This is a genomic window from Metabacillus litoralis (assembly GCF_007994985.1).
Taxonomy (GTDB): domain Bacteria; phylum Bacillota; class Bacilli; order Bacillales; family Bacillaceae; genus Metabacillus; species Metabacillus litoralis.
This window is the reverse complement of record NZ_VOQF01000012.1, coordinates 57,672-115,342: the sequence shown is the minus strand read 5'-3', so window position 1 is coordinate 115,342 and position 57,671 is coordinate 57,672. Positions and strand designations below refer to the sequence as shown.

Below are 57,671 nucleotides of genomic sequence, written 5' to 3'. Positions count from 1 at the left end.
TTGAGTGATAAAGACATAGCCCCCAGCTACAAGAGCGGATAATCCTGCTAATAGGATGTTAAAGCTATTTGTTGCTGTATTTGGTAATGATTTACCATCCTTGTCACCATCAGTTTTATCATTTGATTTATCATCTTTGTCAGAGTTGTTATCTCCAGGTGTAGAGCCGTTGTCACCATCGTTATCCTTATCATCTGGGTTATCAGGTTTAGGATCAGTACTAGGAGGAACTTGTGGTTCATTTTCCATCACAGTGTACACACTAAAATGGTTGACGAAAGCATAAACTTCTCCAAACTCACTTTCATAGTAACTTTCTTGTTCTTCCCACTCATTTGATTCTTCATTTAAGTAGAATATACGTGGATCTTTTGCCACTTCAGGATCAACGCCAAATCCAATGGTTACTTCATTACCTTCTTCAAACGTAGTAATAAGGTCTCCGTTTTGTTGAATTGTAAAGTCATAAAGGTTTGTTAGTGTTTTTCCATTAGAGTCTAGCTTATCGATAGTGATTGTTGCATCACCTTCACCAAAATTTGCAACAGGAATGTCTAAATATACATCATCGCGAATCAATTGAATTGAAGAAACATTAAGAGCTTTTAGTTCTGCAATTTGTTCAGCTGTTAAAAATACTTCAACTGTTTCTAAATCCTGAGTTTCCGATAAGTCAATTGGAAATGCACCATTAACAGGGGCCTTTTTAACATCGTCTAACGTAACAGTTACAGTAGTTGTGCTTCCTTCAGTGTTTAACGTTGGCTTGATAGGATCAATAACTTCCATGATTCGCCCTTCAATCTCAGCGTTAACTGTGCCTGCTTTTTCTAAATGACTAGTGAAAACATCATAATCTACTAAGAATAATTCTTTCATTCGCCCTTCATTTTTTGCTTTTTTCATAGATTCATAGCCGTCTCCACCATCAGCCATATAAGCGTTTGTAGCAACTGTGTACGTTTTATTTAAATCAATGTGTTCAAAACCATCTTCTGTTTCTACCATTACATCAAGAATACGTTCGCCTGCTGGTAAACTGCGGTTAAATGAATAGTGTAAGCCAGAAACTTGAGGGAAACGGCCTGCACCTTCTTCAATTTTACTTACACCGTTTTCTAATGATTCAACGATTTCAGCACCTGTTAAATCAAGCGTAACAAGTGTATTACCAAATGGCATTGTTGTTAAAACATCACCTAATGAGATATCACCCTTTTCGATTGAAGCGCGAATTCCGCCACCATTTTGTATGGCAATCGTTGTTGTTTTAATAAATTCTTTTGCTTTTGAAAGCATACCATCTGTAATTAGATTTCCTAAGTTTGTTTCACTATCTCGAACACTGTTACGATCTCCATCAAGAAATACAGAAGACTTTCCAACATTTTGTTGTTTTAACTCTTCTATAGGACCTGAAAGACTATCAAGAAGTGTTGCTGCTTCTTCATCCTCAGCAATAACATAGTTATCATTGCTATCTTTTGCGTTTAAATCTATTAATTCGTCATTCCAAGCTTCAAGTACACCTTCATCATTGAATGAAAGATCAAGACGACCTAAGTAATTGCTATATTCTTGAGCTTGAACAACTAATGTTGGCTCACTATCTTCGTTATATACAGTAGCTTCATCTAATAAAGTATGAGAATGGCCACCAACAATAACATCAATACCGTCAACAGATTCAGCGAGAACTTTATCATATGTGTATCCTAAATGAGTAAGAGCAACAATTTTGTTTACTCCAGCTTCTTTAAGAGCTGAAACAGATTCTTCTGCTTTTTTAAGATAGTTTTCAAAAACAATCTTTTTACCAGGGTTAGCTAGGATAGCTGTTTCTTCTGTTGTTAAGCCGAATACCCCAACTTCTTCACCATCAACTTCTAAAATTGTTGCAGGGTAGATGTTACCACCTTGACCAGGTTGTCCAATTTCATCTTTAAAGAGAGTATTGATTTTTTCGTCTTTACTGTAATCGATATTAGAGCTAATGATTGGGAAGTCAGCTTCCTTAACAAAGTTTGCTAATGTTTCAGTACCTTTGTCAAACTCATGATTTCCAGGAACCATCGCATCATAGCCCATCATGTTCATGAATTGTACATCAGCTAGTCCATTATATTGATTAAAGAAAAGCGTTCCAGAGAAAACATCACCAGCATCAAGAAGAATTGAGTTTTCTACCTGTGAGCGAACATTTTCAACTGCTGTTACACGGCGAGCTACATTCTCTAAATGTGCATGTGTGTCATTTGTATGCATTAATGTTAAGTCAAAATCTGATTCTGGCACTGTTTCAGTTGATGCTAGATCAATTGAGTATTTAGCATAACCAGATTCTAATGTATCAATATATTTAATATTGTTTGTGTCTTGTGTATATTTCTCCCCACCTGGTGCTGAATTAAAAACAACGTTTAAATCAGCATTAATAGGAGAGAATGACCAGTTACTATCTGCTGCTGGATTAATGACTCCGTTATTACGGATATAATCAACTAACACCTGACGATTTTCATCAGGAGATTCAATGACGATGTTATCTCCACCAGGATTTGCAATTGGTGTGAAAGATGCACGGTAGTTATTAGATGCAATAATAAATTCTTGGTTAGGATCAATTGGCTTACCATTGAATTGTAGATTAACAATTCTCTCTGAGTTGTTGATTATATTTTTTCCATCTTTGTCATAACGTGCTGGTTTAGTCACATCGATTTCATATGTAACTCCATCAATAATATCAAAATTATAGCTAGGAAAATCTTTGTTAACCAACTGTTGCTCATCAGTAGATGAAGGATCAATTGTATTAAATTGTCCAGCAGACCACTCTAACCATTCTTTTACTTCAGCGCCTGTTAATTTTACTGCCATAACTGTGTTCGGGTATTTATAAAGAGAGGCTGTATCTTTAATGGCGATATCACCAGCAGGAATCTCCGTATAATCTGCTGAACTGTCACGACCTGATTTAAAAGGTGCAGCAGCAGATAAAACGGGTAGTCCTTCAAATTCAGTACCCTTAATCGCATTTTCGATATATACCTTTTGTGCATCAGCAACAATTTGAACAGAAGGGTCATCTTTTACTTGAGCAAAGTAGCTATAAATATCAGAAGTTGTACTTCCAACAGGACCACTTACATATTCTATTGTTTGTTCGTGATCTTCTTTAACAGCATCAAGTACTTGTTGATCAGCATCAACTAAAGGAGTTTTTGAAGCTTTATCGAAAATTGCTCGATTTGTTGAAATGGAATCAACAACTTTCCAACTACCATTAGCATCTTTTTCAAGAGATAAATCAATAACTCCTAAATGACTGCCCCAGTTCCCTGGCTGTACAGCTGCAACACCGTTAATGGTACCTTTACTGATATCAACATTTGGCATGCCCTCAAAGCTTGTACCTGGAAAAACAGAGTGTGTATGACCTAATAGAATAGCATCAATGCCTTCTACCTGACTTAACTGATAGGATTGATTTTCATCACCCTTTTTATATTCTGTATCTCCTAAACCTGAGTGTGATAATGCAACAATAATATCCGCACCCTCTTGTTTCATTTTAGGAACGAATTTTTCAGCTGTTTCTTTAATATCATGTGTGATAACTTTTCCTTCTAGATGAGTTTTGTCCCACTGTGTTATTTGAGGTGGAGCAAACCCGATCACACCAACTTTAATTGTATGCTGATTTCCAGCAGAATCCGTCACTACTTTATCGATAATTTCATAAGGATCAAAATAATTAACATCATCTGATGGATCATTATTATTATCTTTTTTATAAATATTAGAGTTCACATACTCGAAATTAGCAGATTTAATACTCTTTTCTAAAAAGCTTAACCCATAATTAAATTCATGGTTACCATAAGTGGCAAGATCATAGTTTAATAGATTCATTGCATCGTAAATTTGATTCGTGTCAGTTGCTCCCCATTGCTTTACTTTTGCAATATAATCACCAAGTGGATTACCTTGAAGTAAATCTCCATTATCAAATAATAAACTATTATCTACTTCTTTTCTTGCCTGTTTAATAAGGGTAGCTGTTTTTGCAAAACCGACTGAATTATCTTCTTTAAGAGAATAATAGTCGAAGTTTACCATGTTTGCATGAAGATCAGTTGTTTCCATGATACGAAGCTTAACAGGTGCTGCTGCATTTGTTGTTTCACTTACAGCTGCGTCAGCCCCGGTTCCAGCAGTTGGTGCAGCTTGAGCCAATGAAGGTGCCATAATGCTTAAACTTAAACTTACTGCTAACGTACTATTAAGCATTCGCCTCTTCATATTTCTTCTAATCTTTCTTTTCACATTACTACCGCCTTTCGACATCGAAAATTAGGATACTACTTAATAATAATGTATAAGGCACTTTACAAAGTGTAAAATCATGTTAAGTTTTGGTAAAAAAGGGCAGGTTTTTGTAAATTTATTGTAGATTTTATATAAAGTAGATTATAGAAACTAGAGGATAATATAGTGAGATTGAAAAAGTTCGATTGTTTCATCACAATCGAACTATTCAGAATGAAGTCTTATAATAAATGCTTAGTAACCGAATTTCTTCCCAATAGCCTTGTCACTGCATCTGTTGAAAGAGGGGTAGAAAATAAATAACCTTGTCCTCTTTCACATCCAAGCATCTTTAAAAATTCTAACTGTTTTTCCGTCTCAATGCCTTCAGCAATTAAAGTATAATGCAGATTTTTCCCCATCGTAATAATAGATTGTACGATCATTTTTCCATCTTCATCTAAATTATCAATAAAGGATTTATCTATTTTAATTGTATCAATAGGTAGAAATTTCAAATAACTGAGAGAAGAATACCCTGTTCCAAAATCATCGATAGATATATTTATATGAAGGTTATGTAGTTTATATAAGATATCTAATGATTTATTAAAGTCATATAGGACATTTTCAGTGATTTCAAAATTTAGATATTTAGGGTTTAGCTGTGTTTCTTGTAATATTTCATGCAGATCACGAATAAAGTTTTCGTCATTAAATTGTATTGGTGAAATATTTACTGCAACCTTTGATAAATGAATATCCTGTTTATGCCAGGAATTTATTTGTTCACTCACTGTTTTAAGAATCCATTTCCCAACCTTTCTTATTAAACCAGTTTCCTCAAGAATGGGAATAAATTCATCAGGAGATATATATCCGTATTTAGAGTTTTCCCATCTTAATAGTGCTTCTAATTCAACAATATCTTTATTTTGCAAATCAACAATTGGTTGATAATGAATAAAGAATTCTTCGTTTTCAAGGGCATGTTGTAATTCGTTTTCAAGATTAAATGTTCTTTTGACAGCTGCATTTATAGTAGGGTTATTAAATTGAGCACGATTTCCACCTTGTTGTTTTGCATGATACATTGCAATATCAGCTTGTTGAATAAGTGTTTCAATAAATTCCGCTGTACTACTGTAATTCCTAATGTCATCTGGTGTAGCAAAGCTAATTCCGATACTAGTGGTGACAATAATTTTATGTTTATTTAGTTCAAATGGTTCTATCATTTTCACTAAAACTTTATTAGCTAACTTAATGACTGTTTTTTGGTCAATTTGATCGAAAAGAAGAATAAACTCATCTCCACCTAACCTGGAAACAAAGGCCGTATCACCAAATATATGTTGTAGTCTTTCTGCGACTTTTTCTAATAAACGATCACCAATAGAATGACCAAAGGTATCGTTAATTTTCTTAAACCGGTCTAAATCTATAAATAGTAATGCAAGAGGTTTTTCTCTTTCTTTATAAGATACTATTGTATGGAAATGTTTTTCCATAAGATTACGATTTGGTAGTTTTGTGAGTGAGTCATAATATGCCAGAAATTTAATTTCTTCTTCAAACTCTTTTCGAGAAGTAATCTCATTTCGAATGGAAATATATTGATAAGGTTTGCCATCATCATCTAAAAAAGGAACAATTGTTGTGTCTACCCAATAATAACTCCCATCTTTAGCTTTATTCTTAATTTCCCCATGCCAAGTACGTCCATTGCTAATTGTCTTCCACATGGAATTAAAAAAATCCCTAGAATGATAGCCTGAGTTGATAATTCGGTGATTTTGACCAATAAGTTCAGCATGGCTGTATTGTGATAGAACACAAAACTTTTTGTTGACGTAATTGATATTACCATGATGATCAGTTATCGCAACAATGGAAGCTTCATTTAACGCAAATTCTATATCTTTTAAGTTTTTTAGAGCTAGTTTTAGTTGATCTTCTAAATATGAATGCTTCATACTACCCCCTACAACCTCTTTAGTTAAGGGTAAAATGAATCAGTCGTGAAAGTCAGTGATTTTTCTCACTGTCATATTGAAGTGATTTTGCTATAAATAAAAATAACTAATACTAGTTGATAGAAAACAACATGAAGGTACAGATACCTGTAACCGAGACATTAAAGGAGAAAAACGATGAAGCAATTATTATTTCCAGCGATTAAGTTAATGAACCGATTAACATTTTCTAAGAAGTTTTTATTATTATTTTTAGTGATTTTTCTTACAGTAGGTATGTTAGTAGGAAATGTGATTTTAAAGATTAATAGCGAGCTAGCTTTTGTAAAAAAAGAACAAACAGGAACAGAGCTGCTTTCGGAATTGTATCCACTCATTCAATTAACCCAGAAACATCGCGGACTAACAGTTAACGTGATATCTGGTGATAAAAGTGCCGAATCTGATTTACAAGAAGTGAGAAAACAATTAAACCTTCAGCTTGATAAAGTTCAGAAACAGCTAAAGAAGAAAGAAAACGTAGCACTTCTGCATGTAAATGAAGGCTATAAAGATGTTATTTCTGAATGGAAAACAACAGAGGAAAATACAATTTCTATGTCTGTGAAGGATTCTGTTACACAACATAATCATTTAATAGCGATGATGTTTAGTATGTTGCTAGATATTGCAGATGAGACGAATTTAACGCTAGATTCTGATTTAGTTAATAACCATATAAATAATTTACTTGTAAATACATTGCCACAAATTACAGAATTCATGGGGAAATCAAGAGCTGTGGGAGTGGGGGTAGCAACAAAACAAACCATGACAGAGGATGAGCGTATAGAACTGATCTATTTAATGAAAATGATGGATGAATATATCATAACAGCAGAAAGAACATATGATACAGCCTTTGAATTACAACCAACATTAAAAGATGAAGTTGGTCCTTATGTGAGCAAATCTATTAGTGAAGCGAAAAATATTGTGGAGATCATTAATCAAGATTTATTAGGAGTAACAAATATAACTATTAAACCTAAGGATTATTTTGAAAAAACAACGAACACAATTAATAGTATCTATGAATTACTTGCTTATCAAACAGAAACGTTGAACAAGCTTTTAGACAAAAAGGTAAGCTCATTAAGCTTTGAGAGAGTTATTCTAATTAGCATTGTGGTTTTTGTTATGTTTCTACTAATTTATCTTTTAATGGGATTCTATTTTGGTGTACAAGATCAGGTGAGAAGAATTCAAGAAGCAACAAAGCAGGTTGCCGAGAAGGATTTAACCAAGAATTTGACTGTATCCTCTAAAGATGAGTTTGGTCAAATTTCTCAATCGCTTAACACGATGATTTTTTCTGTTCGAGAAGTTATTAATAGTAGTCAACAAGTATCACAAGAAGTTGCTTCATCAAGTCAGGAGCTACTGGCTATTACTGAAGAGTCAGCTCAAGCTACAAATCAGATTACGTCAGCAGTTGAAGAAGTAGCGATGATTGCTGAGCAACAAAATCAACAATCAAAGGAAAATGTTCAACTTGCAGAACAATTAACACACCAGTTATCAGCTATATCTGCTATTACAGCTGAGGTTTCAGCTAAGTCTACCTTATCAGCAGAAGAAGCAGAATCGGGAAATAAGAATGTAAATGAAACAGTTCTACAAATGAAAGTGATTCAAGATGCAGTAAAGAGAACGTCTGCTGTTATTCAAAGATTAGGAGAAAGATCAAATGAAATTGGTTCGATCCTAGACGCTATTACATCAATTGCTCAGCAAACAAATCTACTAAGCTTAAATGCTGCCATAGAAGCGGCTCGTGCTGGTGAACATGGTAAAGGATTTGCAGTTGTTGCAGGTGAAGTAAAGAAGCTTGCAGAGGAATCATCTTTATCTGCTAACAAAATACGTGAAATAATCGAGGAGATTCAAACAGATACGAAGCAATCAATGGGCTCAATGGATCGTGTTTCCTTAGAAACAAATGAAGGAATGAACTTAGTTGAAAAAACAGGTGTTTCATTTTCACATATCTTTACTAGTACGAAAAAAGTAGCAGACGAAGTTCATGAAGTAGCTAGATCTGCGAAATTAATGCTTTCACAAATAGATCAATTATCAAATTCTATTATGGAAGCTGCGAAGCAATCAGAAGTTACCGAAGATAGTACACAATCTGTTGCTGCTTCTACAGAAGAACAGTTAGCATCGATGGAGGAAATTACGTCTTCAGCCAATGAATTAAGTTCAAGAGCACAGCAGCTGCATGATATTGTAGAGGAATTTAAGTTGTAATACTGATAGTGACTAGAAATGGAAGTTTACAAAAAGGCCTGTGGACAATCCACAGGTTTTTTTCTGATTTAGCTATCGTTTATAATGGAGGTAAGGAGGAGATTTGTTGGAGCTTTTAACGAATACAAACTGGTTAGAACATTTTAATTACAGAGATTTATTTATTATTGTGGCTGTTATCATAGCTATTTTACTTATTCGTACGCTCTTTCTGTGGAGCGCGAAGAAGTTGCCCAAGTACTATGATGCGACAAGGAGTATTGTTAATTGGTTCACTTTTTATGGTTTGATTTTGTTTGTGCTGTCATACTTTTCAAATGCTGATTGGATGTTTATGAATTTATTCACTGTTGGAAAAGTGAAAGTGACACTGTTTTTAATTATTGTAGCAGTCCTTATCATTTCATTAGCAAGTCGCATTTCAAAAATTTTCACAAGCTTTCTGCTACCGACAATCTATAATCGGTATAACTTAGATAAGGGTATGAGATTTACTTTTGATCGAATTATTCATTACTCCATCATGATTATTGCCATAATGATTAGTTTAACAACAGTCGGGATAAATTTAAGTGCTTTGACCGTGTTTGCTGGAATTATCAGTGTTGGTATTGGTTTTGGACTTCAAAATATCGCTTCAAATTTTATATCCGGGATTATCTTATTATTTGAAAGACCGATTAAAGTAGGAGATCGTGTCATTGTTGATGATATTATTGGAGATGTAGAGAAGATTAATATGCGAGCAACCATTATCAAAACACTTAATAACGAGCACATTATCGTGCCAAATTCTTATTTCTTAGAAGAAAAAGTAGTGAACCGATCATTCGCAGATCCGCGATTACGTCTAGTTATACCAATTGGAGTAGCATATGGAACAGATGTAGAAAAGGTACGGGAGTTATTACTACAAGTTGCCGAGCAGGAAAGCGAGGTTTCTCCAGTTGTCTTAAAAACACCAGAGCCATTTGTTAATTTTGTAGGCTTTGGCGAATCATCACTAGATTTCGAACTATTTGTTTGGATTGCTGATCCTAATCAATTTATTGTGATAAAAAGCAATCTTAATTTTAGAATTAACAGCATTCTTACTGAAAATAATATTGAAATTCCATTTCCGCAGAGAGATTTACATATAAAAAGTATGCATCGAACTGTTACTGAAAATTTTGATGCTTATAAATAGTGTATTACCTATAATGAAGCCCTGCTCTCTATTTAAATTGGAGTAGGGCTTTTTTACTCAAATAGTAGCGGATTTTGTCTAATGAACGAATACTAGTGAAAGTTGAATGATTATTATCAAAAGTTGAACGATTACTGGGTAAAGTTGAATGATTAACATTAAAAGTTGAATGATTCCATAAAAATATATTTATATTGCATCATATTGCTATTTCAGAAGGTTCAGATTACACATTTAAGGTAGGGTCATTTACAATAAAGATAAAGGTTAGAATTGTTGGAGTGATTTAATGATTAATGTCGTTTGGTTTAAGCGAGATTTACGCATTCATGACCATCGTCCATTATTTGAAGCAAGTAAATTAGGTGAAGTGCTTCCTATTTATATAGTGGAGCCATCTCTTTGGGAAAAGGAAGATATGTCACTACGTCACTATCAGTTTGTTCAAGAAAGCTTAGAAGAGCTTTCACGTCAGTTAAGTGATGTAGGAGGTAAGCTTTTTGTTGCAATTGCTGAAATGGAGGATGTTTTAGAATCTATATATGAAGCATTAGGAGCTTTTCGACTGCATGCTCATGAAGAACATGGGACATCTGTTACTTTTTCAAGAGATAAACGTGTTCGTCAGTGGATGAAGAGTCGCGACTTAACTTTTCTAGAATATCAAGGCTTTGGTGTCGTTCGTGGGCCTAAAATAAAGAACAGTTTTCAAAAAAACTGGGAGTCATTTATGGCAGAAGGATTTGTTCCTGCTCCAAAACAACTTATGATACCAGAAGAGATACCAGAAATCTTATCAAATCAATTAGAGAAGCTAGCTAAATTCAAAATACAAGGTGACCCTATTCGTTTTGGTCAACAAGGTGGAGAGTCACAGGCGCTTGAAACATTAGAGAGTTTCCTAGAAAATCGCCATAAAAATTATAATAGTAATCTTTCAAAGCCATTACAATCTACCGCTTCTTGTAGTCGATTATCACCTTATCTTGCTTGGGGGAATATTTCGCTTCGGTATGTGGTCACTCAAACGAGAGAAGCAATGGAACAAAATATAGATAGTAAAAAGCAGCTGGAGACTTTTTTGAACAAACTAAAATTACATTGTCAGCTTGTTCAAAAAATAGAAAATGACCCTGACATTATGACAAAGGCAATCAATGATGATTATAATCACTTTCGTCAAGATTGGGATGAAGAGGCTTTTCAACGTTGGTATAAGGGCAATACGGGAATTCCTTTAGTTGATGCAGCAATGAGATGTTTACATAAAACGGGCTGGATAAATTATAGATCAAGAGCAATGGTTGTTTCATTTGCATGTAATACGCTGCTTCTTGATTGGAGACGTCCAGCTATTGCTTTAGCACAGCTGTTTTTAGATTATGAGCCGGGAATTCATTACAATCAAATTCAAATGCAGGTGGGAACAACTGGTACACAAGCTATTAAATTTCATAACCCAGTTAAAATCGGTAAGGACGAAGATCCAGAGGGGGCTTTTGTGCGAAGATATGTAACTGAATTAGCAAATATTCCAGAAAAATATATTCATGAGCCGTGGATGTATCCAGGGTTTTATTCATTGAACTATGCCACACCTATCGTTGATATCCAAAAAGCTAATAAAAAAGCACGTGAAGTATTGAAATCAATGAAGCAAAATATTGAAACAAATAAAATTTTAGAAAATCAGACAAAACCATCTCGTCGACAGGAACAACCTTCACATAAACAAAAGTCTAATGATCGTGATTTTGAACAATTAAGCTTTGATCTATAGTAATTCAGGAGGATACTCATATATTGAAAATAATTGGAATTGATCTGTCAGGACCAGCTAATCATAAAGATACTGTTCTAACAGTATTTAAACAAAATCAATCTGAGCTCATTTTTGAAGGCATGATGAAACATGGTAGTGATCATGATGTTATTTCAGCTATTTTTGAAGCCTCATTAGAAGATGATGTTGTGATTGGTATAGATGCACCGCTTTCCTATCAAGATGGTGGCGGAGATCGACCGCAGGATAAAAGTATTCGTCAAATTATAAAAAGCTATGGACTATCTGGTAGCTCAATTATGCCACCCACCTTAACGAAAATGGTTTATTTAACTCTTCGTGGTATTTCACTCACACGGAGAATACAATCAATGCAATCTGAACATAGTATCCGAATTGTTGAAGTACATCCTGGTGCAGCGATTGGTACACGTATTGAATCTACAAAAATACAACATGCTCTTTTATATAAAAAAGAACTTCAATCTCGAAAAGTCATTCTCGAATGGCTACGAACAAAGAAGTTAGTAAACCTGCCTGATCAATTGGTTGATACCTCACATGAAATAGATGCGTGTGCAGCAGCTTTAGCAGCATGGTACTGGATAGATGAAACGAAAAAACCAACATGGTGTTGGTCAGAAACATCACAAGAACATCCATATGAATTTTGTTGTTAATCAATCATGATAGTTTGAAAAATCTGTATCGAAAACTCTATATGTCAGGAGAATGTTCATGAGTAGAGTAAAAGATGTAACAACCTCAAGGATGCAAAATTATTTAGATTTTAGGAATGATCCTCTCGCTTTTTTTATGAAGATGCAAAATGGTGGTGAAGTTGTTTCATTACGTACAGGTTTGCAGCCTTCTTTTATCGTGAACTCACCAGATTTTGTGAGAGAAATTCTTGTTGCAAAAGATGCTTCTTTTAAAAAGGGTCGAACTGATAAAGTGTTAAGAAGAACAATACATAATGGACTTCTTACTGCAGAAAAACATGATCATAAGAGGCAGAAAAGTTATTATCAACCGATTTTCTATAAAGAAAGACTGAATAGCTATGCAAAGACAATTGTTGAAGAAACAAAGAGCCTTGTTACATCATTACAGGATGTTGAATACTGCAAATTAAATGATGAAATGATGCAGTTAACTTTAGCGATTATTGCAAGGGTCATGTTTGCAACAAATGTAGAGGAAAATAAAAAACAGCTTGCAGATGCTGTTAGTGACACAATTGAGCAAACTGCACAAACATTGTTTACCCCAATTATTGTACCATTAGCCATTCCAACAAAAGGAAACAAAATTCATAAGAAGGCAATAAACAAGCTAGAGGATATGATTTATTGCATATTACATGATGCAAAGCAGCATCCTGATCAATACAAGATGACAATGGTGGGAATGCTTTTAGATACACAAAATGATACAGGCTCTGCTATTGATGATGAGGAAATTCGTGACCAGATGATGACAATGCTACTTGCAGGACATGAAACTTCAGCAAACTTATTAACATGGATTTTCTATGCACTGAATCAAAATCCAGATGTAGAACAAAAACTTTACGAAGAAATTAAGATGATCGATTTAGAACAATCACCGTTTGAGTTGTATAGCAAGCTTAACTATACACAGCTTGTTATTAAAGAAGCACTGAGAATGTATCCTCCTGCATGGCTGATTTATAGGGAATCTGAAGAAGCAGTGGAACTATTAGGTGAGACGTTTAAAGCGGGTAGTACATTTATGATTTGTTCGTATGCCATTCATCGCAATGAAAAAGTTTTTCCAGAGCCTGAAAAATTTAAACCAGAGAGATTCGCAGATAAAAAGGGAGAAGATGTTCCTAAATTTGCATACCTTCCATTTGGTGGTGGCTCTAGAAGCTGTATTGGCAGCAAATTTGCGATAATGGAAACAACACTTATTTTAGCCATATTAGTAAAAGAATATAAATTCAAGGTTGAACAAGAAACAGTGACTCCAGATCCATTAGTTTCTCTGAGGATAAAAGAGGGATTAAAGGTGAAGGTGGAAAAACGTTAGTAAAGTGAGTGGCTTGTGCTTAAGTCACTCTACGTTCCAAGAGAAATAATCCCAATAATTGATTGGTTGGTGTTTATAGTGAAAAAGCCTGTTGTAGTGATCGGAGCTGGAATATCAGGTGTTATGGCAGCTTCAATAGTAAAAGAAAATGGAATTGATAACCTCATTGTTTTAGATAAAAGCAGAAGTGTTGGCGGAAGAATGGCAACTCGTAGAATTGATAAGGGAAAAGTAGATCATGGTGCACAGTTTTTGACAGTAAGAACGGAAATTTTTAAGTCTTATGTTGAAAAATGGGAAGATCAGAATTTAGTTAGTACTTGGTTTGGTGATCCTTATCCACGATATAAGGGCAATGAAGGTATGAATAGTATTGTAAAAGAATTAGCAGAACAGCTTCCGGTTCAGCTACATACTAAAGTAGTAAGTGTTAAGCAGGAGAAAGATCATTATCTTTTGCTAACAGATAAAGGAGAAAAGATAGAAGCCCAAGGCGTTATTTTGACTGCACCTGCTCCACAATCACTTGATATGATTCAGCACTTAGAAATTGGAGAATATGAAAAACAGCAGTTAGAAGCAATTCATTTTAATCCATGCTTTGTTTTACTTATCACATTAAATCAATCTTCACAGCTACCAGAATCAGGATATTTGATTGATGAGCTTCCAGATGGAATTGAACGCATTGTTGATCATCAGAAAAAAGGGATTTCTTCGTCTCCAACAATTTGTGTCTACTCAACAGGAGAATGGGCTAAGAAGCATTATGAATTAACGGAAGAAGAAATTCGCAAGACATTACTTGAAAAAATAAAAGGTATAATAAGTGATGAGCATATTATTGACATTCAGCTTAAAAGATGGAGATATTCAGAGGCGATCACCACAATTTCTGAGCCTTTCTTAGACTTGAAGCTAGAAAAGCCATTTCTAGTTGCAGGTGATGCTTTTTTAACAAAAAATGACCCTTCAGATCGAACAAGAATTGAAAGTGCTTTTCTCTCAGGGGTAGCGGCAGGACAGGAAATGGTTAATAGATTAAAAGAATGATGGAGTAAAGCGGAAAGAAAGACAGAAAGTTCACCTTTCTTTCCAAGGTTTTATGTTTATTGAATTTCTTTTAGCTTGGTCACAAGCTGTTTAAAGAGTTCCTCATCTCGATCATCTAAAGCTTTATTGATTCGACTTTTTAATAGTGCAATTTCAACTACCTTATCTGTTGCTTTTGCATCTTTTTCAGATTGTTCATATTGTTTAATAGATTGAATTCTTGTTGGTTCAATAAGCTGTGTATAACGAAAATCTGATTGTTTCCCAAAATAGTTGAGAACAAGATATACCTTTTCTGTTGGAGAACTCATTAACGTACCAAAAGCTCTAGACACATCTTCTGTTTTCATATTGTTATAATTAAAAAGAAATCCAGCTTCATCTGAATTTACACTTGAAATCATGATGCTGCGTTCATGTCGGTGAATCGTATCTGAGAAGGAAAGATTCGTGAGGATGTGATTGTTTTTTTGTATAAATTGAAGCAGTCTTCGTGCTTCTGGATTTTTTAGCTGATGATGCTGTAAAAACCAATTAAGAAAGTCACTTTTTTTAGACGTTGATACCCAGTTCATGTTCACCCATCCTCTCTAGTTCATCTTATTTTTATCATAACATGTTCATAGGGAGTAGTAATGTGTTTCGTTTAGAAAACAAGATTAATCGTCATTAACATTAGCTTGGTTGTTTTGTTACTTTGGGTCATTATGAAATTAAACTTTAGCAGTATTAAAATGCTATTACTACAGGAGTATATAGATGATAGAGAAAGATTATGATAAATTGCTAAGCATTAGAACAGAAGAGGACAATAAAGGATTTGTTCAATCTGTCCATTATAACCGTTATGAGCCAACACCATATGAGGGGTTAACATATTTATTTCAATTATATGAATTAAAAAGTAGTGATACGGTAGTAGATTTTGGATCAGGTAAAGGGAGGTTGGCGTTTTTCATTCATTATTTATTTGGTGCAACTGTAGTAGGGGTAGAAATGAACGAAGGGCTATATTATGATGCGATAGAAAACCTTGTTTCTTATTCAAAGAGTATGAGTAAACCAATTGATAATATTGATTTTAAAAACTGCTTAGCTGAGAAATATGAAATTAGTGCTTTAGAAAACCGATTTTATTTCTTTAATCCATTTTCAATCCAAATTTTTATTAAGGTTGTTAACAATATTATCAAATCCTTAGAAAAGTACGACAGGGACATAGAGCTGGTGTTATATTATGTGTCTGAAGACTATATCTACTATTTAGAAAATCATCCATTAATAAAGCTGAAACAAGAAATACCTATTCCGAATCTGTATGAAAAAAATCAACATGAACGTTATTTAATATACCGTATTTCTCTTAAAGGGGAATAGTAGAAAAAAGCCTTTGCGAATTTATTATTCGCAAAGGCTTTTTTTGCGACAAAATTCGGGGCGTGACAGGCACCATCCGAAAAAAAGATCACTAAAAATGCAGTTTGCTGTACATACTATTCCATATACTGGTTTTGCAGTTAAAAATATGTCTGTTGGGATTGAAGTTGAGATTATGAGAACAATTATGTTTTTAGTCGTCTTTTTATTTCTGATACTGTTAATTGCCCAAGTGGATGCAGTTATATATAAGAGTTATCTTTTTGTTGAACTGAAGCGAATAACAAGGCTTAAGCCTGGTACAAATTTTTGGATGGTCTACATTTTTCTATGTATTGGATTTTTGTTTAGTATCTGGATTGGTATAAAAGAAAAGCTAGATAAAATTAGGAAACGATCTTAAATGAAGAAGCTTGTCGAACAGATTTCGCTTTGGCAATTATATATTATTATCATTTGCTTTCAAATTGGTAGTGCTGCTTTAGTTGGGATTGGAAATGATGCAAAGCAGGATGCTTGGATTGCCGTGATCATCGCAACAATATTAGGAATAGGTGTTGTTCTTTTTTATATTTTCTTTTTATCAAAGCTTCCTGACAAAAACCTTTTTGAGATACTGATTTTTTGTTTTGGAAAATGGGTTGGGAAATATATTACTTTTTTATATGTGATTTACTTTTTTTACATTGCTGCAAGAGTGCTAAGAGATTTTTGTGAGCTACTTGTTTCATCTATTTTCGAATTTACACCTATTGAAGTTATAGCTATTTCAATGATGTTTATTGTTATTTATATGCTACAGCATGGTTTGGAGGTATTAGGAAGAACAAGTGAGATTTTTTTCCCTTATGTGATTACTTTTATTGTAACGATAGGAATTGCCATCTTTTTATCAGGAGGCATTGAATTTAAAAATCTCCAGCCAGTTTTATCTGAAGGTTTTGGTCCAATCCTGAAGGCTGTTTTTCCTGGGTTACTGACCTTCCCATTTGGGGAAATTATAGCTTTTACACTTATTATCCCTTATGTCGGTAATGTGAAAAAGGTAGGAAAGGTAGCTTCAGCTGCTGTATTTACTAGTGGCTTTTTATTAACTTATGGAGCACTTGTACAAATTACGACATTAGGAGCTACTTTGAAGGAAAGATCAAATTTTCCTTTACTTAGTGCATCAAGAGAAATCTCTCTGCTTAATTTTATAGAACGTGTAGATTTAGTGATTGTTTTCTTTGTTATGTTTGGAATTATTGTTAAGGTTACCGTTTTCTTTTACGGAGGACTTAAAGGGCTTGAATTAATTACCAATAAACCTTATCGGACGATGACCCTTCCAATGGGAACCATTATTGCATTTTTAGCTGTTATTATAAGTGATAACTTTGTTGAGCATATAGAGGAAGGTCTTATCTTTGTTCCTTTCTATTTACATCTGCCGTTTCAATTTGTTATACCTCTTCTTGTTTTACCAATTCTCTTATGGAAGACGAGGAAAAAGAAGCAGAAAAAGGAGACATCTCTTTGAGTATACTTACTGATTTGTTGTATCGGAGAAAAAGTAAAAAAAGTGGAAATAAAACAGACAAAGAGTTTTTTGATAGTGCGGGTGTACCTAAGAAATATTTTCAAAGCTTAGATAAAAACTCTAAATGTCTAGAAGAACTTTTTAATGATAGCTCAGATTTTGAGAAAATTGAAGTGAAAATAGGTAATAAAAATGGCTGTGTTTTTTACTTAAGTACAATGCTTAATAAAAATGACCTGAATTCTCAAGTGCTAGATTCTTTAAGGCAGGCTTTTAAAGAGAAAGACTTTAAACATATAGAGGAAGTCAGAGAAGCCTATTTTCCAGTCATTTCTTATAAATATGCAGAAACACTTCATGATATTGTATGGCATATTTTAAATGGTTATGCTGTTTTACTTGTGGATCAACATGACAAAGCAATTGCTTTAGAGGTCGGTGGAGCAGAAAGACGTTCGATAGAAGAGCCGAGTACACAAACGATTATCCGTGGACCTAAAGATGGTTTTGTAGAAAGTATCGATACAAATATTGGTTTAGTTCGGAGTCGAATAAAAAACCCAAAGCTAGTATTTGAGGATTTTTATATTGGCCGTGATTCAAACACAAAATTGTCTATAGGGTATTTAAAAAATGTTGTAAACGAAGATATATTGGACGAACTAAAAAATCGAATAAAAAAGATTAACACTTCAGCTGTATTAGATACGGGGAATATTGAGGAATTTATAACTGATCAAAATTTCACACCATTTCCTCTTTTATATAACACGGAAAGACCTGATAGTGTTAGTGGAAATATATTAGATGGGAAAATTGCCATCTTTTTAGATGGCACACCTTTTGTCTTAATTGCACCTACAGTTTTCACAGACTTTTTTCAGTCTGCTGAAGATTATTATCAGCCTTATTTTATGACTAGCTTTATTAGAATAATTAGGTATATTTCTTTTATGATCACACTTGTATTGCCATCACTATATGTAGCTCTCACAACCTATCATCATGAACTGTTACCAACACAGCTTTTGATAAGTGTACAGGCACAAAGAGAAGGTGTACCCTTCCCTGCTGTTATTGAAATTTTGGTGATGGAATTAACCTTTGAGGTATTACGAGAAGCAGGAGTAAGGATGCCCCGTGTTGTTGGGCAAACATTATCAATAGTTGGTGCGCTGGTTATAGGACAAGCAGCTGTTGAAGCAGGTTTAGTTTCCAATGTACTTGTTATTATAGTTGCTTTTTCTGCGATTGCCAGCTTTGTGTCACCCATTTATAATTTTGCGATTGCTGCAAGGTTAATTCGATTTTTATTGATATTAGTTGCAGCTGTATTTGGCTTATATGGTGTGCTTTGGGTACTCATAATGATGGTTATCCATCTTGTGAGCTTACGATCTTTTGGAATACCATATCTAACACCTGTTGCTCCGTTTAAAATTGGTGATCAAACAGATATTTTTGTGCGTTTTCCTATTTGGGCTGACAATAAACGACCATCTTATTTAATGACAAAAACTCCTGTTAAAAATGAAGAAATTAAGCCGCCATCTCCTCCAAAACAAGACTCTGGGGAGGAAAGTTAAATGAAAATAAAACCTTTCATACTCTCTTTATTTTCTATGTTCCTACTAACTGGATGTTGGGATAAAACAGAGCTAAATGACGTATCAATTGCAACAGGTATTGCTATTGACAAGGGAGAAGATAAAAAGTATAAACTTACAGTTGAGGTTGTGAATTCCTCTGAATTCTCAAAGCAAGGTGCTGAAGGTAATGCACCTGTTATAACCTTTTCCCAAGAAGGAAATTCATTATCAGAGCTTGCAAATAAAATGAATGTTGGATTTATCCGAGAAGTAATATACTCTCATACAAGGGTTTTATATATAAATGAGGAAGTAGCTAAAGAAGGAATTTTAGGATTTTTAGATTATTTAGAAAGAAGTGGTCACTTTAGAAATGATTTTAATATCCTAATTACTGAAGGACCTGCTTCAGATTATACAAAAGTTACATACCCAGTTTTAAAAAGTCCATCACTAAAGGTTCACCAACAAATAAAGACATTTCTAAATGAATGGGGCGGTGATCCTCATGTGCAATTAACAGATTTTATTGAAGCAATTATTTCCAAAGGAAGAAGCCCTGTTGCTTCAACAATCATAATAAGTGGTGACCCTGAAAAAGGAGCTTCGACGGAAAATAATAAGGAAATAGATGTTGGCACAAGGGTGGAAATGGACGGAATTGCACTGTTTGATAATGAAAAAATGGTAGGTAAATTAGGCCTTGAAGATGCTAGAAATTATTTATGGACTCAGGATCTTGAAAAGACTAGCTTAACGATACCTTGTGAGAAAGATGAAACAAAAGAAAATATTGATGTGAGAATTATTCATTCTCATAGAAAGTTGAGAACAAGTTATAAAAATGGTAATCCAATTTTCCATGTAGATATAAATGGAGAAGGGAGATTACAGGGAACGGAGTGCAGAAAAGATATAACAAATCTGGACGTGTTCCTTGAATATGAAAAAAATGTAGAAGAACATATAAAAAGGGAAGTAACAAGCACGATTCAAAAAGTACAAGAAAAGCAAGGTGTTGATATCTTCGGTTTTGGTGATACACTAAATCGATCACAGCCTAAGAAATTTAAAGAAGTCGAAAGCAATTGGAATGAAGAATTTATTAAGGGAGAAGTTGAAGTCCATGTTGATATGCATTTATTACGAAATGGCATAAAAAACAAAAGCTTTTTGTCTGATATTCCAAGTGATGAAGAAGAATAACATGTCCCTTGTAAAATCTCAACACCCTGATCAGATTTCGTTACGCCACCATGGAAAGAGGGTTACGCCGAGGCTGTTGGGTGTTGATTTTTTATAATTCGAGTTATTACTTTCTATATCCTGCTTGAAGCAATAAATTGTGGTCTTTTTAGATATTCTGTTTCCTTATAAGAAACAGGTGCCCTTACTTAATGGCAGAAAATTTGTTCTATAGCTTTTTTATATTTTGTTCAACTATAATAGAGGTATTAACAGACTGTGCAGGTGAAGAATATGTATTTAACATTAAATGAAGCAGCCGAGTATTTATCAATTTCAGAGGAACAGGTAAAAAGTCTTATTTTAGAGAAGAAAATAAGAGCTCTATATGATGGTGATGAGTATCTAATTAATAAAGATCAATTTCAAACTCATTTCGAACAATTAGAAAAGTATAAAGAGCTAATTGATGAATATATGAAGGAGCCAATTCCAGAAGATCCAGATGTCAAAGATGAAGATTAAATCCCCATAACAGGTGACTTTTAATGAAGAAGATATGCCACTATATTGTAGATTTTAAATTTAGGGATATTAAAAGAGTACAGGAAAAGTTTACTCTCTATTTTTGTTCGATAAATGCTCTAAAAAATTTATTGGTCATTTTAGAAAAAAGAGATGAACTTTTTTTATAATAATGTTATCATTATCGATAATGGTTATAATGAAAAGGAGTGAATTTTTTGCTATCGATAACAGAGGAGTTCTTTTCAGTTAAAAATGATATTACCTTAAAAGGAACCTTAGCAATACCGCAAATTGATCAAGAGCAATTTCCTGCAATCATCATGATTAATGGCTCAGGCAGTGCAGACAGAGATGGTAATATGAAAAAACCAAAGCTAATCACGAATTTATATAAAGAGCTAGCTCATTTCATAACAAATCTAGGCTTCATAACTCTTCGTTATGATAAAAGGTCAGTAGGTGAAAGTGAAGGAAATCCATTTACTTCTGGAATGGAAGATTTGGTAACAGATGTAAAGAGTATGGTTACTTTCTTGAGACAACATCCAAAAGTAAAAGGAAAAGAAATTATACTCCTTGGACATAGTGAAGGGTGCATATTAGCAACAAGAGTTAGTGAAGAGATTGAGGATATAGCTGGCTTAATTTTATTAGGTGGTGCTGGAACAAACTTAGCAGAACCAATGGATTACCAAAATCAGCTTTTATTAGAAGAAATTCAGAGAATGAAGGGATTAAAGGGTAAGCTATTAAGAAAACTTGTAACGAAAGAGAAAATAAACAAGCAAACACAGCAGTTGCATAAAAAATTAGAACAATCATCAGGTGATTTTATTAGAATGAGCATGAAGAAAATACCAGCAAAATGGTTCAGAGAGCATTTTGCTTATAAAAGTGAAGATGTATTACATGCTTTGGAGAGAGCTAATTGTCCGATATTAGCTATTACAGGTGATAAAGATGTTCAAATGGATATAGCAGAGTTAAGTCATCTTCAACAGCTTGATAAAAACGATGTTACTGTAGTGAGTATTAAAGATATGGATCATATGTTAAAAGAATATTCAGGTGAGAAAACCATTTTAAATATTATAAAACAATATAAAAAAGAAGCAACTGATCCAATTCACTTTCAATTAAAAGAAGAGTTGGTTACATGGTTACATGCAAACTACTTACAAAAATAAGGTAAGTAGTTTTTTTTATGGGAAGAAAGTCTCTAATTATTAGATGCCACAACCACCCTTGTTTTCATAAAAACATTTATGTTGTTCTTATATAAGAACAGAAAGATAGCTACACTGATATAATGGTGTAATTCGACATGGTTTTAGGGTTGGAAATATTTCCTTTGGTAATATATGAGCTTTTATAGAGTTTATGCTAATTCCTATGAATCAATTACTTGCAATATATGTCGAATAATGTAGATATTTTTAGAAAATTATAGCCTAGTAGAGAATTGTTCGCTATAATGATATAAGAATATAGAACTAATTTTAAGGGGAGAAAAATAGATGCAACAATCTAGTCAGCTTAAGATGATTAGTATAATAACGGGGATTGTTGTTATTGTTATATTAGGGACAATTATCTTTCAATCTAGGGGAATAATCTTACAAACTACATCCAATGTATTTAGTGGTAAAACAAAGGTAGCAATTATAACATCAGATGTTGTCATTGATCAAAGCTGGGGAAGTCTTGCTTATAAAGGGATGTTGAAGATAGAAGAGCAATATCCGGTCAATGTTACGTTTTATAGTGAAATAGACAAAGAGAAGGAAATGAAAGCTACTATTTCAGAAGCAATTAATGCAGGATCAAAGCTTATTATTGGTCATGGTCGAGAATTTTCAGATACCTTTACTGCAGCTGCAAAAAAACATAAAAATGTACATTTTATTACAATTCATGGTTCATCTAAATATAGTAATCAATCTGTTTATACATTCGATCAAGGAGAAGTAGAATATTTCGCTGCATTATCTGCTGTTCTTGCTACAAAAACAAATAAAGTAGGTTTAATCGATGCTAATTACGCACGTGAAAAAAATCCTGAATTTGAAACAGCTCTCACCCATTATAACCCTGAGATAGAGTTCTTTTATGAAGCGGTTGGAAGCAGAGATGATGGTATTACTGCAACGAAGATATTTAAGAAGTTGATTGAGCAAGGTGTTGACGTTGTTTATAGTAAGGGAAATTCCTTTAATCGTGATATTATAGATTTAGCTAAAAAAGAAGGGATATATGTTATTGGTTATTTAGATGATCAATCATATATGGCGAAGAATCTTGTTTTAACAAGTGTGACAAATGATGTGCCACAAGCATATGTTTCGATAATGGAAGATTACTTCAGTTCGAAAGGGATACCTCAAGGAAAAGTGTTGTTAACTAAAGAAGATGGAGTATACAGCTTGGCACCTTTTGGCCCAATATTTTCTAATGAAGATATAAAATTTATTGAAAATGAAATGAAGCAATACGATAATGGTGAGTTAATCTTTCCATAGAGTTACCTATAAAACTAGCACTCTATACAAGAAAAGATAGGAGGATTGTGATGAAAAAATTACTAAAAACAATGTCGTTCCGTACAAAAATTCTCACAATCCTTCTTATTCTAACGATTATTTTAAGTGGATTTTCATTAATTCTTGTGCAATCAATCGAGGATATTACACAAGTGAGTAATAAAATTAAACGAACAAATATACCAGAGCTTCATCTATTAAGTCAGTGGGAGCAAGAACTTGGTGTAAAAGAATATATTGTTAATGATTATCTAGAAAATAACTTATGTTGTAATCTTGTAGAAGATTACCAAGCATATGCTACAGATATGGAAGGAGAATTGAAGGATTCAGACTCTATTCCAGATTCATTGAGCAATATAAAAAAAAGAATAGATTTGCTAGATTTTATGATTATCAATAATATCCAAGGCCTTATTTCTTTTGATGATAAACCAGCTACAAGAGAGTATTTTCATTCAACCTTTCTTCCACAGCTTAATGAGCTGAAACAAGATATTAATACGGCAAAAAAGCAAACAGTTTCACAGTTTGATGGTCACTCTAACCAATTTTCTACAATTATCAAAAGCTCGTTATGGCTACTCATCTTAGTTACAGCTGGAGCTATTTTAATGTCAATTATTGTTTCTTACCGAATAAGCTCTAGCTTAACAAAACCGATTGAAACGGTTGTAAACAAAGTAGATAAAATAGCTAATGGAGAATATGGTCTAACTATCGATTCTACAGAACAAACTGAATTTAACCATCTAACAAATTCAATCAATCAAATGTCAGTGAAACTAAGAGAATCGTTTAATACGATTGTGAATGATAAGGTATACCGTGAACAAATATTAAACTCATTACCTGTTGGAATTATCAGAATTACAGATGATCCATTAGAAATGACGAGTAATTCTACGGCTGCTAATATACTTAACATGGATAACAAAGAGATCGATAATAAATGCTTAGAAAATATCGAAGAGTTAAATGCAGAGTTCTGGAGCATTCTCTCAACAAAGGAAATAACATCTCATACAAAAGTTCTTTTTGTAACAGAGCAGGGAGCAAAACACTTACTAGTTTCTCAGGCAGAACTTAAAAATCAACAACAGCAGGTTATAGGAAGAATCGTTAATTTCGTAGACATAACAGAAACAGAAGTATTGGAAAAACGAATGCATAAATCAGAGAAGTTAGCTGTTGTCGGTGAGATAGCAGCAGGAGCTGCTCATGAAATTCGTAATCCGCTCGCTGTTATTCATGGTTTTCTTTCGTTGATGGAACAATCCATATCAAATGAAAATAAAGAACAATTTCATATTCCTCTCCTTATGAAGGAAGTAGAACGAATCAACACGATAATTGAAGAGATGCTGCTTTTATCTAAGCCAGGGGCTCCAAATAAAAAGGAAGTTTTCCTGGAGGATGTTCTTAAAGACTTTTTACCACTTATTATTGAAGCGTCTGAGAATGTCAACTTTTCAATTGATCTGAACAGAATTCCGCTAAACATAGATGCTAAACAAATAAAACAGGTTTTTCATAATTTAATACGTAATAGTATTGAAGCAATGGAAAGTAAAGGAAATCTATCTATTTTTTCAGTTGTGCAAAATAACTTTTATCACATCTTTATAAAGGATAGTGGCCAAGGAATTCCTAAACACATTATTGATAATCTCTATGAACCATTTACAAGCAATAAGGAAAATGGAACAGGTTTGGGATTAATGGTGGTAAAAAGAGTTATTGAAAACCACAATGGACATATAGAGTTACATGAAACATCTACAGAAGGAACAACCTTCTTAATCAGTTTACCTTTGAAATAAGGGCTGATTTGATAGTTGTATGATGAAAAGGATATAGCAGGGATATGGCGTGGATTCATATTTGAATTCACGCTTTTTGTGTTTGATGATATTACGTTGGTGAAGCTTATAGGTTAGGGGAGAGTCTGAGTAGAAAGTCGTTATATAGAGTTGATGTAGGACATGAGCGAAGGTGAAGAACGATCAAAAGTCCGTCATAAAGCCGATGAGATGAAGCCCTTAAGCGAGAGAAAACCTCGAGCAAAAGGTCATCATAAGCACCAATAAGCTCTCTAATAAACACCCATATCAAAAAAAGGATGACAAAACCAATTGTCATCCTTTTCTACACTTTATTTTAATTTAAAAGAGCTTTTCAATGAAACAATGCGATTGAAAACTACCTTTTCCTTAGTTGTATGCTTAGGATCTACATTAAAGTAGCCGTGACGGAAAAACTGGTATTTGTCGTGAGCTTGCACATTTTCCATATTTGGTTCAACAAAGCCTTGAGAGATTTCTAATGAATTTGGATTTACATAATCAAGGAATGTTTTTTCCTCAGATTGATCTCCTTCATCTTCTTTTTCTTCTTTATCAAGAATAAGTGGCTCGTATAAACGGAATTCAGCTGGAAGTGAGTGTTTTGCGTCAACCCAGTGTAACGTTCCTTTTACTTTACGACCTGTAAAACCAGTGCCGCTCTTTGTTTCAGGATCGTACGTACAATGAATTTCTACAACATTCCCAGCTTCGTCTTTAATAACGTCTTCGCATTTAATGAAGTATGCATGCTTTAGGCGAACTTCATTGCCTGGGAATAGTCGGAAATATTTTTTTGGAGGATCCTCCATAAAGTCTTCTTGTTCAATGTAAATTTCACGAGAAAATGGAATTTGTCTTGATCCCATATCTGGATTTTCTGGATTGATTTCTGCATCAAGCATTTCAACTTGATCTTCAGGGTAGTTTGTTATAACAACCTTTAGTGGCTTTAAAATACCCATTGTTCGTGGCGATTTAAGCTTTAAATCTTCACGAACGAAATGCTCAAGCATTGCTTCATCTACTAAACCAGATCCTTTTGAAACACCTGTTTCTTTAACAAATTCACGAATGGATTCTGGAGTGTATCCTTTTCTTCTTAATCCAGAGATCGTTGGCATTCTAGGATCATCCCAGCCATCAACATATCTTTCATCAACAAGCTGCTTTAATTTTCGTTTACTCATCACAGTATTTGTAATATTTAAGCGGCCAAATTCAATTTGCTGTGGCTTATTATCCATTTCACATTCTTCAACAATCCAGTTATATAATGGGCGTTGATCTTCGAATTCTGTTGTGCATAAAGAATGTGTGATTCCTTCAATTGCATCCTCAAGAGGGTGAGCAAAAGCGTACATTGGATAAATACACCAAGCATCTCCTGTATTATGGTGTGATGCATGTGCAACACGGTAGATCACGGGGTCACGTAGATTGATATTTGGTGAAGACATATCAATTTTTGCACGAAGGACCTTTTCGCCATTGGCAAATTCACCTTTACGCATGCGATCAAACAAATCAAGATTTTCATCAACAGAACGAGAGCGATATGGACTTTCTTTACCTGGCTCCTTTAAAGTTCCACGATATTCCCTGATTTCATCAGCAGTTAAGTCATCCACATATGCTTTTCCTTTTTTAATAAGAAGGATTGCACGGCTGTACATTTCTTCAAAATAGTCAGAAGCGAAGAACATACCATCCCATTCATACCCGAGCCATGCTACGTCTTCTTTAATCGCTTCAACATATTCTGTATCTTCTTTTAATGGATTTGTGTCATCAAATCTTAGGTTGGTTTTCCCTTTAAAATCATCCGCTAATCCAAAGTTAATGACAATTGATTTTGCATGACCGATATGTAAATAGCCATTCGGTTCAGGTGGAAATCGAGTATAGACATTGTCACGTTTTCCGGTCTCTAGGTCCTCTTTAATAATACTTCTAATAAAGTTTGAGGAATTGTGTTCCAAGTTAAATCAAACCTTTCTTTTATATGTAAAATAAGTCCTGCTTATCATTATACCAATAGATAAGCAAAAGGTTAATTTTACGAAGTTATTTTTCTAGGTAAGATAAAAAAATTTCATTAATTTAGAACTGAATAGTTCTTTTTACAATTATTTAGGAAATGCAAGGTAAGAACGAGTCATATCTTACTAATAATATATATAATTGCAGAAACTCGTGATCAGTATACTAACGATAATAAAAAAAGAATGTTTTCACAAGCTTGGTTGCTTTACAACTACATTACTATAGATTTAAAAAAGAGGAATTAATTGGAATTTGTTGAATTATTATATATCGTGTGTTATGTAAAATGTTTCGTAAAGGCTGGCTATCGAAAACTTGTTTGCTTTTAAATACCAAAGAAGTGGGCGTTGTATTAAGTTTTGTGGCAATTTTTTCTTCGTAAAAGCTAACACAGTCTCTAGATACATATTTTATTACAAAGCAACATCCTTTCAGAAAAGAGCCTTAGTTAATGAACATGTGGAGGAAAAAAGATGAACAAACAATCAAGTTTTAAAGAGTTTATGAGTAATAGGTTTGTACGTGCTATATTACTTTCTGGATTGTTTCTACAGCTTGGCATTTGGGTAAGGAATTTTTCAGTGCTTTTGTTTGTTATGGAGCAAACAAATGAAGACCCGTTTGCTGTCTCAATGATTTCAGTTGCAGAATTTGCACCGATTTTTATCTTTTCAATTATTGGTGGAACATTTGCTGATCGGTGGAGACCGAAGAAAACGATGGTTTGGTGTGATGTATTAAGTGCCATCTCAGTCTTTGCTGTGTTATTTACGTTAATGTTTGCCACTTGGAAAATTGTCTTTTTTGCCATGCTAATTTCGTCTATCCTTTCACAATTTTCACAGCCTTCAGGTATGAAATTATTTAAGTTGCATGTTCCAGAAGAGCAACTTCAAATGGGAATGTCCATTTATCAAACAATGATTGCATTATTTATGATCTTAGGACCTGTCATTGGAGCTTTTGTTTTTCAACAATATGGAATTGAACTGTCAATTGCAATAACTGGAGTCATGTTTATTCTCTCAGCTTTAGCACTTACATTCCTGCCTAGAGATAGAGAGGTGGAAAAGAAGGAAATTCCAACTACTGTGAAAGAAGAATTTATTCAAGGCTTCAAATATGTAGTGAACAATAAGTTTTTAAGATTATTAGGAGCAAATTTTTTTGTTGCTGGTTTAGCTATAGGTTTAATCCAGCCTTTAGGTATCTTCATCGTGACCGAGCAGTTACAGATGGATAAAGAATTTGTGCAGTGGTTTATGGCGATAAATGGAATTGCAATGATTATAGGTGGGGGAATCGCCTTAGCTCTATCTAAAAAAATAACACCAATTAGAATGCTAGCAGCAGGAATGATAGTAAATGCAATCATGATTTCAGTGATCGGGTTTTCAGAGATTCTCTGGCTAACATTAGTTGCACAGTTTTTTACAGGCTTAATGATGCCAGCAATACAAATTAGTATTAATACAATGATTTTACAAAATGCAGAGGAAGCATTTATAGGACGTGTAAACGGGATTATGACACCACTATTTATGGGAGCGATGGTCATCATGATGAGTCTCGCTGGTTTATTAAAAACATATCTCGGTTTAGTTCTTTCTTATCAAATTTCAGGAGTGTGCATGCTTCTTGGAGTCATTCTTGTTCTTCCACTTGTCCTAAAGCGTTCTGTGGGTAGTCAAATGAATGTGGAAACAGCTGTGAAGGCTGTTAAGTAGAAGTATATTAAGCATAAGAAATTGGGTCTACGTAGAACCCATGCTCTTATGCTTTTTTGAATAATTGAGAAATAATTGTAGAAAATAACCAGGTCAATGAGGAGGTGGAAATATGCCAAACTTAAACGATAACAAATTCAGAAAAATCCAGTCAGAAAGTCAAAAGCAAGGAAAATCTCAAGAAGAATATGCAGCAGAACTTGAGATGAACAAATTGAAGAGTCAAAAACGTAAATAATTTGGACAGGTAAGCCTCATTTGATGCTTACCTTCTTTTATATAAGCTGTTTTCGTTATCTTTGTTGTTTGTTCTATAAAATACGATTCCCAACACATAAATAGTTTAATTAGCAGCCAACATTTGAGATAATCATTCAACTTTTCACGATAATCATTCAACTTTTTCAATTAATCCATCATTCGACAAAAAACGCCACACATCAAGCTGTAAGCCTACCTCTCAACATCGAATTCCATCTAAAAATAAAAATTAATAAGTTAGAAAATTAAAAATAGTGGTTGACATTAATGCGATACCCTATTAAAGTAAACATATTGTTAAATTACTTAAATTCATAAACTAATCTCTTATCAAGAGTGGCAGAGGGACTGGCCCGATGACGCCCGGCAACCGTTCTATACAAATTAGAATTGGTGCTAAATCCTGCAGAACCGTATTGGTTTTGGAAGATAAGAGAGGCGATCCCTATATTTTTGCGGTGAAACCTCTCTATCTTAGAGAGGTTTTTTGATGTCTTTATAAGTAAACAAAAATTTTAAAAAGAAAAAAGGGGAGTTAACTAACATGAAAAACAAATTTTTCAACTCAGCATTTATTTTCATTTTAGCATTTACTTTACTACTTACAGGCTGTTCTTCAAGCGGAGATTCTACTGAATCAACAGCAGCTAAAGGTAATCCAGATGTTTCATTAGAAAATGTACCAGAACGCTTTGCAAATGGTGAAGGTGCGAAAATTAAAGTTATTCGTAAAATTGGTGGAGACGATCATACAGCACAATTTTTAGCTGGTGCGAAAGAAGAAGGAGAAGCACTTGGCTTTACAGTTGATGTATTCACTGCAAACGGTGATACAGCGAAGTTCCATGATGCGATTGCACAAGGATTAACAGAAGATTATGATGGTTTTATTATTTCACATGGTGATGATGATGCAACAGTTGAGGCTGTGCAAAAGCTAGTTGATGCTGGTAAAAGTGTTGTTACATTTGATTCAAATGACAAGTTATCAACGATTGAAGGTGTAACATTAACTTCACAGGATGATGAAGCACTTGCAAAGCTAGCGTTAGATCAGTTGGTGAAGGATTTTAATGGTGAGGCTAAAATAGCGTATCTTTGGGTAGATGGATTTCCTCCAATGGTAAGAAGAAATAAAGTGTATCAAGAAATTTTAGATAATAACCCAGGTATTAAAGAGATTGAGAGATTTGGTGTGGCAGCTGAGGATACATCTGTTCAAACACAAAATGCTGTAGCTTCTATGCTTAACAAACATCCTAAAGGTGAAATTGATGCGATTTTTGCAACATGGGATGCATTTGCAATTGGTGCAGCACGTGCGATTAAGGAAGCTGGTCGAGATGAAATTAAAATCTACGGTATTGATGTTTCCAATGCAGATCTTCAAGAAATTCAAACAGAAGAAAGCTCTTGGAAATATACAGCAGCAGTTGATCCGAAGTTAATTGGAGCTGTTGATATGAGATTACTAGCAAAAAAATTAGCTGGTGAAGAAACACCGCCAACTTATAATTTAGAAGCTTCATTAATTTCTCAAGAAGCATTATTACAATCTAGTGAACCAATTAACATGGTAAACCTAGCAGATACAATTGAAGGCTGGGGACAATCTACTGCATTTGAAGAAGAGTGGATGAAAACGTTAAAAGAATATTATAAAAAATAAAGTTTTTGAAGTAGAAAACGAAGGTAACACTCTCTATTTCTTATAGAGAGTGTTACCTTTTATTCCTCAAATGTATATGAACCCCCTCATTAACCAATTCCATGTGAAAGAAAATTTTGCTAAATAATCAAAAATACTGCTTTTAAAAATAGAGAGGAGGAACAACTAAATGCAATCCGTTTTAAAAATGACTAATATCTCAATTGAATTCCCCGGTGTAAAAGCATTAGATAGTGTGGATTTTACGATGAAGAGTGGAACAACTCATGCACTGATTGGAGCCAATGGTGCAGGTAAATCAACATTAATGAAAGTGTTATCAGGAGCTTATGATCACTATACAGGTGATATTTTGCTAGATAGTAAGAAAACGAGTATTCGTTCACCAAAGGATGCATTAGTAAATGGAATACAAATTGTTCATCAAGAAGTAGATACTGCGTTAATTCCCTATTTAACAGTGGGTGAAAACATTATGCTTTCAAGTACAGTTAATGGTATGGGGAAAAAGCAGTTTATTAATTGGAAAGTGCTGCATAAACAAGCTACAGACATCCTAAAAACTTTAAATATAAATGTTTCTTCTAAAAAACTAGTAAGTGAGTTAACGCTAGCAGAGAAGCAAATGGTACTGATTGCTAGAACAGTATCAACAGATTGTAAGTTTTTAATTTTGGACGAACCAACCGCACCTCTTAGCTATTCGGAAACGAAAGAGCTTTTTAGAATTGTGAAAGAATTAAAGGACAAGAATGTTGGCATTGTTTTTATTTCACACAGACTTCCAGAAATTTTTGAGGTTTGTGAGGAAATTACAATCATGAGAAATGGCAAGCTTGTTACACATGAGCTGATTAAACATACAACACAAAACAAAGTCGTTGAAAACATGCTTGGAAGAGAGCTTGAGGAACAATTTCCTGAAAAAGCTTCTGATTGTGGTGAAGTAATTTATGAAGTGAGTAACCTTCATGATGCTGATAAACTATCAAAAGTGTCCATGACAGTTCGTAAAGGTGAAATAGTTGGCATTGCTGGGTTAGTTGGAGCTGGGAAAACAGAATTATGCAAAGCTCTTTTTGGCGAAACAAAAATCACATCAGGTGAAGTGAAGCTGCATGGAAAGAAGTTAACACTAACATCTCCTTATCATGCAGTTAAACAAGGAATAGCATTAGTTCCAGAGGAAAGAAGAAAAGAAGGAATACTTGTACACGAATCTGTTGTGACTAATTTAACGGCAGCAAATTTAGGTGCTTTTACAAGACCGTTCAGCTTCTTGAATCGAAAAGCAGAAAAACAACGTGCGGTGCAGGTAATTGAAAGTCTTGGTGTTAAAACTCCATCTGAGGAAGCAATTGTTAAAAACCTATCAGGTGGAAATCAGCAAAAAATTGCGATTGGTAAATGGTTAATAGCAGATGCAGAGGTGTATATCTTTGATGAGCCAACAAAAGGTGTCGATGTTGGAGCGAAAAAAGATATATTCGAATTAATTTGTGAGCTTGCTAGTAGAGGAAAAGCGATTATTTATGCATCATCAGAGCTTGCTGAAATAATCGGTATAACAAATCGTGTGTATGTATTATACGATGGTAGGGCTGTAAAAGAGCTTGATACTAGTGATACCAAAGAAGCAGATTTACTATATTATTCAACAGGAGGTAACTAGGATGAGTGAATTAAATCCTGTACAAGCTAAGAATTCAACTAAAAATACTTTTGATCTTTTTCAATTTTTATATAAATATGGAACAATTTTAACAATTGTTGTACTTGTAGCTGTTTTCGCATTATCAAATCCAGCGTTTATTCAAGGAAATAATCTTATAAATATTCTACGTTCCATTTCTATTGTGACCATTATTGCGATAGGAATTACAATCTCACTTTCAGTTAATGGGTTTGATTTATCAGTAGGATCTGTTGCATCACTTTCTAATGCGATTGTTATATCTATGTTTGTGTGGTTTTCACAAAATACCTTTATCGCTATATTCTCAGCAATTGTTGCTTCACTATTAGTCGGTGTATTAAATTCGTTTTTTATTATCAAACTCAAAGTTCCTGATATGCTGATTACACTTGCAACCATGTTTATCGTTCAAGGAATTGCTCTCACATATACAAAAGGAGCAACTGTTTCACAAAATATGGTCATGCCTGATGGGTCGTTTGCAACAGGATTAATTAGTCCGCTATTTCAAAAGCTAGGACAAGTTCCTTGGATTATCATTATTATGGTTGTTATTGTTGTAGTTGTTCATATATTCCTTACGTACACAAAGCATGGACGATATATGTATGTGATTGGTGGAAATATCGAGGCTGCAAGGTTATCTGGTATTCCTGTTAATAAATATAAAGTTGCTGCTTATCTACTTTCAGCGCTCTTTGCAGCAATTGGTGGTATTATTTTAGCTTCTCGAGTAATGACAGCGGAAATTAATGCAGGAGGACCATATTTAATGGATTCAGTTGCAGCAGCATTTATCGGTTTTTCCGTTCTAGGAGCTGGTAAACCTAACGCTTTTGGAACATTTGTTGGTGCTGTATTAATCGGAATTTTACAAAATGGACTTGTTATGATGTCCGTTCCTTATTTTGCGATGGATATTGTAAAAGGGGCAGTGCTAGCTTTTGCACTAGCATTGACGTATTATAAGCTAAAATAATTGTTTTAAAAGAGGCTGGGACATAAGTATTTAAGCTAATGAAAAACCCGAATTATTAGGTGATATTTCAAGTAATCTTTCGCCTAATAGTTCGGGTTTTTATTTGCATTTTCAATAGATTTTTTAATTTTGTATACTATTTTTAAGAGCTAGTGGAATGGAGCGGAAGACACTCGGGCACCTACGGGAATAGAGGAAAGGCTGAGACCCCGCAGGCTTGCCGAGGAGGCTCAGCTTCCTCCCCGTGGAAAGCGAGTGTCTGCAGCGCAATGGAACGAACTTGTTTCTTTCATCTTAACTGATTTAGATTAATTCGACTTTCTGTATGATTTCTTTAATTATGTCCCAGGCTCTTTGTGTAGTTTTTTATACAGGTGCAATTGTCGCTATGAAATTTGATTCAACATTAAAAAATAAAAGGAATATCCAAAGAAAAGATGAATAAATATAAGTAATTTTATAAGTACTAAAAACTTAACGTTATAATTTATTAATGTGAGATTATGTACCGATACAATTGAAATAAATTTAAATATCCTGGATTATATTAGATATATAGTAAATATCTTATTATTAATAGAAAATTAATTCTATTCTAATAAAAGTTATTTATACATATTATTGTATTATAATTCATATTCTGATATACTTCATACATAGTTTTCTAGTCCAGTTAATTAGTAGATCTATAAAAATAAGAGCTACTTAAAATACAAAGACAAATATCAGAATTTTTGCATTATAATGAACTAAAGGGGGATTTAAAAGATGAAAAAATTATTAATGATGTTGATGGTGTTGACGTTTACTTTTGCTTTGGCTGCATGTGGATCAAGTCAGAGTTCTTCTAGTGGTGAAGGTGATGGAGCGGGTGAAACAGAGAAAAAAGAAAAGCTAAGAGTTGTTACAGATGCTGCTTATGCACCTTTTGAGTACATGGACAAGGGTGAAATTGTTGGATTTGATGTTGATTTCGTTGAAGCAGTTGCTAAGGAAGCTGGATATGAAGTTGAAATAGTCAATGTTGGATGGGATCCAATTTTCGTAGAAATTAAAGATGAAATTGCAGACTTTGCTGTATCGGCTATTACGATTAATGATGATCGTAAGCAAACGTACGACTTCACTTCACCTTATTTCTTATCTACAAATAAAATTCTTGTACCAGAGGGTAGTGATATTGAATCGGCTGAGGATTTAAAAGATAAAGTTGTTGCCGTTCAAGCTGGTACTACAGGTCAAGAAGCTGTGGATGAATTATTAGGAAAAAACAGTTCAAATATTAAAAAGTTTGAAAATAATAACTTAGCAATTATGGAGCTTACTAGTGGTGGAGCAGATGCTGTAGTTGCTGATAACACGGTTGTTGAAGAATATGTAAAAAATAACCCAGATCAAAAGTTAGTTGTTATTGAAGATGCGGATAGCTTTGCTGCAGAATATTATGGTTTGATGTTTCCTAAAGGTAGTGAGCTAAAAGCTGATTTTGATGAAGCAATCAATACAGTATTAGACAATGGCAAATATGCTGAAATTTATACTGAATGGTTTGGTTCTGAGCCAGATGTAGAGAATTTAAAAGCACAACAATAAATGAAAACTTTGCGTACCACTAGAATAGTAGTGATACGCAATTTTTCCTTTTTAGAGAAGTGTTTCATGAAGGCTTTTTTCATAAAATAATATTTTTACGCTAGGTATTATTTTATGAAAAAAGTAATTAACAAAGAAAAATTGATGCTGACCAGGGCGCTTATATGCTTTTGTTTAGGAGGAATATAAATGGATTTTAGGTTTGATATTATTGTTGAATATGCGCCATTTTTATTAAAGGGAACTTTGTTAACAATTGGCTTATCTCTCGGTGGGATTCTAATTGGAACTCTTCTTGGTCTTGGTATTGGACTTGGGAAAATGATGAACAATAAATTGCTAGCGCTTCCTTTTAGAATGTATATTACGTTCTTTAGAGGTACACCTTTATTTGTGCAAATACTATTAATTCATTTTGGGGTTGTACCACTTTTTACTGGTCAAACAAATGGGATAGCAGCAGCTATTATAGCTCTTTCATTAAATGCTGCAGCATATATTGCTGAAATCTTTAGAGGGGGAATTCAATCCATTGATCGTGGTCAAATGGAGGCAGCGAGATCACTTGGAATGAATCATGTTCAAGCGATGACACATGTTATCTTACCACAAGCTTTTAAGCGAATGATTCCTCCGTTTGGGAATGAGTTTATCGTGTTAATAAAAGAGTCATCTTTAGCAGCTGTTGTAGCAGCTCCAGAGATTATGTACTGGGGAAGAGCCATGTCAACTCAATACTATCGTGTTTGGGAGCCATACTTAACTGTTGCCCTTATTTATTTAATTTTAACATTATCGCTAAGCTTCCTACTTAATAAACTTGAAAGAAGGTTGACGACGGAATGATTACGGTAAAACAATTAAAGAAATCATTTGGTGAAAATCAGGTACTAAAAGATATTAATGCAACAATTAAGCCGCAAGAGGTTGTTGTTGTTATTGGTCCTTCAGGCTCTGGAAAATCAACCTTTTTACGCTGTTTAAATTTACTTGAATCAACAACAGGTGGACAAGTTTTGATTGATGGTGTTGATTTAACAGATAAAAAAACTGATCTTAATAAAATTCGTGAAGATGTGGGAATGGTTTTTCAACAATTTAACCTATTTCCTCATAAAACGGTACTTGAAAATATCATCTTGGCTCCAATGAAGGTAAAAAAGCTAAGTGAAGAACAAGCTAAAGATAGAGGAATGAAGCTACTACAAAAGGTTGGATTAGCTGAAAAAGCAAAGGCCTATCCAAGCTCCTTATCTGGTGGTCAAAAGCAAAGAGTAGCGATTGCCAGAGCACTAGCTATGGAACCGAAAATTATGCTATTTGATGAACCAACATCTGCTCTTGATCCAGAAATGGTAGGAGAAGTTCTTGAAGTAATGAAGCAGCTCGCAAAAGAGGGAATGACAATGGTTGTGGTTACTCATGAGATGGGCTTTGCAAAAGAAGTAGGTGATCGAGTTCTTTTCATGGATGGTGGATATATAGTAGAAGAAAACGTCCCAAGCGAGCTATTTGATAACCCTCAGCAAGAACGAACAAAGGCCTTTTTAAGTAAGGTTCTTTAAACATTTCTAAAAAAATGTTGCTAATTGCCCTATTTTTCAGTTGAAACATTTATTTATTGATAATAAGGTACTAATCTTTGAAGAAAAGAAGCCACTATGCTTGATACAGTGCTGTTTACTTGGAATTGTAAAAGCTACAAAGTTTACGAAACCAGCCTTAAACAAACGCTTGATTTAAATCTTGAGAGTAGATAAGAATATTTGCACTGAAAACGTTAAAAAATAAATACCTATAGCAATAGAAAAGAGAGACAATAATGTCTCTTCAGACTGTTGACAAACGCTCGCTTTCTTCGTTACTCACCTTGCTGCGGTGCTCATTACCAAATCGGGTAACTCCGCTCCTCACAAGGCTTCGTGCCTTGAAAGTCAAGCGTTTTCAATCAGTCTGAAGGGCTTGAAAATATACTTTGTCTACACACTGGAGAGACAATAATGTCTCTTTTTTATGTGAAGAAACTTTATTATGTCCTTACAAAAAACACAAATGTTCTTTCTGGGAAGAAAACTCTTGATTATTTATGAAAAAAAGGTGATAATAAGGATTAAAATTTGACAGAAAATTTTAAATAATAGGAGTTGTAGAAATGAAGGTTGTAAAGTTCGGAGGATCTTCCTTAGCATCAGGTGAACAATTAAAAAAGGTTTTACAAATTGTTGTCTCAGATTCGTCTCGGAAAGTGGTTGTTGTGTCTGCTCCTGGTAAACGTTATTCAGATGATATCAAGGTGACAGACATGCTTATTGAATGTGCAGAAAAGCATCTAGAAAATGAAGATGCAAAAGTAATCTTTCAAGCAATTATTGACCGTTATGAAAGCATTGTAAAGGAATTATCAATTCCCTCCGATATTATACAGACGATCACTAATGATCTAAAAGAATTATTAGAGAGTGATAAAAGTAAACCAGAAAGCTACTTAGATGCTGTAAAAGCAAGTGGAGAAGATAATAACGCGAAACTAATAGCTGCTTACTTTCAACACAGTGGTGTGGATGCCCAATATGTTAACCCTAAGGATGCGGGATTATTAGTTTCAGATGAACCAGGTAATGCACAAGTTCTTCCTGAGTCATATGAAAATTTATATAAACTTCGTGATCGTAAAGGTATCATCATTTTTCCAGGGTTTTTTGGTTATAGCAAAAGTGGAGAAGTTCTTACCTTTTCTAGAAGTGGCTCTGATATCACTGGCTCTATTCTTGCAAATGGTATTAAAGCTGATTTATATGAAAACTTTACAGATGTTGATGCTGTATACTCTGTTAATCCAACGATTGTTCAAAATCCAAAAGAAATTGTTGAGTTAACGTATCGAGAAATGCGTGAACTTTCATATGCTGGTTTTTCGGTTTTCCATGATGAAGCATTAATTCCAGCTTTTCGTGCAGGAATTCCTGTTAATGTGAAAAACACAAATAACCCATCAGCTCCAGGAACAAAAATTGTTAATGAGCGTGCGAATTCAAATGGTCCTGTTATTGGAATTGCCAGTGACAAAGGCTTTTGTAGCATTTACATTAGCAAATACTTAATGAATAGAGAAATTGGATTTGGACGAAAGCTGCTACAAATTTTAGAGGATTATGGTTTAACATATGAGCATGTTCCATCTGGAATTGATGATGTAACAGTTATCTTAAGACAAAAGCAAATGAGTAAAAAAGTAGAAAAGCAAATTACAGAACGGATTATGACAGAGTTACAAGCTGACGAAGTCATCATTGAGCATGACCTTGTGTTAATCATGGTTGTTGGTGAAGGAATGCGTCACAATGTAGGTACTACAGCTCGTGCGTCTAAAGCTTTAGCAGATGCCGGGGTGAATATTGAGATGATCAACCAAGGATCATCAGAGGTAAGTATGATGTTCGGAGTAAAAGAACCACAAGAAAAACGTGCGGTTCAGGCACTTTATAATGAATTTTTCGTTGCGGTTCCTGTATAAAAATAATGTCATGGTGGATAGAAGGGGGTGCGATCCTAATTTTGGATCTCACTCCCTCTTTTTTGAGGGAAATGTTTTTTATTTGTAACTTATACACAATTAAATATTTTAAAAAATAATAGCACCTCGTTTGTTTTGAAATATAATTTAAACAAATATAATTTAAACAATTGGAGGTGCTGTTTATTATAGGTTATCCTTTATAACAGGGTATTTAAATAATCCCTTGGAAAATAGGTTTAATTAAATGAGAACTAAAAGAAAAGGTTACCTATTCTAGTTCCTCAGAAATCACCTGTTGCATGTATTGGATAAAATCTCCTGTGTAAGTGCCACCGCCACCGTTGCGAAACGTATGCTCAAGATCTACAGCTTCTTGTTTATCATTATAAGCTTGATATTGGAACATGTAGTAATGACTAGAAGGTAATAGTCCTGATTGGGCAGGGTTTAAATCAAAAGATCCAATAATTTCCTTCCATTTAGATGGTAGCTCAACATATCCATAGCTTTCTTTTCCTAACGTAAGCGTATGTTTCACTTGAATTTTTGGAAAATATACCTCCAACCGGTTTTCACTGTTGGCATCAGTTACAGAGTAATTTCTCTCAGATGTTAAATAGATTTGCCACTCCTGAACTTTATCATGAGGATGGACGTTCCAATAAACATAGGAGTTTCCGTTATTCGCTAGGATACTAGGACCAGAAGCAGAATCGGTACCAACACATTCCCATTTTCCAGTATTCCATACCCAAATACTTGATCCATATGAGCCGTCAGCTGATAAGAAAGGAACAAAATAGGTTTCTTCATCAATTTGTATGATATCTTGAATTTCCTTCTTTGGTGTGATAAGAGGGATCTTCTCTAAAAGCTCTTCTTCTGTATAAAAGTCTTTTGGAATACTGAATATGTACATTGCATATGCACATACAGCTACAAGACCTGCAATGAATAGTAGAAGCACTAACTTCTTTTTACTCATTTTCACTCCCCCTTTCTTTCAAAAAGGAAGCAGTGTTAGAACGAAAATAGTATTGATGTTCTTTTGTGGTAACAAGTAATCCTTTTCCGTCATATTCCACATAAACTCGAACTTTTTTTCCTGCTTTTGCTTTCACATCAGTTAACAAATAGGGAAACTTCTCTTGTGCGTTTTTCTGTTCCTTGTCATCTTCGTTCGACCACATTTGCTCTCTAATTTCTTCGTACCACTGAGTAACATTTGACTGTTCCGATTTAAAAGAAGATAAGGATTCTTCTAGTTTCATCACGCTAAGATGAACTTCTTTTCCTGAAGGGTGGATAGAAAGTAGCTCTGCTTTGGAAACGTCATCAAGATATGTTTCCACTTCATACTTAGGATAAACAACTCCTGATACTCCGATTGCCAAGAGAGCAGCTCCTAAAAAGAAGTAATTCCAAAGAAAGCCCAACCAAGCATATTTTCGATAGGCATCCCACCGACTTTTTCCCTTTAGTATTGCATATAAAATCCAAACCCCAAGAGGAAGAATGGCTATAGAAAGAACACCTTCAAAAAATGGAAGATTAATAGAAAAAGAAAAGAGCCCAATCAACACAACGATTATTAATTTCCAAAGCACTGGTCGTTCCTCGATATGCTGAGCTTGATAGATACGCCAAACCCCATAAGCAAGGAAACCCCAAGCAAGTAACATGAACATCACCTGAATAAGATTCCATTCAAAATACCAATTAAATACCACACCCTACACCCCAATTTCTATATAAATTTTCGCTTTATTCCCTTCACTACGATATTTGACCTATTCTTGATAAATTTAATTGATCTACATATAGTAAGTTAATTCTAAAAATGCACGCAGTTACCTCGAAATAACAAAATATGTATATAATTAATAATACAAACAAACTTGTAATAATAATACAACAGTCTATATTTTATCAATATAAAAACTACCATCACTCTTCAGCACAAGTTTAAAAAATTAGAATGTTTATAAATATCTACTGGACTATTTAATCAGCTGAACCTTCACTAAAAACTTATTATCTAGCAACAAAGTTTACGAAAATAAGATACAGAACGACTTTTAATAATTAATTAAATCTAATTGTTTATTAAATAAAATTTAACATACACAAAAAAACTCAATAATCCTTATTTTAACTACCCCAACCATTTGGTGTATACTATAAAGCAAAGTACATGAATGTGGAGTTGTATGAATATGACAATTGGTGAAATAGCCAAGCTTGCAGGGGTTGCGAAAAGTACTGTTTCTAGATTTCTTAATGGGGGATCAGTAGGAAAAGAAACACGTTTGAAAATAGAACGAGTGATAAGTGAAACTGGCTATGTTCCTAATACATTTGCCCGAAGTTTAAAGGCAAAGAAAACAAATATCATTGGGACGATTGTGCCAAGATTAAATTCGTATGCGACAGCAGAAACGTTAATTGGAATAGATGAAAGACTTCGAGAAGAAAACTATCAATTACTTATATCAAATACAAGTCAGGATTTAGAACGAGAAATTGAGAGCATTTATAATTTAGCAAATCAAAAGATAGCCGGTATTATTTTGCTTGCAACACAAGTGACGGATCAGCATCTAGAAGCTTTTGAAAAAGTGGATGTGCCTGTGTTACTTGTTGGACAGGAAAGTGAGCATTGCTACAGCTTAATTCATAATGATGAAGAAGCAGGTATTTTACTTGGTAAATATGTTTTAGCTAACGGTCACAAAAAGATAGCCTATTTAGGTGTAACAGAGAAGGATATAGCTGTTGGTGTGAAACGAAAACGAGGGTTTCAGCAGGCGATAAAAGAAGAGAGCAATAGTGATTTGATGTATTTTGAAACTAGCTTTAGTGTGAAAGATGCAACAGAGAAATTCAGTGAAATTGTAGATCAACATGCACCGACAATTATCGTTTGTGCAACAGATAACATTGCACTTGGCATTTTAAAAGCAGCTCAAATTCGAGGATTATCCATACCAACTGATTTGTCGATTACAGGCTTTGGGGGCTATGAAGTAACGGAGATTATCCACCCTAGTATTACGACAGTTAAGTTCTTTTATAAAGATGCTGGAGAGCTTGCTGCTGAAAAAATGATTCGTTTAATTAACGGAGAAACTGTAGAAAAATTAACTGTTTCTCATGTTGAAATGATTGAACGAGAAAGTGTTGACAATCGTATGTAAGCGATATATAATTTATTCGAAACCGGTTCCATTACATCGGTTTTTATTTTGATTAAAAATGGAACCGGTACCAACTATATTTTTTTATTCGTTTAAGGAACCGGTTCCACGTTACATACTAAAATCAGTAAAGGGTGAGTATAAATGAACTATCCACAAATAGCACAAGAAATTTTAGCTGCAATAGGCGGAAAAGAAAACGTTTCTGCTGCTGCACACTGTGCAACAAGATTACGACTTGTATTACATGATGAAGAAAAAGTAGATCAAGAGAAATTAGATGAAATGGATATTGTAAAAGGAACATTTTCAACTGGAGGACAATATCAAATTATTATAGGGTCAGGTACTGTGAACAATGTTTATAATGAGCTTTCAAAGCTAACTGGAATGGAAGAAATGTCAACAAAGGATGTTAGCAGTGCAGGCTCAAAGAAAATGAATCCATTACAGCGTTTCGTTAAGATGCTATCTGATATATTTGTCCCAATCATCCCAGCAATTGTTGCCGGTGGTTTGTTAATGGGGCTTAACAATTTATTAACTGCTTCTGATTTATTTGTAGATGGGATGTCACTTGTAGAAGCTAATCCAGGAATAGCTGATTTAGCAGCACTTATAAATACATTTGCAAATGCCGCATTTGTTTTTCTACCAATCTTAATTGGATTTTCAGCTACAAAGCGCTTTGGAGGTAATCCATACTTAGGTGCAACACTTGGGATGTTAATGGTTCATCCAGATTTATTAAATGGATATAATTACGGAGCAGCTTTAACAAGTGGAGAAATTCCGTATTGGAATATACTAGGTTACGAAATTGCTAAGATCGGTTATCAAGGAACGGTGCTTCCGGTATTAGTAGCATCATTTATTTTAGCTAAAATTGAAACAAATTTACGCAAAATTACACCGTCTTCATTAGATAACCTATTAACACCGTTATTATCAATTTTTATTACAGGATTATTGACGTTTACAATAGTAGGTCCACTAACAAGAACAGCAGGAAATCTTTTATCAGATGGGTTGATTTGGTTATATGATACAACAGGCTTTATTGGAACAGCTCTATTTGGTTTAGCGTATGCACCAGTTGTTATTACAGGAATGCATCATAGCTTTATTGCTGTTGAAACTCAGTTACTTGCTGATATTGCCAAAACTGGAGGATCATTTATTTTCCCTGTTGCAGCGATGTCAAATGTTGCCCAAGGTGCAGCAACACTAGCTGTTTTATTACTAACTCGTGATGCGAAAATTAAAGGTATAGCATCTGCTGCTGGTATTTCATCACTACTGGGAATTACTGAGCCAGCTATGTTTGGGGTTAACTTAAAGCTTCGTTATCCATTTATTGGTGCAATTATTGGAGCTGCAGTAGCATCAGGATTTATAGGGCTTTTTAAAGTAAAAGCAATTGCATTAGGAGCAGCAGGACTACCTGGGATTATCTCTATTAAAACAGGTTCGATTACATTTTACGTAATTGGTATGGTAATCTCATGTGCGGTAGCATTTACTGTAACGTTTATTTTAGGAAAAAGAGCAGCAAAAAAAGAACAGAACTAATCAAATAGTTTAGGAGAATCAATCATTTTGACGATTCTCCTATCTTTATTTTTGAGACTTAAATAAATTATTCACGATATTTTCAATTTAAGGGGAACGAACTTTATGGAATGGACAAAAGAGATGAGATATCGTCGACTTGAAGAAATAGATATAAATGAAATGGAAGAATTAAAAAAGAAAGTAAATAATAGTGAGTGGAGACAGAGCTTTCATATTCAGCCTGAAACAGGATTATTAAATGATCCTAATGGTTTTTGCTTTTTTAATGGTGAATATCATTTGTTTTATCAATGGTTTCCATTAGGCCCAGTTCACGGACTCAAATACTGGTACCATACAAAGTCACAAGACCTTGTTACGTGGGAGAATGTTGGTGTGGGAATAAAACCAAATCATGATTATGACAGCCATGGTGCCTATTCTGGAAGTGCAATTCAGCATAATGATCAGTTATACTTAATGTATACCGGAAATACTCGTGACGAAAACTGGGAACGTCATCCTTATCAGGTTGTTGCGAAAATGAACAATCAAGGTAGGATTACAAAACCACAGCAAGCGAATATTACTGAAGTGCCTTCTGGTTACACTGATCATTTTAGAGATCCTAAAGTATGGAAATCAGGTGATTTATTTTATGCGATTATTGGAGCACAAAGAGAAAATCTAACAGGCTGTGCGGTATTATATAAATCGGATAACCTTCTTGACTGGACATTTTTAGGAGAAGTGAAAACTCAGTTGAATGAGTTTGGATATATGTGGGAATGTCCGGACTATTTTGAACTGAATGATAGTGGTGTGTTTATTTTTTCTCCACAAGGACTTGAAGCTTCAGGTGATGATTATCAAAATATCTATCAATCAGGATATATAGTAGGACAGAAGTTAGATTTGCAAACGAAAGATTTTTCTCATAGCAGATTCAACGAACTTGATCGCGGCTTTGATTTTTATGCTCCACAAACAACATTAGCTCAGGATGGTCGTCGAATTTTAGTTGGGTGGATGGGTTTGCCTGAAATTGATTATCCTACAGATCAAGATGGTTGGGCACACTGCTTAACATTGCCAAGAGAGTTAACAATTAAAAACGAGAAATTGTTTCAAAAACCTATAATAGAATTGCAAAAACTTCGAAAATCAAAACAAGTTGTTGAAGCAACACTAACAAATGAAACAAGAAAGTTCTTTAGTGGAGTAACTTTTGAGTTAATTTGTGAATTAAAAGAATATAATAGTACTCAATTCGGAATTGAAATACGAGCTAGTGATGATGAACATACTAGCATTATGTATGATAGCATAGAAAAAAAGATTATAGTAGATCGTAGTAAATCGGGACAATCTTTAGCAAAAGAGTATGGGGAACAAAGAAAATGTACGATGTCAGATGATCACATTAAGTTCCACATATTTGTTGATGTATCATCGGTTGAACTATTTATAAATGATGGTGAAGAGGTATTCACTAGTAGAATTTTTCCGAAAAAAGAGAGTGATGAAATTCGTTTCTTTGCTAATGGTGGACCTACTACTTTTTATGCTGAGAAATGGGATATATAAATAAGGAGTGATGTTGTCATGGGAAGTTTGTTTTGTATTGGTGAAGTGTTGATTGATTTTATTCCAGCTCAAAAGGGGATGCCGCTAAAAGATGTCACTTCCTTTGAAAGAGCACCAGGAGGCGCGCCAGCAAACGTAGCTGCTGCCGTTGCAAAGTCAGGAGCTAATTCCTCAATGATTACTAAGCTTGGCGAAGATGCGTTTGGTGATTTCCTTATCGAAACATTAACAAAAGTTGGTGTTAACACAAATCATGTATTTAGAACAAATGAAGCTAATACAGCATTAGCCTTTGTTTCTCTTAAAGAAGATGGAGAACGAGACTTTTCCTTTTATCGAAATCCTTCTGCTGATTTACTATTAACAGAGGATGAAATTGAGGAGAGCTGGTTTAAAGATGGAGATATTCTACATTTTTGCTCGGTTGATTTAGTTGAAAGTCCGATGAAACAAGCACATAAAAAAGCGATTCAATATGCGAAAGAGAATGGTGCAATTATTAGCTTTGACCCAAATGTACGACTGCCATTATGGAAGACTCCTGAAGATTGTCGAAAAACGATTTTATCTTTTATACCAGAAGCACATATATTGAAGATATCAGATGAAGAGCTAGAATTCATTGCAGGCATATCTAATGAAGATGAAGCGGTACTTTCACTATTTACCGGTGATGTTAGAGCTGTTATTTATACTCGTGGTGCAAATGGTGCCGAACTTTATGTAAAAGAAAAATGCTACCAATCGAATGGCTATAAAGTTGAAGTACAAGATACAACAGGGGCTGGCGATGCTTTTATCGGTGGATTTTTATATAAGCTTCTCGAGAAGAACGTATCGCTTTCTGAACTAGAGTCAATCCTACAATCGAATCATCAAGAAATACTCTCATATGCTAATGCAAGTGGTGCTTTAACAACAACAGGTAAAGGTGCAATATCTGCTTTACCAACAAAGGCAAAAATTCATGAGTTTATGACAAAGCATGAACAATAGATATGGGGTTTGGGCTTTTACATTTTCTTAATAACACAGAAATTGCTTAGAAATTATTACAGAACGTTGGACAAAAATAAAACATACTAAGACATAAGTATGTAAGTTAATGAAAAACCCGAATTATTAGGTGATATTTCGGGTTTTTTTTGTTTTTGATTTTTATACTATTTTAATGAACTAGTGAAATGGAGCGGAAGACACTAGGGCACCTACGGGAATAGAGGAAAGGCTGAGACCCCACAAGCGCAGCGAGGAGGCTCAGCTTCCTCCCCGTGGAAAGCGAGTGTCTGCAGCGCAATGGAACGAACTTGTTTCTTTCAGCTTAACTGAATTTAGATTTTTTCATCTTTTTTATGACTTCTTTACTTATGTCCCAGCCTCTTTATTGAAACTGAAATTTTTTACATTTATACGGACCTCGATAGTTACATGTTAGCATTTCTAATCTTTTTGTTGTGAACGTTGTTTAGAAGATCTACTTTTAAAAGAGCTTTCCTTATTTAATCTTCCATTTATAGCACGAAGATTTTTAACAGGTAAGTTATTATTTGGTGCTGCTTGCTCATTCCAATCAGACATCTTAGCTTCACACCTTTCGATTATTCTTCTTCAACCTTTTTCCCTCTCATAAGCTTCTCAAATTCAACCATTGAGGGGTCAGTGATAATAGGATGATAAAACGGATTTTTTTCCTGATGGAATTCATTATCTTTATCCATTTTAATCCCCATTTGAGCACCTGCTGTTGATAGAGAGTCATTAATAATAGATTCTCTTTCACCATCTGAATGTGGTGTAACTTCTGAATTTTGGTTTCTTCTATCCACATCTATCATCTCCATTTACAGTGTTCGTCTTATGATGAGTTAACATAAAGGGAAATATTCTTAAATATTGATACAGAGATAGAGAATAACTCAATCATTATTGTCAATAGAATTGAATTATGCTATCATATTTATTGACTAATTTCTTGCTGTTATTAGTTACTTAAAGATCACTCTAGCAACAAAATTAAATGAAATCATACTTAAGATAATATGGTAAATGGAAGAAACTATTTTTTATATAGCTCGTCTGTCCATGGCCTAACTTCTAAACAAGGAGTTAGGCCTTTTTTGTTTTTTACATTTCTAGGTTTATATTGACAATGAAACGGAAAAAGATAGTTACCACGAAATTTTCCTTTCTTGATAATAATAAAATATAAAATCTACAAAAAATCGATTGCTATTTGAAAAGGGGGAACAATATTGAAAAAAATCGATCGTTACTACCAGGAAGAACTCCTCCTACTTAGTAGTACTTTAAGTAAGTTGCTCAAAAGAAGATTTGGAAAAGGTCCTGAGGCTTGCTCTCTGACTTTTCACTCAAATAAAATAATTGTACATATTCGTAACTTTATTACTCCAGCTGAAGATGTGTTAGTTAATAATGATCAATTAAGATTAGCGCATTTATTTCGTACTTCTGTCATGGAGACGGTATTTAGAGAGTTTGCAGATGAAGCAACAAATGTTTTAGGTGTGACATTTGATTCATATTTTGATGATTGGAACTATGAAGAAAATAGTGGAATGTTGTTGCTGGAAAATATGAGCTCACTATCGTGGGAAGAGACACAACTCAATCCAATTCTAAAAGATAAGATTTTTGACACAATGATCCAAATCTGTGCTGAGATTCACAAAGCTCCAAGTAAACTAGAAATTGTAAGTATTAATCCAAATATGTATATGATTGAAAGTCAGGGGATACTTTTACAGGTTGAGAAAATACTCTTTAGTAAAGGCCACTTAAATATCATACAAGATCGATCATTTGAGATTAAAGATTGTTATTTGGAGCATAAGGATCGTTTACAGCGTGTTTTTGAAACTAAAATAAATCAAATGTATTTAATGTGGGATTATGAAAAAGATAGAAGTCTTTTATTTGTACATCTGTAGTTAATCTTTCTTTATTTTGATTTTTCCTTACTAAAAAGGTAGTATAAGGAAGATAACCATACAAAAACCTCATTTACATTATTTCTATTTTTTACTATTATTAATCTATAGTCATATAGAAATTAGGAATGCTTTTATTATATGTTATAGTACAATGAGGTTTGTAGATTCCATTCTTTTAAACTATCATTATGCCAAAATAGCAGGAAATTAGCTTTATTTATCTTGCTGTTTTGGCTTTTAATTTAAAAAGGAATTAAAAAGAATAAAGGGTGTTCAAATGAAAAGATCTGAGGAAAGTTGTATGAATCTAACATATGAGTACTCATATTCATTAAAGATACTTAATAACCTTGTGTCACAGACAACTAAGGAAATAAATGTGACGATTGATAGTATCAATAAAACCATGAATTTAATAGAAATAAAGAATCTAAATAACACACAATTGAAAACTTCTTTTCAAGATCTTTTAAATTTAAAAAGTCAAAGTATGAAGCTAATATGTAGTGAAGATGTTGATCGGGAGCTAATAATTAACATTGTTTCGAGCATTGTGTTGATTATAAGTGAAATGATTAAATATATAGAGGATGTAAAAGTTATGTTGAACAATTTAGACATAACAATGAACTCTAAGATTACTACTAGCTATGAATTAGAGTATTTAACTTACTTATTAGAAGATTTTATTAGATAGATACAGAACGCTGAATTATCAAGCATATTTGTAAAAAATATGCTTTTTTGTGTTTTTAAAGGAAGGTTGAGTATACTAGTAAAAAATCATCAGAGCACTAATTCATGCCAAAATAAAAGTAACATGCTAGAATAATCTTATTTATTTTATAAAAAGGTGGATTTGCATGGATCAGGATAGATTAAATTCAATCAGCAGTCTAACTAGTAAGTTACTTAGGAAAAATTTTGGTAAGGGTCCCCAGTCATGTCAGTCGACTATTTGTAAGCAACACTTTGTTATTTATATTCAGGGCTTTATTTCCCCAATGGAAGAGGTTTTGATTCAACAAGGCCAACAAGAACAGGTTGAAAAGGCAAGGGCGGTTATTATTGAGCACATAATAGAGGAATTGAAGGGAATAATTAAAGTGACTATAGACCGTGAAGTAGAAGAGAGTTATCATGATTGGAACTTTCCTAATAATTCCGGTTTGCTTTTTTTTGTATTGAATGAAGAAATAAAAGAAACCTGCAATGAAAATAATATAGTCATACAAAAGTTAGAAAAAGAAATAGCGAGGATAAGTGAATTAGTTCAAAAGGTTCCAGATATTATCCATGTTTATCCTTTATCTCAATCAATTTATTTAGTTGAGAGGAAGGGGATATTAATTCCGATTGAAAAAGCATTAATTACTAAGGGGTTTGCGGATGAGCTGAAGATAACAAAAGATGAATTAGAGAAAAGCTATTTCCACCGCTATGGGAAATTTGATGAAATTTTCAACAATAGTATTAAAGATATATTTATTGATTGGAACTTCAAAGAAGATAAATCATTAATGGCGTTTGTTTTTCAAACATAAGGGTAAGGTTAAATATTACACTAAAAAAGGATAGATTAAACTAGTCGCCACACTAATCTAATCTATCCTTTTTTTGTCAAATTAATCTAAAATGACAATTTTAACGGTTTTACGGCCCCATTGTATAGCATGAGCACTAGATGGCATTAGAACATCAATTTTATGTCCAATAATGGCTCCACCCGTATCACCAGCGATTGCTTCACCATAGCCTTCAACCCAGACCTTGGATCCAAGTGGAATAACACCAGGATCAACAGCGATGAGCTTCATATGGGGATTTTTTTTAATATTGTAACCTAAATAGGTAAGATCATTTTTTGTATCTTGATGGCTATAAGCTGTTGCAGTTACATACATTTCTTTACCTGCTGTTTTACTTGAAGCTGGTTTATCTTTACTCGATTTAGAAGGTGGTGCGACTGTATGTTGAACAGCTGTTTCTGCTTCTTTCTTAGCTTTTGCTAGTTCAACTGATCTTGCTTTGGCTGCAGCTTCTTCCTTCTTGATTTCAGCTTGAATCGAGTTTATTTGTGTTAGGATTTTTGTTTTATCTTGCTTAGCATCTGTTAATTCAGCTGCAATTTTCGTGTACTTATCCTGCATCGCAATAAGTGCTTGATTTCTTTGAGTGCGGTTTTCCTCAAGCGAAGCTCTTTTACTTTCAAGATCAGCTTGTTGACTAGCTAGTAGCTGTTCTTGTTTATCTATTTCTTTCTTATCTTCTTCGATTTGTTTTATATCTGCTTCTTGCTCATCAAGAATCTTTTTGTCTGCATTTAGTAGTGTGCTAACAGCACCAATTCGTTCAAAGAAGTTACCAATGCTTTCTGAATTTATTAAAGTATCAATAACGATTGTTGTATGATCACTATGCTGAAGAGCAACTAAACGCTTTTCCATTATTCCTTCACGAGCATAAACCTTGTCCTGTAGTAGAACAATTTCTTCTTTTTTCTGTTCAATAATCTGTTTAATTTCTGTCATTTTTGTTTCAACATGAGCTAGAGATTCTAGGTTTTTTGTAATTTCTGCATCCATTGCTTGTATATTTTTTTGTAAGGAATCAACTTCTGAAGAAATAGTCTGTTGTTCCTTCTCCTTTTGAAGAATGGTTTGTTGTTTTTGCTCTAGCTGTTCATTGGCACTGTTTAAAGTGTTTTTAGTAGACTCGGCATTTGCCACATGTGAAATAGATAAAGATAATAGAAGTACACTAAGTGTTGTGGCAAAGGTTCTCTTAAAAGCTCGCATAAAGCAACCCCTTTCTATACTTAAATAGTTATAACATAGAAAAGGGGTACCGTAGGTTACAATTAGATTAAAGTTTTCAGAAACTTTTTCCATTAGTGGAACTATCTATTAAATTGCCATTCTCTTAAAGTTTGATCAGATGGTAGCAAAAATGCTAGAAAACCTAGAAGCGGTAAAAATGCGACACTAATCATTGTAGGTGTTAAACCAACAACATCAATCATTCCTCCTAATGCGACTGACCCGATTGCTCCCATACCAAATGCAAGTCCTACGGTTAAACCGGACATTGTGCCAATTTTTCCTGGAACCAGCTCTTGGGCATAAACAACGGTAACAGAAAAGCTAGACATGAGAATAACTCCAATTAAAGCTAATAAAAATATAGAAACAACAGGACCTGTAAAAGGCAGTAATAATGTGAGTGGAGCAGTTGCTAGTAAAGAAGTGATAATCACATTGCGTTTCCCAAAACGATCAGCTAAAGGACCACCAATAAATGTACCAACTGCACCCATTACGAGAAAGACAAAAATATACATTTGAGACCCTGCAATTGTTAAATTGAATTTTTCAATGGCGTAGAATGTGTAAAAGTTAGCAATAGCACTACCGTACCAAGTTCGCGCGAAAATAAGGAATATGATGACAAGAATGGCATTGCGAACTGCTTTAGAAATGGCAGGTTGTTTTGTATTTGTTGTTTTTGCCATTTTTTTAATTGGTGTTGCTGCTTGAACTTTTCTAGAATACCAACCAGCTATGTAGAAAAGAAACACAACTGCTATTCCAGCTACAACTGTAAACCAAATTGCGCCAAATTGACCAAGAGGAACAAGAATTAATGCAGTAATAACAGGTGCAAGTGCTTGACCGCTATTTCCTCCAACCTGATAAATTGATTGTGCAAGTCCCCGACGATTTCCAGCAGCTAAATAGGCAACACGTGAGCCCTCTGGATGAAATATAGCTGAACCTAATCCAATAAAGATAACGGAAAGTAGGATTGTGATAAATGATGGTGCAAAGGCTAAACCAAGCACACCAAGCATAGAGCTTGTTAAACCAATAGGTAATGCATATGGAATAGGGCGTTTATCTGTATATAAACCCACAACAGGCTGCATAACAGATGAAACCATATTAAGTGAAAATCCAATAAGACCAAGCTGTGTAAAAGTTAATCCCATTGATTTTTCTAAGATTGGAAACATCGCCGGAATAACGGACTGAATACTGTCATTTAATAGATGACAAAAACCAATGATGAATAAAATATTATAGGCAGTTTTTGTTTGTTGATCAGAAGGTATTGTTTGTTTTTCAATAGAAGCAGTTGACATTAGTTATACTCCCTTTGTTGGAATTGAATTTAATTGGAAAAGACTTCAATATTCATATTATTGACAGTTACTGGGGAAAATTCAAGTTAAATATCAATTGAATTTAAGGTAAGTAATCAGGCCAAATTTGAGAATATCTTGATAAGTATAGGTAAATCTTAAGAAAGAAAGGAGTTGTAAAGGTGTCAACGAAAAATCAATGGTTACTTAATATAGGTATGGTAGTTGTGTCATTTTTGACATTACCCGCATTAGGATTACGAAATTTAAAGAGATTTCTTCCAGCATCAATCCTTATTTTGCTGATTGAAATGCTTCATCAACGTTATGGAAAAAAACAAAGATGGTGGGTTTTTTATAATAAACCCAAGTCATCTTTATTTGGGGAATTCCCTTTTCAACTTGGTCCTTTTCTAATGGTAGCATTGTGGACACTTAAACTGACATACGGAAATTTTAGTCGGTTTATTTTACTCAATTCATTAGTACATGCCTTTATTGCATTTCCATTCTCATTTTTTGCAGAAAAATTAAAGTATTATTCCTTAGTTCGCATTAATAATTTCCAATTTTTTCTTTATTTCTTATCTAAGGTACCTATATTATATATGTTTCAAACCCTTTATTTGAAAATAAGAAGGAATTAATATACTGTACGAGGTACTGGCTTGCTCACCAACATTGGAACCAATGAACTCATGATAACATCAGCCACTCAATAACTAGTTAAAGCACCGTCTTGGTTGGAGTCAGAGGCAATGTTTGCTATAACGGAAATCAACAACAAGGTTTAACAGAACCTAAATGAAATAAAAATTAGTCCCCTGTTATAACAGGGAACTAGTTTTTATAATGCTATCATTGATGATCATACTTTATTCAAAAAAACTGTTCACAAAAGAGCTTTTACTAAAGCTAAATATATTAAGAAGCTTGCTGCTGCTCAACTTTAACTCGTTTAATAAATAAACCAATAATAAATCCAACGATCGCCACTACAATAGCAAAAACAAATGCGTCCTGCACACCAGATGTAAAAGCAAGCAATTGATTTGCTGGGTTTGCTAAATCAGTGACATTTTGTAGATACTTTTCAGTTCCAGACGATAAGATAGAGATAGCTACAGCTGTACCAATAGCTCCTGCTACTTGCTGTAAAGTGTTCATAATTGCTGTACCATCTGGATATAGTTCAGGTGGTAGTTGATTCAAGCCATTTGTTTGAGCAGGCATCATAATCATTGAAACACCAATCATGATGACAATGTGCATAGCCACAATAAATGCAGATGTTGTTTCTAAATCAATTGTAGAAAAACCAAATAAAGCGGCTGTAACAAGCACAAGACCTGGAATAACTAACCATTTAGGTCCGAAACGGTCGAATAAGCTTCCCATAACTGGAGAAAGAAGACCGTTTATGATACCACCAGGAAGAAGCAATAAACCTGCTGCGAATGTACTTAAAGCTAAAGATGATTGTAAATATAATGGTAGTAAAATCATTGATGATAAAATGATCATCATACTAACAAGAACTAACAATAACCCGACAACAAACATTGGGTATTTAAAGGCACGAAGATTTAACATTGGTTGTTTCATTTTTGTTTGACGAATGCTAAATAGAACTAGTGAAAGAAGACCAACAGCTATGGAAATGATCACGATTGGTTCTCCCCAGCCGCCACCTTCACCAGCACTACTAAATCCATATACCACACCACCAAAACCAATTGTTGATAGGGCGATCGATACAATGTCGATCTTAGGCTTCGTAGGTGTAGAAACATTTTGCATGAAAACTGATCCGAAGATTAATGCAATTACCAAGAATGGTAGTGAGATCCAGAAGATCCAATGCCATGAAAGTGACTGTAGAATAAGACCTGATAATGTTGGTCCAACAGCAGGGGCGAACATAATAACAAGGCCCAATAACCCCATAATTTTCCCACGCTTATAAGGTGGGACGATAATCAAAATCGTGTTAAACATTAGTGGCAGCATTAGAGCTGTACCCATCGCTTGAACAACACGTGCAATCATTAAAAACTCAAAAGTTGGAGCAAGTGCAGCTATTAAAGTACCAATAATTGAAAGTGCAATTGAAACAATAAATAATTGTCTTGTCGTAAACCACTGTAATATAAGTCCAGAAACCGGCACGAGAATACCTAAAGTTAAAAGATAACCTGTTGTTAACCATTGAGCGGTTGTTTCATGTATACCAAAATCCTTGATTAAACTACCTAGTGCCATATTCAATGCTGTTTCACTAAACAAGCCAATAAAACCAGCAATTAGGAAAGAAACAAGGATAGGTACTACTCTAAATTCGCTCATTTCTTGTTGCGTTGTATTACTACTTTGACTATCTATATTCATTCTCTATTTCCTCCCGAATTTTTTCCTCTAAGTAATGTTGGTATTTGTTTTGCAATAACCCGTAATGTATCTCCACTTTTACGTGTTAAAGAAATCGTTGTTGCACCTTCTAGCAAAGAGTTTATTGTGATGGCCAGCTCTTGTGCTAAAGGTGTCTCATACCCATGCTTTATCAATGTATCGGCATATAGCATTTGCCCTTCCTTGAAGGCTGTTTCACATGTGAGTCGGAGAGTTTCATGTGTTGAAGCAGTCTCAGAAGCTAGTAGCCCAATCTTTAACCATTCTGTACAATCCTCCGTATCATAAAAATCGGCAATGTTGTTAATATGCTGTTGAAAGGCATCAATGACATCATCGGCAGCCAACATGTCATGTTTTGTATGTTCGAGGATCTTCTCTTTTACAAGCTTGATTGCTTCTATAGCAATCTCTTCTTTACCATTTGGAAAATGATAATACAAAGATCCTTTTGGTGTACCACTCTCCTCAATAATCTGGTTGATTCCTGTACCGTTATAGCCTTGACGCTGAAATAAGCGACTTGCCGTTTCTAATATCATATCTCTTGTATTTACTTTGTTTTTCACGTCTAAACGTCCTTTACAATTGTATTATAGAGATCGGTCTATATAAATATAAGTAACGAGAATGATAAAGTCAATTAATATGAAATAGTTGCTTGAGTTAAATAAATTAAGGCTCTTTTCTAAAAGGAATGTTTATAAATAACTAATTTCCTGTTAGTAACTATGTTTTTATCATATACAATACTATTCTAAGAAGAAAAGATGCCACTAGACTAGACTTTATACATTGCTTTTCACTTCATATGACTAAAAGCAACAAAGGTTTAAGAAAATAGCCTAAATTAAAAACAGCATGAAAAAAGATCACTATAAGAAGTGATCTTATTAACATGAAAAGATTTCATATAACGTTATAACAACTTTAGTATCTTATGAAAAAGATACTTTTAGTATTTCAATTATTAGGAAAAATTAAAAGTAATTTAATGTTATTTACAATTTCATAAAATCATTGATTATTCAACTGGCTAATCAGTTTATCCAGTCGCTTTAAATGAAAGGAATAATCGATGATTGAGGAAGCGACAATTAGTAAGCGAACATTTTGATCTGTATTTTGTAGGTATAATTTTAGTTTAAGTTCATAGCTTTCTTTAAAATCTTCTTGATCAAAGCCAGAATGATTTTCTTTAATTTTGCCCTGATACTTTAACAGTAAGAATTCATGATACTTAATTAAGTGTTCAAGCTGATCATCAAAAAATTCTGCTTCTTCTTCAATTTTATTACTTTGAAAAAAGTGGTCCTCAATATTCTCTAATAACTGCGCTCCTTCTTGTAACGTTTTAAATAACTGCCTAAAAACAAGGATTTCCCTTGCATGTAGTTGATTAGCTTTTCTTCCAAGCTTTGCTCTTTCTTCATCAAACAACAGAAATTGATCTTCTAATTTTTTTATGTCCTTTTTAAAGGTCTTGCTATGCTCCTGATAAGTTGCTTCTGTTAATTCATTAGAAATAGCCGTTCTAATAAGTAATGACATATTTTGAAACGTTTTTTCCACAGACTGGATAAATGACTTTTTATATCTTGGTGGAAGAATGAGTAGATTAACTAAAATCGCCGTAAATGTCCCTATTAAAATGACGTAAAACCTTTCTAAAGCAAAATAAAGATCCTCACTTCCTGCAGCACTCATAACTGCCAGGACAGTAACAAGGGTTAAAGGAATGGTACTTTGCATATTTAATTTTAAACTTATTGAAATAACAATGATGATTACGAATCCAATGATTACTGGATTTTCACCAAAGAAGTAGATGAAAAATAGTGAAATGGTCGCGCCAATTGTATTGGCGATAATTTGGTCGACCATTTGTTTCCATGTACGATAAATTGATGGCTGTATGGCTAAAATTGCTGCAACACCTGCAAAAACAGCTAGTTCAAAGTTAAATAAAGAGCATATGTATATTGATAAGGATACAGCTAATCCTGTTTTTAAAATCCTTGGACCAAAAGTAATAGTGAACCCTCCAAACTAAAATCATAAAGATCATATATAGTACTTCTAATTTTACCTCACTTTGTTATGTTCATAAAGTTCTTAGTGTTTAAATAGTAGATTGTGGATAAATATAGGTTACTTTCAATCAGAGTACATAATTACGACACTTGTTTATAATTGGATATTCAAACAAAAAAGAATATATTGATTATTTAGAAATTTCGAAGTAACCTATTACTATCATTCTTGAATAATGTTTAGTGAAGGGAGATTAGAATGATGAAATTACGTAGCGATATGATTAAAAAAGGCTTTGACCGTGCACCTCATCGTAGCTTACTTCGAGCTGCAGGTGTAAAAGAAGAGGATTTTGGTAAACCGTTTATTGCGATTTGTAATTCATATATTGATATTGTACCTGGTCACGTACATTTACAAGAGTTTGGTAAAATAGTAAAAGATGCTATTCGTGAAGCTGGTGGAGTTCCGTTTGAGTTTAATACGATCGGTGTAGACGACGGTATTGCAATGGGACATATCGGAATGCGTTATTCATTACCAAGTCGTGAAATCATTGCAGATTCAGTTGAAACAGTTGTATCTGCTCACTGGTTTGATGGAATGGTATGTATTCCTAACTGTGACAAAATCACTCCAGGTATGATGATGGCAGCATTACGTATTAACATTCCAACATTATTTGTAAGTGGAGGCCCAATGAAGGCCGGTGTAACAAGTGATGGAAAGAAAATCTCGCTTTCTTCTGTTTTTGAAGGAGTAGGTGCTTACCAATCTGGTAAACTTGATGAAAAAGGATTAACAGAGCTTGAGCAATTTGGTTGTCCAACTTGTGGATCATGCTCAGGTATGTTTACAGCAAACTCAATGAACTGTTTAGCAGAAGCACTTGGGTTAGCAATGCCTGGTAACGGAACAATTTTGGCTGTAGACCCAAAACGTAAGGAATTCGTTAGAGATTCTGCAAAACAATTAATGAATTTAATCAAAGATGACATCAAGCCAAGAGATATCGTTACAGAAAAAGCAATTGATAATGCATTTGCTCTTGATATGGCATTAGGTG

The 57,671-nt window shown here is 34.0% G+C and carries 47 protein-coding genes and 1 riboswitch (2 of these 48 cut by a window edge); of the genes, 34 read left to right on the top strand and 13 right to left on the bottom strand.

The window, feature by feature from the left end; translation table 11 throughout:
- On the bottom strand, nt 1-4,329 hold the 5' portion of the coding sequence (locus FS935_RS17835; RefSeq protein WP_158638642.1) for a bifunctional 2',3'-cyclic-nucleotide 2'-phosphodiesterase/3'-nucleotidase. 21 nt of this gene lie to the left of the window's left edge; the window shows 4,329 of its 4,350 coding nt (coding positions 1-4,329); it begins with the start codon at nt 4,327-4,329; its stop codon lies beyond the left edge, outside the window.
- A 224-nt stretch (nt 4,330-4,553) separates the two neighbouring features.
- Nucleotides 4,554-6,287, bottom strand: coding sequence for a putative bifunctional diguanylate cyclase/phosphodiesterase (locus FS935_RS17830; RefSeq protein WP_146949996.1), 1,734 nt, complete (start codon nt 6,285-6,287; stop codon nt 4,554-4,556).
- Nucleotides 6,288-6,464: 177 nt separating this feature from the next.
- Here FS935_RS17830 and FS935_RS17825 point away from each other — a divergent pair, with 177 nt between their 5' ends.
- From FS935_RS17825 to FS935_RS17800, 6 genes are all read left to right on the top strand, one after another.
- On the top strand, nt 6,465-8,579 hold the full coding sequence (locus tag FS935_RS17825; RefSeq protein ID WP_146949995.1) for a methyl-accepting chemotaxis protein: 2,115 nt from the start codon (nt 6,465-6,467) through the stop codon (nt 8,577-8,579).
- A 106-nt stretch (nt 8,580-8,685) separates the two neighbouring features.
- On the top strand, nt 8,686-9,768 hold the full coding sequence (locus tag FS935_RS17820) for a mechanosensitive ion channel family protein (RefSeq protein ID WP_146949994.1): 1,083 nt from the start codon (nt 8,686-8,688) through the stop codon (nt 9,766-9,768).
- Nucleotides 9,769-10,057: 289 nt separating this feature from the next.
- The gene (locus FS935_RS17815; protein ID WP_146949993.1) at nt 10,058-11,548 is read left to right on the top strand and encodes an FAD-binding domain-containing protein; all 1,491 of its coding nucleotides are present in this window, start codon (nt 10,058-10,060) and stop codon (nt 11,546-11,548) included.
- A 23-nt stretch (nt 11,549-11,571) separates the two neighbouring features.
- Nucleotides 11,572-12,231 carry a DUF429 domain-containing protein gene (locus FS935_RS17810; protein ID WP_146949992.1) on the top strand — a complete coding sequence of 220 codons (660 nt, stop codon included), beginning with the start codon at nt 11,572-11,574 and terminating at the stop codon, nt 12,229-12,231.
- Between the two features lie 58 nt (nt 12,232-12,289).
- The gene (locus tag FS935_RS17805) at nt 12,290-13,606 is read left to right on the top strand and encodes a cytochrome P450 (RefSeq protein ID WP_146949991.1); all 1,317 of its coding nucleotides are present in this window, start codon (nt 12,290-12,292) and stop codon (nt 13,604-13,606) included.
- Between the two features lie 78 nt (nt 13,607-13,684).
- Nucleotides 13,685-14,659 (top strand): NAD(P)/FAD-dependent oxidoreductase, encoded by a 975-nt coding sequence (locus tag FS935_RS17800; RefSeq protein WP_146949990.1) that lies wholly within the window; start codon nt 13,685-13,687, stop codon nt 14,657-14,659.
- Between the two features lie 56 nt (nt 14,660-14,715).
- Here the strand turns inward: FS935_RS17800 and FS935_RS17795 are convergent, their stop codons facing one another.
- Nucleotides 14,716-15,234, bottom strand: coding sequence for a YpiB family protein (locus FS935_RS17795; RefSeq protein WP_146949989.1), 519 nt, complete (start codon nt 15,232-15,234; stop codon nt 14,716-14,718).
- A 184-nt stretch (nt 15,235-15,418) separates the two neighbouring features.
- On the opposite strand from FS935_RS17795, the gene FS935_RS17790 reads away from it, so the two are divergent.
- From FS935_RS17790 to FS935_RS17750, 9 genes are all read left to right on the top strand, one after another.
- Nucleotides 15,419-16,036, top strand: a complete 618-nt coding sequence (locus FS935_RS17790; protein ID WP_146949988.1) for a class I SAM-dependent methyltransferase — start codon at nt 15,419-15,421, stop codon at nt 16,034-16,036.
- Between the two features lie 97 nt (nt 16,037-16,133).
- On the top strand, nt 16,134-16,439 hold the full coding sequence (locus FS935_RS17785) for a hypothetical protein (RefSeq protein ID WP_146949987.1): 306 nt from the start codon (nt 16,134-16,136) through the stop codon (nt 16,437-16,439).
- Nucleotides 16,440-17,558, top strand: a complete 1,119-nt coding sequence (locus FS935_RS17780; protein ID WP_146949986.1) for a GerAB/ArcD/ProY family transporter — start codon at nt 16,440-16,442, stop codon at nt 17,556-17,558. It abuts the gene before it with no gap.
- Nucleotides 17,555-19,144 carry a spore germination protein gene (locus tag FS935_RS17775; protein WP_146949985.1) on the top strand — a complete coding sequence of 530 codons (1,590 nt, stop codon included), beginning with the start codon at nt 17,555-17,557 and terminating at the stop codon, nt 19,142-19,144. Before FS935_RS17780 ends, FS935_RS17775 begins: the two co-directional genes overlap by 4 nt.
- On the top strand, nt 19,145-20,353 hold the full coding sequence (locus FS935_RS17770; RefSeq protein WP_146949984.1) for a Ger(x)C family spore germination protein: 1,209 nt from the start codon (nt 19,145-19,147) through the stop codon (nt 20,351-20,353).
- A gap of 273 nt (nt 20,354-20,626) precedes the next feature.
- Nucleotides 20,627-20,857, top strand: a complete 231-nt coding sequence (locus FS935_RS17765) for an excisionase family DNA-binding protein (RefSeq protein ID WP_146949983.1) — start codon at nt 20,627-20,629, stop codon at nt 20,855-20,857.
- Between the two features lie 218 nt (nt 20,858-21,075).
- Entirely contained in the window at nt 21,076-22,047 is a 972-nt protein-coding gene (locus FS935_RS17760) for an alpha/beta hydrolase (RefSeq protein ID WP_158638641.1), read from the top strand.
- A gap of 330 nt (nt 22,048-22,377) precedes the next feature.
- Nucleotides 22,378-23,379 carry a BMP family ABC transporter substrate-binding protein gene (locus FS935_RS17755; protein ID WP_146949981.1) on the top strand — a complete coding sequence of 334 codons (1,002 nt, stop codon included), beginning with the start codon at nt 22,378-22,380 and terminating at the stop codon, nt 23,377-23,379.
- Nucleotides 23,380-23,429: 50 nt separating this feature from the next.
- Nucleotides 23,430-25,223 carry a sensor histidine kinase gene (locus tag FS935_RS17750; protein WP_146949980.1) on the top strand — a complete coding sequence of 598 codons (1,794 nt, stop codon included), beginning with the start codon at nt 23,430-23,432 and terminating at the stop codon, nt 25,221-25,223.
- A 332-nt stretch (nt 25,224-25,555) separates the two neighbouring features.
- Here the strand turns inward: FS935_RS17750 and FS935_RS17745 are convergent, their stop codons facing one another.
- Nucleotides 25,556-27,226: a glutamine--tRNA ligase/YqeY domain fusion protein gene (locus tag FS935_RS17745; RefSeq protein WP_146949979.1), complete on the bottom strand. Its 1,671-nt coding sequence runs from the start codon at nt 27,224-27,226 to the stop codon at nt 25,556-25,558.
- A 537-nt stretch (nt 27,227-27,763) separates the two neighbouring features.
- Here FS935_RS17745 and FS935_RS17740 point away from each other — a divergent pair.
- From FS935_RS17740 to FS935_RS17705, 9 genes are all read left to right on the top strand, one after another.
- Complete coding sequence (locus FS935_RS17740; protein ID WP_146949978.1) at nt 27,764-29,017, top strand: MFS transporter; 1,254 nt, start codon at nt 27,764-27,766, stop codon at nt 29,015-29,017.
- Nucleotides 29,018-29,129: 112 nt separating this feature from the next.
- A complete protein-coding gene (locus FS935_RS24275; RefSeq protein WP_264191567.1) occupies nt 29,130-29,255 on the top strand; it encodes a hypothetical protein in 126 nt (41 codons plus the stop codon).
- 347 nt (nt 29,256-29,602) lie between these two features.
- Nucleotides 29,603-29,714: riboswitch (SAM riboswitch) on the top strand.
- Between the two features lie 108 nt (nt 29,715-29,822).
- Complete coding sequence (locus tag FS935_RS17735; protein ID WP_146949977.1) at nt 29,823-30,947, top strand: sugar ABC transporter substrate-binding protein; 1,125 nt, start codon at nt 29,823-29,825, stop codon at nt 30,945-30,947.
- Nucleotides 30,948-31,116: 169 nt separating this feature from the next.
- Nucleotides 31,117-32,619 (top strand): sugar ABC transporter ATP-binding protein, encoded by a 1,503-nt coding sequence (locus FS935_RS17730; protein WP_146949976.1) that lies wholly within the window; start codon nt 31,117-31,119, stop codon nt 32,617-32,619.
- 1 nt (nt 32,620) lies between these two features.
- Nucleotides 32,621-33,622: an ABC transporter permease gene (locus FS935_RS17725; RefSeq protein ID WP_146949975.1), complete on the top strand. Its 1,002-nt coding sequence runs from the start codon at nt 32,621-32,623 to the stop codon at nt 33,620-33,622.
- Nucleotides 33,623-34,390: 768 nt separating this feature from the next.
- Nucleotides 34,391-35,215, top strand: coding sequence for a basic amino acid ABC transporter substrate-binding protein (locus FS935_RS17720; RefSeq protein WP_146949974.1), 825 nt, complete (start codon nt 34,391-34,393; stop codon nt 35,213-35,215).
- Between the two features lie 189 nt (nt 35,216-35,404).
- Nucleotides 35,405-36,061: an amino acid ABC transporter permease gene (locus FS935_RS17715; RefSeq protein WP_146949973.1), complete on the top strand. Its 657-nt coding sequence runs from the start codon at nt 35,405-35,407 to the stop codon at nt 36,059-36,061.
- Nucleotides 36,058-36,780 carry an amino acid ABC transporter ATP-binding protein gene (locus FS935_RS17710; protein ID WP_146949972.1) on the top strand — a complete coding sequence of 241 codons (723 nt, stop codon included), beginning with the start codon at nt 36,058-36,060 and terminating at the stop codon, nt 36,778-36,780. Before FS935_RS17715 ends, FS935_RS17710 begins: the two co-directional genes overlap by 4 nt.
- Before the next feature lie 587 nt (nt 36,781-37,367).
- On the top strand, nt 37,368-38,729 hold the full coding sequence (locus tag FS935_RS17705) for an aspartate kinase (protein ID WP_146949971.1): 1,362 nt from the start codon (nt 37,368-37,370) through the stop codon (nt 38,727-38,729).
- Nucleotides 38,730-39,000: 271 nt separating this feature from the next.
- On the opposite strand, the gene FS935_RS17700 is transcribed toward FS935_RS17705, so the two are convergent.
- Nucleotides 39,001-39,717: a hypothetical protein gene (locus FS935_RS17700; RefSeq protein WP_146949970.1), complete on the bottom strand. Its 717-nt coding sequence runs from the start codon at nt 39,715-39,717 to the stop codon at nt 39,001-39,003.
- Nucleotides 39,710-40,462, bottom strand: a complete 753-nt coding sequence (locus FS935_RS17695) for a hypothetical protein (RefSeq protein ID WP_146949969.1) — start codon at nt 40,460-40,462, stop codon at nt 39,710-39,712. Before FS935_RS17695 ends, FS935_RS17700 begins: the two co-directional genes overlap by 8 nt.
- A 480-nt stretch (nt 40,463-40,942) precedes the next feature.
- Here FS935_RS17695 and FS935_RS17690 point away from each other — a divergent pair, with 480 nt between their 5' ends.
- The 4 genes from FS935_RS17690 to FS935_RS17675 all read left to right on the top strand — a co-directional run bounded on the left by FS935_RS17690 (nt 40,943) and on the right by FS935_RS17675 (nt 46,066).
- Nucleotides 40,943-41,929 carry a LacI family DNA-binding transcriptional regulator gene (locus FS935_RS17690; protein WP_146949968.1) on the top strand — a complete coding sequence of 329 codons (987 nt, stop codon included), beginning with the start codon at nt 40,943-40,945 and terminating at the stop codon, nt 41,927-41,929.
- 144 nt (nt 41,930-42,073) lie between these two features.
- Nucleotides 42,074-43,501 (top strand): sucrose-specific PTS transporter subunit IIBC, encoded by a 1,428-nt coding sequence (locus tag FS935_RS17685; RefSeq protein ID WP_146949967.1) that lies wholly within the window; start codon nt 42,074-42,076, stop codon nt 43,499-43,501.
- A 105-nt stretch (nt 43,502-43,606) separates the two neighbouring features.
- Nucleotides 43,607-45,070, top strand: coding sequence for a sucrose-6-phosphate hydrolase (locus FS935_RS17680; RefSeq protein ID WP_146949966.1), 1,464 nt, complete (start codon nt 43,607-43,609; stop codon nt 45,068-45,070).
- An 18-nt stretch (nt 45,071-45,088) separates the two neighbouring features.
- Nucleotides 45,089-46,066: a carbohydrate kinase family protein gene (locus tag FS935_RS17675; RefSeq protein WP_146949965.1), complete on the top strand. Its 978-nt coding sequence runs from the start codon at nt 45,089-45,091 to the stop codon at nt 46,064-46,066.
- A 444-nt stretch (nt 46,067-46,510) separates the two neighbouring features.
- Here FS935_RS17675 and FS935_RS23475 read toward each other — a convergent pair whose 3' ends face one another.
- Nucleotides 46,511-46,648, bottom strand: coding sequence for a hypothetical protein (locus tag FS935_RS23475; protein WP_158638640.1), 138 nt, complete (start codon nt 46,646-46,648; stop codon nt 46,511-46,513).
- A 20-nt stretch (nt 46,649-46,668) separates the two neighbouring features.
- A complete protein-coding gene (locus FS935_RS17670) occupies nt 46,669-46,896 on the bottom strand; it encodes a hypothetical protein (RefSeq protein WP_146949964.1) in 228 nt (75 codons plus the stop codon).
- A gap of 426 nt (nt 46,897-47,322) precedes the next feature.
- Between FS935_RS17670 and FS935_RS17665 the strand changes: the two genes are divergently transcribed.
- The 3 genes from FS935_RS17665 to FS935_RS17655 all read left to right on the top strand — a co-directional run bounded on the left by FS935_RS17665 (nt 47,323) and on the right by FS935_RS17655 (nt 49,565).
- Nucleotides 47,323-48,018 (top strand): Na-translocating system protein MpsC family protein, encoded by a 696-nt coding sequence (locus FS935_RS17665; RefSeq protein WP_158638639.1) that lies wholly within the window; start codon nt 47,323-47,325, stop codon nt 48,016-48,018.
- Between the two features lie 304 nt (nt 48,019-48,322).
- Nucleotides 48,323-48,718: a hypothetical protein gene (locus tag FS935_RS17660; protein ID WP_146949962.1), complete on the top strand. Its 396-nt coding sequence runs from the start codon at nt 48,323-48,325 to the stop codon at nt 48,716-48,718.
- Between the two features lie 166 nt (nt 48,719-48,884).
- Complete coding sequence (locus tag FS935_RS17655; RefSeq protein ID WP_146949961.1) at nt 48,885-49,565, top strand: Na-translocating system protein MpsC family protein; 681 nt, start codon at nt 48,885-48,887, stop codon at nt 49,563-49,565.
- An 81-nt stretch (nt 49,566-49,646) separates the two neighbouring features.
- Here FS935_RS17655 and FS935_RS17650 read toward each other — a convergent pair whose 3' ends face one another.
- Nucleotides 49,647-50,819, bottom strand: a complete 1,173-nt coding sequence (locus FS935_RS17650; protein ID WP_146949960.1) for a 3D domain-containing protein — start codon at nt 50,817-50,819, stop codon at nt 49,647-49,649.
- A gap of 101 nt (nt 50,820-50,920) precedes the next feature.
- On the bottom strand, nt 50,921-52,162 hold the full coding sequence (locus FS935_RS17645; RefSeq protein ID WP_146949959.1) for an MFS transporter: 1,242 nt from the start codon (nt 52,160-52,162) through the stop codon (nt 50,921-50,923).
- Nucleotides 52,163-52,344: 182 nt separating this feature from the next.
- Between FS935_RS17645 and FS935_RS17640 the strand changes: the two genes are divergently transcribed.
- Complete coding sequence (locus tag FS935_RS17640; RefSeq protein WP_146949958.1) at nt 52,345-52,809, top strand: hypothetical protein; 465 nt, start codon at nt 52,345-52,347, stop codon at nt 52,807-52,809.
- 277 nt (nt 52,810-53,086) lie between these two features.
- On the opposite strand, the gene FS935_RS17635 is transcribed toward FS935_RS17640, so the two are convergent.
- The 3 genes from FS935_RS17635 to FS935_RS17625 all read right to left on the bottom strand — a co-directional run bounded on the left by FS935_RS17635 (nt 53,087) and on the right by FS935_RS17625 (nt 56,548).
- Nucleotides 53,087-54,550 carry a DHA2 family efflux MFS transporter permease subunit gene (locus FS935_RS17635; RefSeq protein WP_240050947.1) on the bottom strand — a complete coding sequence of 488 codons (1,464 nt, stop codon included), beginning with the start codon at nt 54,548-54,550 and terminating at the stop codon, nt 53,087-53,089.
- Nucleotides 54,547-55,140 carry a TetR/AcrR family transcriptional regulator gene (locus FS935_RS17630; RefSeq protein ID WP_240050946.1) on the bottom strand — a complete coding sequence of 198 codons (594 nt, stop codon included), beginning with the start codon at nt 55,138-55,140 and terminating at the stop codon, nt 54,547-54,549. Before FS935_RS17630 ends, FS935_RS17635 begins: the two co-directional genes overlap by 4 nt.
- 448 nt (nt 55,141-55,588) lie before the next feature.
- Nucleotides 55,589-56,548 carry an FUSC family protein gene (locus FS935_RS17625; RefSeq protein ID WP_240050950.1) on the bottom strand — a complete coding sequence of 320 codons (960 nt, stop codon included), beginning with the start codon at nt 56,546-56,548 and terminating at the stop codon, nt 55,589-55,591.
- On the opposite strand from FS935_RS17625, the gene FS935_RS23990 reads away from it, so the two are divergent.
- Nucleotides 56,487-56,624 (top strand): hypothetical protein, encoded by a 138-nt coding sequence (locus tag FS935_RS23990; protein WP_240050945.1) that lies wholly within the window; start codon nt 56,487-56,489, stop codon nt 56,622-56,624. The two genes, FS935_RS17625 and FS935_RS23990, sit on opposite strands and share 62 nt — an antisense overlap.
- A gap of 239 nt (nt 56,625-56,863) precedes the next feature.
- On the top strand, nt 56,864-57,671 hold the 5' portion of the coding sequence (gene ilvD / locus FS935_RS17620) for a dihydroxy-acid dehydratase (RefSeq protein WP_146949956.1). It continues 869 nt past the right edge of the window; only the first 808 of its 1,677 coding nucleotides appear in the window; the start codon lies at nt 56,864-56,866; the stop codon falls past the right edge of the window.

Coding starts and splice junctions, on each gene's coding strand:
- FS935_RS17830 (WP_146949996.1), bottom strand. CDS start 6,287: ATGAAGCATTCATATTTAGAAGATCAACTAAAACTAGCTCTAAAAAAC.
- FS935_RS17825 (WP_146949995.1), top strand. CDS start 6,465: ATGAAGCAATTATTATTTCCAGCGATTAAGTTAATGAACCGATTAACA.
- FS935_RS17815 (WP_146949993.1), top strand. CDS start 10,058: ATGATTAATGTCGTTTGGTTTAAGCGAGATTTACGCATTCATGACCAT.
- FS935_RS17805 (WP_146949991.1), top strand. CDS start 12,290: ATGAGTAGAGTAAAAGATGTAACAACCTCAAGGATGCAAAATTATTTA.
- FS935_RS17795 (WP_146949989.1), bottom strand. CDS start 15,234: ATGAACTGGGTATCAACGTCTAAAAAAAGTGACTTTCTTAATTGGTTT.
- FS935_RS17790 (WP_146949988.1), top strand. CDS start 15,419: ATGATAGAGAAAGATTATGATAAATTGCTAAGCATTAGAACAGAAGAG.
- FS935_RS17785 (WP_146949987.1), top strand. CDS start 16,134: ATGCAGTTTGCTGTACATACTATTCCATATACTGGTTTTGCAGTTAAA.
- FS935_RS17780 (WP_146949986.1), top strand. CDS start 16,440: ATGAAGAAGCTTGTCGAACAGATTTCGCTTTGGCAATTATATATTATT.
- FS935_RS17770 (WP_146949984.1), top strand. CDS start 19,145: ATGAAAATAAAACCTTTCATACTCTCTTTATTTTCTATGTTCCTACTA.
- FS935_RS17765 (WP_146949983.1), top strand. CDS start 20,627: ATGTATTTAACATTAAATGAAGCAGCCGAGTATTTATCAATTTCAGAG.
- FS935_RS17755 (WP_146949981.1), top strand. CDS start 22,378: ATGCAACAATCTAGTCAGCTTAAGATGATTAGTATAATAACGGGGATT.
- FS935_RS17750 (WP_146949980.1), top strand. CDS start 23,430: ATGAAAAAATTACTAAAAACAATGTCGTTCCGTACAAAAATTCTCACA.
- FS935_RS17740 (WP_146949978.1), top strand. CDS start 27,764: ATGAACAAACAATCAAGTTTTAAAGAGTTTATGAGTAATAGGTTTGTA.
- FS935_RS24275 (WP_264191567.1), top strand. CDS start 29,130: ATGCCAAACTTAAACGATAACAAATTCAGAAAAATCCAGTCAGAAAGT.
- FS935_RS17735 (WP_146949977.1), top strand. CDS start 29,823: ATGAAAAACAAATTTTTCAACTCAGCATTTATTTTCATTTTAGCATTT.
- FS935_RS17730 (WP_146949976.1), top strand. CDS start 31,117: ATGCAATCCGTTTTAAAAATGACTAATATCTCAATTGAATTCCCCGGT.
- FS935_RS17725 (WP_146949975.1), top strand. CDS start 32,621: ATGAGTGAATTAAATCCTGTACAAGCTAAGAATTCAACTAAAAATACT.
- FS935_RS17720 (WP_146949974.1), top strand. CDS start 34,391: ATGAAAAAATTATTAATGATGTTGATGGTGTTGACGTTTACTTTTGCT.
- FS935_RS17715 (WP_146949973.1), top strand. CDS start 35,405: ATGGATTTTAGGTTTGATATTATTGTTGAATATGCGCCATTTTTATTA.
- FS935_RS17710 (WP_146949972.1), top strand. CDS start 36,058: ATGATTACGGTAAAACAATTAAAGAAATCATTTGGTGAAAATCAGGTA.
- FS935_RS17705 (WP_146949971.1), top strand. CDS start 37,368: ATGAAGGTTGTAAAGTTCGGAGGATCTTCCTTAGCATCAGGTGAACAA.
- FS935_RS17700 (WP_146949970.1), bottom strand. CDS start 39,717: ATGAGTAAAAAGAAGTTAGTGCTTCTACTATTCATTGCAGGTCTTGTA.
- FS935_RS17690 (WP_146949968.1), top strand. CDS start 40,943: ATGAATATGACAATTGGTGAAATAGCCAAGCTTGCAGGGGTTGCGAAA.
- FS935_RS17685 (WP_146949967.1), top strand. CDS start 42,074: ATGAACTATCCACAAATAGCACAAGAAATTTTAGCTGCAATAGGCGGA.
- FS935_RS17680 (WP_146949966.1), top strand. CDS start 43,607: ATGGAATGGACAAAAGAGATGAGATATCGTCGACTTGAAGAAATAGAT.
- FS935_RS17675 (WP_146949965.1), top strand. CDS start 45,089: ATGGGAAGTTTGTTTTGTATTGGTGAAGTGTTGATTGATTTTATTCCA.
- FS935_RS23475 (WP_158638640.1), bottom strand. CDS start 46,648: ATGTCTGATTGGAATGAGCAAGCAGCACCAAATAATAACTTACCTGTT.
- FS935_RS17660 (WP_146949962.1), top strand. CDS start 48,323: ATGAATCTAACATATGAGTACTCATATTCATTAAAGATACTTAATAAC.
- FS935_RS17655 (WP_146949961.1), top strand. CDS start 48,885: ATGGATCAGGATAGATTAAATTCAATCAGCAGTCTAACTAGTAAGTTA.
- FS935_RS17650 (WP_146949960.1), bottom strand. CDS start 50,819: ATGCGAGCTTTTAAGAGAACCTTTGCCACAACACTTAGTGTACTTCTA.
- FS935_RS17645 (WP_146949959.1), bottom strand. CDS start 52,162: ATGTCAACTGCTTCTATTGAAAAACAAACAATACCTTCTGATCAACAA.
- FS935_RS17635 (WP_240050947.1), bottom strand. CDS start 54,550: ATGAATATAGATAGTCAAAGTAGTAATACAACGCAACAAGAAATGAGC.
- FS935_RS23990 (WP_240050945.1), top strand. CDS start 56,487: ATGGCTAAAATTGCTGCAACACCTGCAAAAACAGCTAGTTCAAAGTTA.